Origin of the sequence: Pseudomonas sp. Yb2C2, assembly GCF_052112325.1 — a bacterium.
In the GTDB taxonomy this organism is placed as follows: Bacteria; Pseudomonadota; Gammaproteobacteria; order Pseudomonadales; family Pseudomonadaceae; genus Aquipseudomonas; species Aquipseudomonas marginalis.
In genome coordinates this window covers 1-56,247 of the sequence record NZ_JAVAJK010000004.1, presented here as the reverse complement: position 1 = coordinate 56,247, position 56,247 = coordinate 1, and the positions used below count along the sequence as shown (strand labels likewise).

General features: G+C 61.5%; 53 protein-coding genes and 1 pseudogene (1 of these 54 only partly in view). 17 read left to right on the top strand and 37 right to left on the bottom strand.

Annotated features, from left to right (window positions below; translation table 11 throughout):
• Positions 1-169 carry the 5' portion of a multidrug efflux RND transporter permease subunit gene (locus Q8X51_RS06515; protein WP_407693142.1) on the bottom strand. It extends 2,927 nt beyond the left edge of the window, so 169 of the gene's 3,096 nt are visible here — the first part of the coding sequence; its start codon is at positions 167-169; the stop codon falls past the left edge of the window.
• A complete protein-coding gene (locus Q8X51_RS06510) occupies positions 166-1,332 on the bottom strand; it encodes an efflux RND transporter periplasmic adaptor subunit (RefSeq protein ID WP_407693143.1) in 1,167 nt (388 codons plus the stop codon). The genes Q8X51_RS06515 and Q8X51_RS06510 overlap by 4 nt, the downstream gene beginning before the upstream one ends.
• 213 nt (positions 1,333-1,545) lie before the next feature.
• On the opposite strand from Q8X51_RS06510, the gene Q8X51_RS06505 reads away from it, so the two are divergent.
• Positions 1,546-1,779 (top strand): hypothetical protein, encoded by a 234-nt coding sequence (locus tag Q8X51_RS06505; RefSeq protein WP_027604750.1) that lies wholly within the window; start codon positions 1,546-1,548, stop codon positions 1,777-1,779.
• Positions 1,780-1,945: 166 nt separating this feature from the next.
• Entirely contained in the window at positions 1,946-2,728 is a 783-nt protein-coding gene (locus Q8X51_RS06500; RefSeq protein WP_065924248.1) for a transporter substrate-binding domain-containing protein, read from the top strand.
• Positions 2,729-2,758: 30 nt separating this feature from the next.
• On the opposite strand, the gene Q8X51_RS06495 is transcribed toward Q8X51_RS06500, so the two are convergent.
• From Q8X51_RS06495 to Q8X51_RS06475, 5 genes are all read right to left on the bottom strand, one after another.
• The gene (locus Q8X51_RS06495) at positions 2,759-3,502 is read right to left on the bottom strand and encodes a YkgJ family cysteine cluster protein (protein ID WP_407693144.1); all 744 of its coding nucleotides are present in this window, start codon (positions 3,500-3,502) and stop codon (positions 2,759-2,761) included.
• A gap of 108 nt (positions 3,503-3,610) precedes the next feature.
• Complete coding sequence (locus Q8X51_RS06490; RefSeq protein WP_065924246.1) at positions 3,611-4,093, bottom strand: GNAT family N-acetyltransferase; 483 nt, start codon at positions 4,091-4,093, stop codon at positions 3,611-3,613.
• A 3-nt stretch (positions 4,094-4,096) separates the two neighbouring features.
• Positions 4,097-4,999, bottom strand: a complete 903-nt coding sequence (locus Q8X51_RS06485; protein ID WP_027604746.1) for a chemotaxis protein CheV — start codon at positions 4,997-4,999, stop codon at positions 4,097-4,099.
• Positions 5,000-5,098: 99 nt separating this feature from the next.
• Complete coding sequence (locus tag Q8X51_RS06480) at positions 5,099-6,073, bottom strand: 2-hydroxyacid dehydrogenase (protein ID WP_407693145.1); 975 nt, start codon at positions 6,071-6,073, stop codon at positions 5,099-5,101.
• A gap of 112 nt (positions 6,074-6,185) precedes the next feature.
• Positions 6,186-7,154, bottom strand: coding sequence for a LysR family transcriptional regulator (locus Q8X51_RS06475; protein WP_027604744.1), 969 nt, complete (start codon positions 7,152-7,154; stop codon positions 6,186-6,188).
• Between the two features lie 183 nt (positions 7,155-7,337).
• Here Q8X51_RS06475 and Q8X51_RS06470 point away from each other — a divergent pair, with 183 nt between their 5' ends.
• From Q8X51_RS06470 to Q8X51_RS06455, 4 genes are read left to right on the top strand one after another with little or no spacing between them, the layout of a single operon-like run.
• On the top strand, positions 7,338-8,873 hold the full coding sequence (locus Q8X51_RS06470; RefSeq protein WP_407693146.1) for an efflux transporter outer membrane subunit: 1,536 nt from the start codon (positions 7,338-7,340) through the stop codon (positions 8,871-8,873).
• 26 nt (positions 8,874-8,899) lie between these two features.
• Entirely contained in the window at positions 8,900-11,077 is a 2,178-nt protein-coding gene (locus Q8X51_RS06465; protein ID WP_407693147.1) for an FUSC family protein, read from the top strand.
• Complete coding sequence (locus Q8X51_RS06460) at positions 11,067-11,267, top strand: DUF1656 domain-containing protein (protein ID WP_027604741.1); 201 nt, start codon at positions 11,067-11,069, stop codon at positions 11,265-11,267. The genes Q8X51_RS06465 and Q8X51_RS06460 overlap by 11 nt, the downstream gene beginning before the upstream one ends.
• Positions 11,268-11,277: 10 nt before the next feature.
• A complete protein-coding gene (locus Q8X51_RS06455) occupies positions 11,278-12,138 on the top strand; it encodes an efflux RND transporter periplasmic adaptor subunit (protein WP_065948992.1) in 861 nt (286 codons plus the stop codon).
• Between the two features lie 534 nt (positions 12,139-12,672).
• Here the strand turns inward: Q8X51_RS06455 and Q8X51_RS06450 are convergent.
• The 18 genes and pseudogenes from Q8X51_RS06450 to yaaA all read right to left on the bottom strand — a co-directional run.
• A pseudogene (locus Q8X51_RS06450) lies at positions 12,673-12,759 on the bottom strand (DUF4440 domain-containing protein); the annotation flags it as partial.
• A 64-nt stretch (positions 12,760-12,823) separates the two neighbouring features.
• Entirely contained in the window at positions 12,824-14,128 is a 1,305-nt protein-coding gene (locus Q8X51_RS06445) for a hypothetical protein (RefSeq protein ID WP_407693148.1), read from the bottom strand.
• A gap of 136 nt (positions 14,129-14,264) precedes the next feature.
• Complete coding sequence (locus tag Q8X51_RS06440; protein ID WP_027604738.1) at positions 14,265-14,678, bottom strand: hypothetical protein; 414 nt, start codon at positions 14,676-14,678, stop codon at positions 14,265-14,267.
• Positions 14,679-15,491, bottom strand: a complete 813-nt coding sequence (locus Q8X51_RS06435; RefSeq protein WP_315871375.1) for an SDR family oxidoreductase — start codon at positions 15,489-15,491, stop codon at positions 14,679-14,681.
• Between the two features lie 14 nt (positions 15,492-15,505).
• Positions 15,506-15,970: a hypothetical protein gene (locus Q8X51_RS06430; RefSeq protein WP_027604736.1), complete on the bottom strand. Its 465-nt coding sequence runs from the start codon at positions 15,968-15,970 to the stop codon at positions 15,506-15,508.
• Positions 15,971-16,351: 381 nt separating this feature from the next.
• On the bottom strand, positions 16,352-17,803 hold the full coding sequence (locus tag Q8X51_RS06425) for a mannose-1-phosphate guanylyltransferase/mannose-6-phosphate isomerase (protein ID WP_407693149.1): 1,452 nt from the start codon (positions 17,801-17,803) through the stop codon (positions 16,352-16,354).
• 105 nt (positions 17,804-17,908) lie between these two features.
• The gene (locus Q8X51_RS06420; RefSeq protein ID WP_027604734.1) at positions 17,909-18,562 is read right to left on the bottom strand and encodes an alginate O-acetyltransferase AlgF; all 654 of its coding nucleotides are present in this window, start codon (positions 18,560-18,562) and stop codon (positions 17,909-17,911) included.
• Positions 18,563-18,578: 16 nt separating this feature from the next.
• The gene (locus Q8X51_RS06415; RefSeq protein ID WP_065948988.1) at positions 18,579-19,763 is read right to left on the bottom strand and encodes an alginate O-acetyltransferase; all 1,185 of its coding nucleotides are present in this window, start codon (positions 19,761-19,763) and stop codon (positions 18,579-18,581) included.
• An 11-nt stretch (positions 19,764-19,774) separates the two neighbouring features.
• Positions 19,775-21,307: an MBOAT family O-acyltransferase gene (locus Q8X51_RS06410; protein ID WP_065924234.1), complete on the bottom strand. Its 1,533-nt coding sequence runs from the start codon at positions 21,305-21,307 to the stop codon at positions 19,775-19,777.
• A gap of 234 nt (positions 21,308-21,541) precedes the next feature.
• Positions 21,542-22,651, bottom strand: a complete 1,110-nt coding sequence (locus tag Q8X51_RS06405; RefSeq protein ID WP_407693150.1) for a mannuronate-specific alginate lyase — start codon at positions 22,649-22,651, stop codon at positions 21,542-21,544.
• Between the two features lie 24 nt (positions 22,652-22,675).
• Positions 22,676-24,121: an alginate O-acetyltransferase gene (locus Q8X51_RS06400; RefSeq protein ID WP_074845124.1), complete on the bottom strand. Its 1,446-nt coding sequence runs from the start codon at positions 24,119-24,121 to the stop codon at positions 22,676-22,678.
• 11 nt (positions 24,122-24,132) lie between these two features.
• Positions 24,133-25,701: a mannuronan 5-epimerase AlgG gene (gene algG / locus Q8X51_RS06395; RefSeq protein ID WP_253493351.1), complete on the bottom strand. Its 1,569-nt coding sequence runs from the start codon at positions 25,699-25,701 to the stop codon at positions 24,133-24,135.
• Positions 25,701-27,188, bottom strand: coding sequence for an alginate export family protein (locus tag Q8X51_RS06390; RefSeq protein WP_407693151.1), 1,488 nt, complete (start codon positions 27,186-27,188; stop codon positions 25,701-25,703). Before Q8X51_RS06390 ends, algG begins: the two co-directional genes overlap by 1 nt.
• Complete coding sequence (gene algK, locus Q8X51_RS06385; RefSeq protein WP_407693152.1) at positions 27,185-28,576, bottom strand: alginate biosynthesis TPR repeat lipoprotein AlgK; 1,392 nt, start codon at positions 28,574-28,576, stop codon at positions 27,185-27,187. Before algK ends, Q8X51_RS06390 begins: the two co-directional genes overlap by 4 nt.
• Positions 28,577-28,578: 2 nt before the next feature.
• A complete protein-coding gene (locus tag Q8X51_RS06380; RefSeq protein WP_407693153.1) occupies positions 28,579-29,745 on the bottom strand; it encodes a PilZ domain-containing protein in 1,167 nt (388 codons plus the stop codon).
• 38 nt (positions 29,746-29,783) lie between these two features.
• Positions 29,784-31,265, bottom strand: a complete 1,482-nt coding sequence (gene alg8, locus Q8X51_RS06375) for a mannuronan synthase (RefSeq protein ID WP_161985711.1) — start codon at positions 31,263-31,265, stop codon at positions 29,784-29,786.
• Positions 31,266-31,348: 83 nt separating this feature from the next.
• Positions 31,349-32,665 carry a nucleotide sugar dehydrogenase gene (locus Q8X51_RS06370; protein WP_065924229.1) on the bottom strand — a complete coding sequence of 439 codons (1,317 nt, stop codon included), beginning with the start codon at positions 32,663-32,665 and terminating at the stop codon, positions 31,349-31,351.
• Between the two features lie 888 nt (positions 32,666-33,553).
• Positions 33,554-34,333: a peroxide stress protein YaaA gene (yaaA, locus tag Q8X51_RS06365; RefSeq protein ID WP_407693154.1), complete on the bottom strand. Its 780-nt coding sequence runs from the start codon at positions 34,331-34,333 to the stop codon at positions 33,554-33,556.
• 120 nt (positions 34,334-34,453) lie between these two features.
• On the opposite strand from yaaA, the gene Q8X51_RS06360 reads away from it, so the two are divergent.
• From Q8X51_RS06360 to moaE, 5 genes are all read left to right on the top strand, one after another.
• Positions 34,454-35,578, top strand: coding sequence for a polysaccharide deacetylase family protein (locus tag Q8X51_RS06360; protein WP_137211538.1), 1,125 nt, complete (start codon positions 34,454-34,456; stop codon positions 35,576-35,578).
• Between the two features lie 347 nt (positions 35,579-35,925).
• Positions 35,926-37,320 (top strand): PhoH family protein, encoded by a 1,395-nt coding sequence (locus tag Q8X51_RS06355; RefSeq protein WP_005785025.1) that lies wholly within the window; start codon positions 35,926-35,928, stop codon positions 37,318-37,320.
• An 88-nt stretch (positions 37,321-37,408) separates the two neighbouring features.
• Positions 37,409-37,882: a cyclic pyranopterin monophosphate synthase MoaC gene (gene moaC / locus Q8X51_RS06350; protein WP_027604721.1), complete on the top strand. Its 474-nt coding sequence runs from the start codon at positions 37,409-37,411 to the stop codon at positions 37,880-37,882.
• Positions 37,879-38,121, top strand: coding sequence for a molybdopterin converting factor subunit 1 (moaD, locus tag Q8X51_RS06345; RefSeq protein WP_065938595.1), 243 nt, complete (start codon positions 37,879-37,881; stop codon positions 38,119-38,121). Before moaC ends, moaD begins: the two co-directional genes overlap by 4 nt.
• Positions 38,122-38,123: 2 nt before the next feature.
• Positions 38,124-38,573 (top strand): molybdopterin synthase catalytic subunit MoaE, encoded by a 450-nt coding sequence (gene moaE / locus Q8X51_RS06340; RefSeq protein ID WP_407693155.1) that lies wholly within the window; start codon positions 38,124-38,126, stop codon positions 38,571-38,573.
• A gap of 130 nt (positions 38,574-38,703) precedes the next feature.
• On the opposite strand, the gene rhlB is transcribed toward moaE, so the two are convergent.
• Entirely contained in the window at positions 38,704-40,167 is a 1,464-nt protein-coding gene (rhlB, locus tag Q8X51_RS06335; protein ID WP_074843967.1) for an ATP-dependent RNA helicase RhlB, read from the bottom strand.
• Positions 40,168-40,262: 95 nt separating this feature from the next.
• Positions 40,263-40,919, bottom strand: a complete 657-nt coding sequence (locus tag Q8X51_RS06330; protein WP_027604717.1) for an alpha/beta hydrolase — start codon at positions 40,917-40,919, stop codon at positions 40,263-40,265.
• A gap of 345 nt (positions 40,920-41,264) precedes the next feature.
• Between Q8X51_RS06330 and Q8X51_RS06325 the strand changes: the two genes are divergently transcribed.
• The 4 genes from Q8X51_RS06325 to Q8X51_RS06310 all read left to right on the top strand — a co-directional run bounded on the left by Q8X51_RS06325 (position 41,265) and on the right by Q8X51_RS06310 (position 45,434).
• Positions 41,265-42,296, top strand: a complete 1,032-nt coding sequence (locus Q8X51_RS06325) for an amino acid ABC transporter substrate-binding protein (RefSeq protein ID WP_065875000.1) — start codon at positions 41,265-41,267, stop codon at positions 42,294-42,296.
• Between the two features lie 72 nt (positions 42,297-42,368).
• Positions 42,369-43,550: an amino acid ABC transporter permease gene (locus Q8X51_RS06320; protein WP_407693156.1), complete on the top strand. Its 1,182-nt coding sequence runs from the start codon at positions 42,369-42,371 to the stop codon at positions 43,548-43,550.
• Between the two features lie 10 nt (positions 43,551-43,560).
• On the top strand, positions 43,561-44,658 hold the full coding sequence (locus Q8X51_RS06315; protein ID WP_027604714.1) for an amino acid ABC transporter permease: 1,098 nt from the start codon (positions 43,561-43,563) through the stop codon (positions 44,656-44,658).
• An 11-nt stretch (positions 44,659-44,669) separates the two neighbouring features.
• Positions 44,670-45,434 (top strand): amino acid ABC transporter ATP-binding protein, encoded by a 765-nt coding sequence (locus tag Q8X51_RS06310; RefSeq protein ID WP_003171943.1) that lies wholly within the window; start codon positions 44,670-44,672, stop codon positions 45,432-45,434.
• A gap of 49 nt (positions 45,435-45,483) precedes the next feature.
• Here the strand turns inward: Q8X51_RS06310 and Q8X51_RS06305 are convergent, their stop codons facing one another.
• Positions 45,484-45,978, bottom strand: a complete 495-nt coding sequence (locus tag Q8X51_RS06305) for a type II toxin-antitoxin system MqsA family antitoxin (RefSeq protein ID WP_407693157.1) — start codon at positions 45,976-45,978, stop codon at positions 45,484-45,486.
• Positions 45,975-46,286 (bottom strand): type II toxin-antitoxin system MqsR family toxin, encoded by a 312-nt coding sequence (locus tag Q8X51_RS06300; protein WP_137211534.1) that lies wholly within the window; start codon positions 46,284-46,286, stop codon positions 45,975-45,977. The genes Q8X51_RS06305 and Q8X51_RS06300 overlap by 4 nt, the downstream gene beginning before the upstream one ends.
• 159 nt (positions 46,287-46,445) lie before the next feature.
• Between Q8X51_RS06300 and Q8X51_RS06295 the strand changes: the two genes are divergently transcribed.
• Positions 46,446-47,105 carry a FadR/GntR family transcriptional regulator gene (locus Q8X51_RS06295; protein WP_407693158.1) on the top strand — a complete coding sequence of 220 codons (660 nt, stop codon included), beginning with the start codon at positions 46,446-46,448 and terminating at the stop codon, positions 47,103-47,105.
• A complete protein-coding gene (locus Q8X51_RS06290; RefSeq protein ID WP_065948980.1) occupies positions 47,095-48,360 on the top strand; it encodes a CynX/NimT family MFS transporter in 1,266 nt (421 codons plus the stop codon). Before Q8X51_RS06295 ends, Q8X51_RS06290 begins: the two co-directional genes overlap by 11 nt.
• Here Q8X51_RS06290 and Q8X51_RS06285 read toward each other — a convergent pair.
• From Q8X51_RS06285 to Q8X51_RS06250, 8 genes are all read right to left on the bottom strand, one after another.
• Complete coding sequence (locus tag Q8X51_RS06285; RefSeq protein WP_065924220.1) at positions 48,357-49,007, bottom strand: DUF1120 domain-containing protein; 651 nt, start codon at positions 49,005-49,007, stop codon at positions 48,357-48,359. The genes Q8X51_RS06290 and Q8X51_RS06285 overlap by 4 nt on opposite strands.
• A 17-nt stretch (positions 49,008-49,024) precedes the next feature.
• A complete protein-coding gene (locus Q8X51_RS06280; protein ID WP_407693159.1) occupies positions 49,025-50,161 on the bottom strand; it encodes a DUF1120 domain-containing protein in 1,137 nt (378 codons plus the stop codon).
• Between the two features lie 11 nt (positions 50,162-50,172).
• The gene (locus Q8X51_RS06275) at positions 50,173-52,605 is read right to left on the bottom strand and encodes a fimbria/pilus outer membrane usher protein (protein ID WP_407693160.1); all 2,433 of its coding nucleotides are present in this window, start codon (positions 52,603-52,605) and stop codon (positions 50,173-50,175) included.
• A 94-nt stretch (positions 52,606-52,699) separates the two neighbouring features.
• On the bottom strand, positions 52,700-53,401 hold the full coding sequence (locus Q8X51_RS06270; RefSeq protein ID WP_065924218.1) for a fimbria/pilus chaperone family protein: 702 nt from the start codon (positions 53,399-53,401) through the stop codon (positions 52,700-52,702).
• A gap of 33 nt (positions 53,402-53,434) precedes the next feature.
• Entirely contained in the window at positions 53,435-54,058 is a 624-nt protein-coding gene (locus Q8X51_RS06265; RefSeq protein ID WP_065924217.1) for a DUF1120 domain-containing protein, read from the bottom strand.
• A gap of 89 nt (positions 54,059-54,147) precedes the next feature.
• Positions 54,148-54,768: a DUF1120 domain-containing protein gene (locus Q8X51_RS06260; protein ID WP_323147135.1), complete on the bottom strand. Its 621-nt coding sequence runs from the start codon at positions 54,766-54,768 to the stop codon at positions 54,148-54,150.
• A gap of 38 nt (positions 54,769-54,806) precedes the next feature.
• The gene (locus tag Q8X51_RS06255) at positions 54,807-55,430 is read right to left on the bottom strand and encodes a DUF1120 domain-containing protein (protein ID WP_323147134.1); all 624 of its coding nucleotides are present in this window, start codon (positions 55,428-55,430) and stop codon (positions 54,807-54,809) included.
• 29 nt (positions 55,431-55,459) lie between these two features.
• Complete coding sequence (locus Q8X51_RS06250; protein WP_407693161.1) at positions 55,460-56,080, bottom strand: DUF1120 domain-containing protein; 621 nt, start codon at positions 56,078-56,080, stop codon at positions 55,460-55,462.
• Positions 56,081-56,247 lie beyond the last annotated feature (167 nt).

Genomic DNA, 56,247 nt, shown 5'->3' with positions numbered 1-56,247 from the left:
CAGGCAGTTGTGCCGTGACCTGGATCGTCGGAAATTCCGCCTCCGGCAGTGGCGCGATGGCCAGGCGCGGGAAGGCAATGATCCCGAGCAGCACCAGGGCAAACGTCAGCAGCAGGGTGGCGACCGGGTGGTCGACGCACCAGGCCGAGGGCGACCGGCTGCCGTTCATGGCTGCACCTTGGCGTCGACGGTCTGGATCACCTGCGGTGGCTCCTTGAGCACCTCCACCTGGGCACCGGCCTTGAGCCGCGACTGGCCATCACTGACCAGTACATCACCGGCCTGCACGCCCTTGATAATGTTGACGTCGCTGTTCTGATAGGTGACTTGCACCGGCACCACATCGACCTTGTCACCGTTGACCCGGTACACGAAGTGCGAATCCAGGCCGCGTTGCACCACGGTCGGCGGCACCACCAAGGCATTTTTGTCGAGGGCGGTCTGGATCTTGATGGTCACCAGTTGTCCCGGCCACAGGCGTTGCGAGGCGTTGTTGAACTCGGCCTTGGCGCGCAGGGTACCGGTGGTGGAGCTGATCTGGTTATCGATCAGGCTCAAGTGGCCTTCGCCGAGCAGGTCTCCGGTCTGGCCGTCGGTGTCGGCACCCAGGTAGGCGTCGACGCTGGCCTTGGCAGGCGCTGCGATCAGGCCTTGCAGGGTCGGCAGCATCTGTTGCGGCAAAGAGAACTCAACGGCAATCGGGTCGATCTGGGTCACGGAGAACAGGCCCTGGGTATCGCTGGTGCGCAGGAAGTTGCCTTCATCCACATTGCGAATACCGACGCGGCCACTGACCGGTGAGCGAATCTGGGTGTAGGACAGCTGGACCTGGGCTGCATCGATGTTGGCCTGGTTACCTTGGACGGTGGCCTTGAGTTGGTTGACCAGGGCTTGTTGCTGGTCGTAGGTCTGCTTGGACACGCCGTCGTCGACGCTCAATTCCTTGTAGCGCTTGAGGTTGACCAGCGCCACCTGCAACTGCGCCTGGCTCTCGCCCAGTTGCGCCCTGGCCTGGTCGAGGCTGGCGCGGATCGAGCGATCATCGATTCTGGCCAGCAAGTCGCCGGCCTTGACCCACTGGCCTTCCTTGACCGGCAATTGGGTGAGAATGCCGTCGACCTGCGGGCGAATGACCACACTGTGCAGGGATAACACCGTGCCGATGCCGCTGACAAAGCGTGGAATGTCCTGCTGCGCTACGCTCACCACCCGCACCGGGATCGCGGTGGGTGCCGCCAGTCTGGCCTTGGCTGGCCGGGTCAGCGCCCAGGCTGCAACCGCCACGACCACGAGGACACCCACGATCAGGGCGGTTTTTCGTTGAATGTGCATGGGTGAGGCGCCGGGGCAAAGGATGGGGAGAGTGAGCGGTCGTTATAGCCCTTCAACCCGGTCAGCACGGTGACGGCTAACTGACAGCGCTGTCAGCAAACTCCGACCATTCGTACCGGTGGTGGTTAAAGATCCGAAGCTCGCAGGTATACTGCGCGCCAGTGTGGCCCGCAAGCCGGCCCCGCATCATTTTTTGCACGCCCCGGAGCTTTCATGACTTCCCCGACACAACCCCCTGTTGAAGCGACCGACATCGTCGATCCGGCCAGCGCCGAAGGCGTTGAAAAAGCCGAGATCCCGGCGTTCAAGTTTCCGTTCAAGCCGGGTGAGTTGGCTGGGGCCAGGAATGCGGCCCAACCGTGGTACAAAAACGGCGCCAAGAACGGCCATACCAAGTCGCCAGGCATGGCACCGCCGGGTACTCGTCGTTCGATGGGTAAACGCTGAGATTAACAAGTCGCACATCGTGTCGATTATTGCCTACAGCCTCTGCTGAAATTTCTGATTGTAGGCCTACGACCGTTTCTTGAAAGCTTGCACAGCCTTTGCTCTGCCCCTGTGATTTCAGGGGGAAGCAGGGCGATGCTGGTCTTTCCGGAAAAGGACGTCTCCCTTGGCTCTGATACACATCTGTGTAGTGTTTGCCCTGTTGCTTGCGGCGGATGTCTCTGCGGCCGATGATCCACCGCTGCGTGAAATCCGTTTCGCCGTTGCTGCACAGTTCCCCCCGTTCCAGAGCCGCGACCCGCAAGGGCAGTTGGTCGGCTTGAATATCGAGTTGGGCAACGCCCTGTGCGTGCAGTTGAATGCACGCTGCATCTGGGTCGACCAGGTGCTTGCCGAAGATTTCATCTCCCTTGAAGCCAGGAAATTCGACGCGATCATGGGGATGGCGCCGACGTCGCAACGGCAACGCTGGGTGGGCTTCACCGATAACCTCTACCCCTTCACCACGCGCCTGGTGGCCCGTCGCATGTCCAACTTGCAGCCGCGGGTAAAGTCGCTCAAGGGCAAGCGTGTCGGCGTGTTGCTGGGAAGTAACCGTGAGGCTTTTGCCCGCTCGATGTGGGCGCCAAATGGCGTCATCGTCAAGAGCTTCTGGCTCAACAATGAATTAGTCAGCAGCCTTAAAGCCGGCGAGATTGATGCGACCCTGCAAGGCACGGTAGAAATTCGTGAAGCCTTGCTCGACACCGAAGACGGCCACGATTTCGACTTCGTCGGCCCTGCCATTTCGTCCGAGCTTTTGGGCGATGGTGTGGCCATCGCAGTGCGCAAACCTGACACCGCATTGCGCAACGAACTCAACTGCGCCCTTGAACAACTGAAGCAGAGCGGCGAGTACCAGCGGATCATCCAGCCCTACCGCCTTGACGCCGTTCCTGCCGAGCACTGATCGACCGCCGCACGAGGCGGCCTTTAAGGTCTACGCCGCCCGCAGCGAGATAAACGCATAGTTGGCCGGCACCTCGGTGGCAATCTGCGCCCCGGCATCCAGCAACTGTTCGGCGATGTCCATCCCCGATACATGAAACACCCACTCACTGGTCACGGACGGCTGGTCCACCGCCAGCTCAATCGCCTGGGCAAACGCGCTCATGTCCGGCAGGTACGCGGTAAATCCATCCCCCTTGAGCGCCGTGGTGCGAATGCCGAGCAAGGCGCACACCGCCTCCTTGGTCTGCACGTCGTCTCGGTCGGCCTGGCGCGAGCGTTGGATCAGCTCCACCAGTTCCTGGTCCACCAATTCACCCCCGACGATCAACGCCGGGCCCTGTTCCCAGGATTCCGGCGGGCAATCCTTGGCGGCGGGGTTGAGCGGGATATGGGGGTTGATCTCCATCGGGTAGATGCGGCACACCAACGGGCGGCGCTCGTAGATGCGGCATAGGTTGTCTGCGTCAAGATTCCGGCAGCGCCCGGCGTTGTAGGCGGCAAAGGTGATTGCCACAAACGCCGCGGTGTTGCCGCTGGGCACCACCACCGAACGGCGCTCGGCATGTTCGCGCTGCTGCTGAGGCAGGCCCAGGCCATTGCTCAGGAAACCCTCCACCAGAACGATGACGTTACCGCCGTCAGCCGCCCATTGGCGGGCTTCCTGGAGGGTCAGGGGGACGTGGTGATCGCTGCAGCATTTGCCGCAACCGACGCAGGAAAAATGGGTGTTCATGGCGGATCTGTCACCAGGCTAGGTCAGAGGGCACACAGGAACAGTGACGGGTTTTTACCTCTATCCACCGTTGTGCTGCTCTGGAAGCAAGTTATGCGCCAGCGCCTGTCAGTCCTCGGCGACCACATCCCGCAACACAAAGACCATGCCCGCGCTTTCGTACAGTTGTCGGGCGCGCCGGTTGCTCTCCAGCACCTTGAGGTCGACATAGGGTTCGCCACGCTGCTTGAACACCTGGAAGCAGTGCAGCAGCAACGCGCGGCCCAAGCCTTGGCCTTGAGCGCAAGGATGCACGGACAGGTTCTTGATAAACGCGCTGGTCCAGCACTGCGCCACGCCGAGAATGCCATCGCCATTGCTGGCCACCAGGCACAGCGTGGGATCGAATTCGGCGTCGCTGACAAACAGATGCTGCCAGGCGTGCAGATGAGGAACGCGGCCTCCCCCTTGCTCCTGGGTCATGCGCAGCACCGCATGGATCGCCGGGGCCAGCTCGTCGCGGTAGTGATCCAACTGCGTATGGGCCGGCCATTGAGGTGCAGGCAGGCTGCCGGTGAGGTCGCGGCGCAGCAGTTGGAAATGCTCCGCCACCGGTTACAGCCCCTGTTGCGCCACGGTCTGGGCGGCGACCACCAGGCATTTGGTCAGTTCGGGCGAGGAGAACTTGGTCAGCACCGCGTTGGCACCGGCCAGGCGCGCCTTTTCGCTGTTCATCGCGCTGTCCAGGGAGGTATGCAGCAGCACGTAGAGATCCTGGAAGTCCGGGGTTTCACGCAGGGTGCGGGTCAGGGCATAACCGTCCATTTCGGACATCTCGATGTCCGACACCACCACATTGATCTGCGCGGCGGTGCCTTGCAGCTCCAGCAGCACATCGATGGCTTCCTTGGCGCTGCGTGCGGTGTGGCAGGTCAGGCCAAGGTTGCGCAGGGTGTGTACCGACTGCTGCAGGGCGACCTGGCTGTCATCCACCACCAGGATCCGCGCATTGCCGAGCACTTCCGCCTCTTCCATGGTCAGGTCGGTAGGCGCCGCTTCAATCGGCGCCGGGGCGATGCCGTGGATGACTTTTTCGATGTCCAGCACCTGCACCAGGCCGCCTTCCACTTGGGTTACCCCGGTGATAAACGCGCGGTTGCCGCCGGAGCCGTAGGGCGGTGGACGAATATCGGTGGTCAGGCAGTGCACGATCTTGCTGACGGCCTGCACATGCAGGCCCTGCTTGGAACGGCTCACGTCGGTGACGATCAGGCAGCCTCCGTTCGGGTCTTCCAGGGGCATTTCCCCCAGGGCGCGACTCAGGTCGATCACCGCCAACGAATTGCCACGCAGGGTGGCGATGCCTTTGACGTGGGGATGAGACTCCGGCAGCTTGGTCAGCGGCGGGCAAGGGATGATCTCGCTGACTTTCAGCAGGTTGATGGCCATCAGCTTGCCGCTGCGCAAGGTAAAGAGCAGAAGCGAGAGTGAGTCTGCGCGGGCTTTGGTGGTGGACATAAAAACCTTCTGTGGATCAGGGATGACGAACTTCTATTGAAGGTTATCGACTCGGGAGAGCCAGGCTTTAACCCGATTTTGTGTCGGGCCGGGCCCGTGTCAGCCCTTCCACACCTGCGGGTTCACCAGGTCCTGCGGGCGCTGGCCCAGCAGGGCGCTGCGCAGGTTGTCCAGCGCGCGGTTGGCCATGGCTTCGCGGGTTTCATGGGTCGCCGAACCGATATGCGGCAGGGTCACCGCGTTGCTCAGTTGGAACAGCGGCGACTCGGCCAACGGCTCCTGCTCATACACATCCAGCCCGGCACCGCGAATGGTCTGGTTTTGCAGGGCCTGGATCAGCGCCGGTTCGTCGACCACCGGACCACGGGAGATATTGATCAGAATCGCGCTGGACTTCATCAGACCCAACTCGCGGGTGCTGATCAGGTGGCGGGTCTTGTCGCTCAACGGCACCACCAGGCAGACGAAATCCGCCTCGACCAGCAACTGGTCCAGGCTGCGCAATTGCGCGCCCAGTTCCTGTTCCAGCTTGGTCTTGCGGCTGTTGCCGCTGTACAGGATCGGCATATTGAAGCCCAGGCGCCCACGCCGGGCCACGGCCGCGCCGATATTGCCCATGCCAACGATACCGAGGGTCTTGCCATGCACGTCACAGCCAAACAGCGGCGCGCCGACGCTGGCTTTCCATTGGCCGGCCTTGGTCCAGGCGTCCAGCTCGGCCACCCGGCGCGCGCTGCTCATCAGCAGGGCGAAGGCCAGGTCGGCAGTGCTTTCGGTCAGTACGTCGGGGGTGTTGGTGAGCATGATCCCGCGCTCGTTGAAGTACGGCACATCGTAGTTGTCGTAGCCCACCGACACGCTGGACACCACCTCCAGCTTGCCCGCGCCTTCGAGCTGCGCGCGGCCCAGCTTGCGACCCACGCCGATCAAACCGTGGGCGTGAGGCAGGGCTTCATTGAATTGAGCGTTGATGTCGCCCAGCTTGGGGTTGGGCGCGATCACGTCGAAATCCTGTTGCAGGCGTTCGATCATTTGCGGGGTGACACGGCTGAAGGCGAGGACGGTCTTTTTCATTGCAGGCGGGCTCATCGACTACGGAAGAATGCCAAGCACGCTAACATTCCTGCCGGCAATTGTCAGGACACCGCCCCTCCCACATTTAAAGACGTGTATCGCCTGGTAGAAATCAGTTCGCCAGCCGTGCACCGCTGAGGCTGCCGCTCAACTCATACGCCACCAGCTCCGCCTGGTGCGCCGCCAGGATCTCCGGCAACGAACCGCGCAGGTATTCCACCCAGGTCTTGATCTTCGCATCCAGGTACTGGCGAGACGGGTAGATTGCGTACAGGTTCAGCTCCTGGGAGCGATAGGTGGGCATGACTCGCACCAATGTGCCGTTGCGCAGGCCTTCGATGGCCGCATACACCGGCAGCAGGCCGACGCCCATGCCGCTGGTGATCGCGGTTTTCATCGCGTCGGCGGAGTTGACCAGGAACGGCGACGTATTGATTGCCACGCTTTCCTGGCCTTCAGGGCCGTTGAAGGTCCACTTGTCCAACTGGATCACCGGGCTGACCAGGCGCAGGCAGGCGTGGTTTAGCAAATCCTGGGGCCGTTGCGCGCAGCCCTTGGCCTTGACGTAGTCCGGCGAGGCGCAGGCGATGCTGTAGGTGATGCCCAGGCGCTGGGAGACGAAGCCCGAGTCCGGCAGCTCGCTGGCCAGCACGATGGACACGTCGTAGCCCTCGTCCAACAGGTCCGGCACGCGGTTGGCCAGGGTCAGGTCGAAGGTCACGTCTGGGTGGGTGCGGCGGTAGCGGGCGATCGCGTCGATGACGAAGTGCTGGCCGATACCGGTCATGGTGTGCACTTTCAGCTGCCCGGCGGGGCGGGCGTGGGCGTCGCTGGCCTCGGCTTCGGCTTCTTCGACGTAGGCCAGGATCTGCTCGCAGCGCAGCAGGTAGCGTTTACCTGCCTCGGTGAGGGCAATGCGGCGGGTGGTGCGGTTGAGCAAGCGGGTTTGCAGGTGGGCCTCAAGATTGGAGACCGCGCGCGAGACGTTGGCGGTGGTGGTGTCCAGTTGCGCGGCGGCGGCGGTGAAGCTGCCCGCTTCGGCCACGCAACTGAAGGCGCGCATGTTTTGCAAAGTGTCCATGGAGAGTTCTCAGGGGAGATGCCAAATTGTGACAGAAAGTTACGCCGTCCAGTGATCCCTACCAACGGATTATCGCTTGAACGGTAACAAAGATTCACAGGAATGCCAGCTTATCGTCCTCCATGCCGCCGCCTAGAATTGCGCCACCTCCCCCCGCAACACCACCTCAGGAATTCGTTCGCCGTGCCGCGTCGCATCAGCAGAGAGCTGAAGACTCTCATTAACCGAGCGCTGAAGGCTCTCAGTGTTTGCGCTTTATCGTTAGCAATCAGCGGCTGCATCGGAACCGGAGGAATCGCCCCCCAAGGCCGGGCCCTCAATGCCACTACCCTGGCCACCGACGAAGCGATCCGCAGCGCCGCCCAGGATGCCCATTGGCCCACCGCACAATGGTGGCAGGCCTACGGCGACCCCCAGCTCAACCGCTGGGTCGAACTCGCCACCCAAAACAGCCCGAGCATGGCGATGGCTGCCGCGCGGGTGCGGGAAGCGCGGGCCATGGCCGGGGTTGCCGAGTCGGCCGAGTCGCTGCAGATCAACGCTGATACCACCCTCAAACGCCACAATTGGCCGAAGGATCAGTTCTACGGCCCAGGGGAATTGAGCGGCGCCAACACCTGGGACAACAATGCGTCCCTGGGGTTGAGCTACGCCCTCGACCTGTGGGGCCGCGAAAGCAACGCCACCGAGCGTGCCGTCGACCTGGCCCACATGAGCGCGGCCGAAGCCCGCCAGGCCCAGCTTGAACTGCAGAACAACGTGGTGCGCGCCTATATCCAGCTGTCGTTGCATTACGCCAACCGCGATATCGTCGCGGCGACCCTGGCCCAGCAACAGCAGATCCTCGACCTGGCCAACAAACGCCTGGACGCCGGGATCGGCACCCATTTCGACGTGAGCCAGGCCGAAACGTCGCTGCCGGAAACCCATCGCCAATTGGATGCCCTGGACGAGGAAATCGCCCTGAGCCGTAACCAGCTGGCGGCGCTTGCCGGTAAAGGCCCGGGGGAGGGGGCCACGTTGCAGCGTCCGACGCTGTCCCTTGCCGCACCACTGAAACTGCCCTCGAGCCTGCCCGCGCAATTGCTCGGCCAGCGCCCGGATGTGGTTGCCAGCCGTTGGCAGGTCGCGGCGCAAGCCCGTGGCATCGATGTGGCCCACGCCGGTTTCTACCCCAACGTCGACCTGGTCGGCAGCCTCGGCTACATGGCCACCGGCGGCGGCATGCTGGCGTTTCTCGCCGGCAAGAAATTCAACTACAGCGTCGGCCCGGCGATCAGTTTGCCGATCTTCGACGGCGGCCGCCTGCGTGCCGAGCTGGGGGAAGCCAGCGCCGGCTATGACATCGCCGTGGCGCGCTACAACCAGACCCTGGTCAATGCGCTCAAGGGCATCAGCGACCAGTTGATTCGCCGTGAGTCCATGGACAAACAAGCAGCATTTGCGGCGCAGTCGGTGGCCTCGGCGCAGAAGACCTACGACATCGCGATGATCGCCTACCAGCGCGGCCTGACCGATTACCTCAATGTACTCAATGCCCAGACCCTGCTGTTTCGCCAACAACAGGTCGAGCAGCAGGTCCAGGCCGCGCGGCTTGGCGCCCATGCCGAACTGGTGACCGCACTGGGTGGCGGTCTCGACGCCGGCAAAGACCTACCGCAGGACGCCAAGACCCTCCCGAGCAAGACCCCGGCGGCGCTTGCCATGTTTGATCACTGAATAGTTTGGTCACTGAGTAGGATTTAATGACTCCGATGCCTGCACCGCTGCGCTGGCTGCATTCCCTTGAGTGGCGCCGTGGTTTTTTCGACTGGGCACGCAGCGACGGCGTGACCTGGGTGTACATCTTCAAGGTGCTGATCGCCGCGTTCCTCACGCTGTGGCTGGCCATGCGCCTGGAGCTGCCGCAACCACGCACCGCGATGATCACCGTGTTTATCGTGATGCAACCGCAGAGCGGCCAGGTGTTCGCCAAGAGCTTCTATCGCTTCCTCGGCACCCTGGCGGGGTCGGCGGTGATGGTGGTGTTGATCGCGTTGTTTGCGCAGAACACCGAGTTGTTCCTGGGGGCGCTGGCGATCTGGGTCGGCATTTGCACCGCTGGCGCGACACGCAACCGTAACTTTCGCGCCTACGGCTTCGTGCTGGCCGGTTACACGGCAGCGATGGTCGGCCTGCCGGCCCTGGCCCATCCGGACGGCGCCTTTATGGCGGCGGTGTGGCGGGTGTTGGAAATCTCCCTGGGGATCCTGTGTTCCACCCTGGTCAGCGCGGCGATCCTGCCGCAGACCTCCAGTGCAGCGATGCGCAACGCGCTCTATCAGCGCTTTGGCGTGTTCGCGCTGTTCGTCACCGACGGCCTGCGCGGGCGCAGCCAACGTGAAGGGTTCGAGGCCAGCAACGTGCGCTTTATCGCCGAGGCCGTGGGCCTGGAAGGGCTGCGCAGCCTCACGGTGTTCGAAGACCCGCATATGCGCCGGCGCAACGGTCGGCTCAGTCGCCTCAACAGCGAGTTCATGAGCATCACCACGCGCTTCAATGCCTTGCACCAGTTGCTCGAACGCCTGCGCACGGATTCCGCGGATCATGTGGTGGCGGCGATCAAACCGGGCCTGCAGGACCTCGCCGAAGTCCTCGACGGCTTCTCCGGCCGTGCCCTCACCAGCCCCGATGCCGCGCGCCTGGTCAACCAGCTCAGTGCCTACAAGGACAGCCTGCCTGCCAAAGTCCGCAGCCTGCGTGCGACCTTCCAGGAGGGCAACCCGAGTGAGGCCGAACAGCTGGACTTTCACACCGCTTATGAACTGCTCTACCGCTTCGTCGATGACCTGCACAACTACGCGCAAACCCATGCCTCCCTGGCCGATCACAGCCATGCACGGGAGCAATGGGACGAAACCTTCAGCCCGAAAACCAACTGGCTGGCCTGCGCCGCCTCGGGGATTCGCGCGTCGTTCATCCTGATTGTGCTGGGCAGTTACTGGGTGGCCACGGCCTGGCCCAGCGGTGCCACCATGACCTTGATCGCCGCTGCCACCGTCGGCCTGTCCGCCGCCACGCCCAACCCCAAGCGCATGGCGTTCCAGATGGCCTGCGGCACCTTGATCGGCGCGTTGGTGGGCTTTGTGGAAATGTTCTTCGTGTTCCCGTGGATCGACGGCTTCCCGCTGCTGTGCGTGATGCTCGCCCCGGTGATCATCCTCGGCGCGTTCCTCGCCTCACGCCCGCAATATGCCGGTGTGGGCGTAGGCCTGCTGATTTTCTTCAGCACCGGTTCGGTGCCGGACAACCTCACGGTCTACAACCCCTACATCTTTATCAACGACTACATCGCCATGATCATTGGCATGCTGGTATGCGCGGCGGCGGGGGCGATCATCCTGCCGCCCAACAGCCGCTGGCTGTGGCGGCGCCTGGAGCAGGACCTGCGCGAACAGGTGGTGTATGCCATCAGCGGCAAGCTCAAGGGGTTGGCGTCGAGTTTCGAAAGCCGCACCCGAGACCTCCTGCACCAGGCCTACGGCCTCGCTGTCGGCCAGCCGCAAGTGCAACGTGACCTGCTGCGCTGGATGTTCGTGGTGCTGGAAGTCGGCCACGCGATCATCGAGTTGCGCAAGGAACAGGCGATCCTGCCGGTGCACCCGGCCTATGCCGAATCCCAGCCGTGGCGCCAGGCGATCCGGGTCATGGGGCGTTCGTTGGTGCGCCTGTTCCTGCAACCCAGCGCCAGCAACCTGGCGCGTGGCCTGATCGCCGTCGACCACGCGATCAGCCGCGTGCAGGCCACCGACGAACCCTTCGCCCCGCACTTCGATACCTCGGCCCTGCGCCGGGTGAAAAGCTACCTGCACTTTATCCGCACCTCGTTGCTGGACCCGCAATCACCGCTGGCGGCCCTCAAAGGAACCCCGAATGCCTCGTGAAATCGCATTCCACGGCATCTATATGCCGACCATGACCCTGATGTTCCTGATCGCGGCCGCGTTGGCCTGGGCCCTGGACCGCTTCCTGGCCGGCTTCGACCTGTACCGGTTTTTCTGGCACCCGGCGCTGCTGCGCCTGAGCCTGTTCGTTTGCCTGTTCGGCGCCCTGGCGCTGACCGTCTACCGTTGAGAATGCCCCGATGAAAAAGTTTTTCAGCCTGCTCGCGACCTTGCTGGTACTGGCTTTGGCGATCTGGATTGGCCGCACGTTGTGGGTGCACTACATGGAAACGCCGTGGACCCGCGACGGCCGCGTGCGTGCCGACATCATCAACGTCGCCGCCGACGTCACCGGCGAAGTGGTCGACGTGCCGGTGCGCGATAACCAGTTGGTGAAAAAGGGCGACCTGTTGATGCAGATCGACCCCGAGCACTACCGCATCGCGGTCAAGCAGGCGCAGTCCCTGGTCGCCTCGCGCAAGGCCACCTGGGAAATGCGCAAGGTCAACGCCCACCGCCGCGCCGACCTCGACGCCCTGGTGATCTCCAGGGAAAACCGCGACGACGCCAGCAACATCGCTGACTCGGCCCTGGCGGATTACCAGCACGCACTGGCACAACTCGAAGCGGCCGAACTCAACTTGAAACGCACCCAGGTCGTGGCGGCAGTGGACGGCTACGTCACCAACCTCAACGTGCATCGCGGCGACTACGCGCGCATCGGCGAAGCCAAGATGGCCGTGGTGGATATGAACTCGTTCTGGGTCTATGGCTTCTTCGAAGAAACCAAGCTACCCCATGTGAACGTCGGCGACAAAGCTGACATGCAGTTGATGAGCGGCGAGACGTTGAAGGGGCACGTAGAAAGCATCTCCCGCGGCATCTACGACCGCGACAACCCCGAGAGCCGCGAATTGATCGCCGATGTGAACCCGACCTTCAACTGGGTGCGCCTGGCCCAGCGGGTGCCGGTGCGGATTCATATTGATGAAGTGCCGCAGGGGGTGTTGTTGGCGGCGGGGATTACGTGCACGGTGATCGTCAACCAAACGCCGAACTGAAATGTGGGAGGGGGCTTGCTCCCGATTGCGGTGACTCAGTCAACGTATCAAGTGACTGATACTCCGCAATCGGGAGCAAGCCCCCTCCCACATTCGATTTTTGTTGACAGGCAGATTGGGCGCCGCTTCAGGTTTGTGTGTTGGCTCTGATTTTTTGTCGACATTTGACCCGCAGCATGCTGACGAAGCGGCACATTGCAAAGCACTGGCGGCGGCAGCGGTATAAGCAATATAAGTAGCTGCAAGGCTGGAACCTGCACTGAGAGGCGCTGACGCGATGCCTGCCTTGGCAACGATAATCCCAATCACAGCTCCACCACACGCCAGGCCCATCCCCGCTGCCTCACGCCATAGCTGCGACTTGCGCGGCGAGTTTGCCATCCACTGCGCGTACTCATCGGCAGTCATCCCCAGGAAGTCGCTTGGAATCCTTTCACCTGTGAGTGGACAGAGGTGAAAGAGCCAGGGGATAGTTTCCTTGTAATGATGTCAGGCCGTTCGCTGTTTTTTGTAGGACCCGGCCGTGCAGTTATTTCATTGCGCTACATAAGTTTCATGCAGATGACGCCACAACGGCGCGCCACTGGCCTGTTTCTCAAACACTGCGGTGGCACGGCGATTGTCGATAGCGTTCGTTGAACCTGGGACAGGGCCGCGAGCACAGCATGAGATTGGCCCGGCCTAGTTAGCCAAAGAAACTAAATAGAGCGCCAATGCCCCCATCTGGATCTGTACCCGCGACGTTCGCACCCACGATAACGCGGTGGTCGCCCCGCTTGGCTAACACCAAAGGGGTGGACATGACGGGGGCGTCCAGATCGATGTAGCCCTTGTTGTTGAAGTCCATATTCAGTGTGCCATCAGCTTTGAATTGAGCGATATATACCCAAGTACCTCCGGATGCCGTCGTAAGGTCCCCTGCGCTTGTGTTCATGATGCACTGCCAGCCAATGTCACGGTTGTCATCAAATTCGCTGACCAACGGTTTGCCATTATTGAACAGTTGATGCGCGGCGCCATTGGGGGTGATGGCCTGGATCAGGCCTTTCGTCGTTCCATTGCCATTCAGACCGACTTGACCAGCGCCAATAAGACTTTTGTCATCCGTTCGTTCGACAAGATCGTAAAGCGTGGTGTCACCCGCAATGCTGTCAACGCGGTGAAAACCAGGGGTCTGCGGGCTGCCAAAAGCACTATCTGTGGTTCCATCAGGGTTGAGGCGGGCGCAGAAGGCTGTTTGGCGCCCAGGGGAGAATTGGGCATGCCCAGCGATGACTATTTTGTAATCGTTGCCCTGGCTGATGCATGCGTTGATGGCAGTGGCGGCACTGGGGCCGAGAAGGTTGAAGTCGAGCCTGCCATTGCCGTTCAGTCCAGGATCCAGAACCCCATTGGGTAACAGGCGAAACAGCACACCTACGGTCAGGGCTGGATTGCGGCGTTTGGAGTAATTGGCGCTTACCAGAATGCATCCGTCCTTTTGCACATGCACTTTCACCGAGTCCTCCGTCAGCCCCTCATCCGGCATGGTTTGAAGAATGCATCGGCCTTTTTCGGCAAAACTTGTGTCGGGTCTGCCCTTGTCGTCGAAGCGAGCAACCACCAAGTCGGCCCAATCATCGAATGAGCTGCGTGATGTCCAGCCCGCCATGAGGATTTTCCCATCGGGCTGTACAGTCAGTCTTGAAGCTCCGGCTGGTAACGACTGCCCAAAATCACCGGTGGCCAGGCCGTTTGGCGTAAACGCCCCATCCAGGCTCCCGTCGGGCTTCAGGCGCCCCAAGCCGTAGACGAAATGTTCTTTTTTAAACAGGTTGGCACTGAACAGAAGCTGGCCGTTGTTATTCGTAGTAAGCCCCTTGAGTCGAAAACGAAGGGTCAGGCCGGGAATATGGTTGAGTATCGAATACAGGGTGGTTTGCCCATTGATGCCAAAGTCCGGGTCCGGAGTACCGGGTTGATTCAATGACTGACTGTTGGAAGAACTCATCGCAGCATTCCTTCACGCACTCGAGGGGATGGTGGCCAAGTCAATAAAACAGCAGGCTTTGGCTGGACTACGCTGCAAGTCTGTTCCTGGGGCACCCCCTCGTCTACTGTCAGATCTGACAGGTGCTAACTGGCCATTAGTTGTTGCGCGCCTGAGGCACAAAAGTCTCATGCAGATGACGCCACAGCAACGCACCGCTGGCCTGTTTCTCAAACACCACGGTCGCACGGCGATCCGTCTGTGTGCCGCTGGCATCGATCTGATGTTCGCGATAAGTCACCGTTGCGCCGCGCGCATGCCGGTCAATCCCAGCCATTTCACTCAAGGTGATCTTCAAGCCCGGGCGCATGCCGCCCAGGCGAGTGAACAGCGCGTTGACCCCGGCTGCATTGACGCGTGTGCCGGTGGCGGGGGCGATCATGCTGAACTCGGGCGAGAAGCGCGCAAGTAGGCTTTGCAGGGTGCCTTCTGGCGCAACCCCGGCAAACCATTGCTCGATCTCGACGTGGGTCTGGATCACTTCTTCAAAAAAATCGCTGTAGTCGATCATTTACAAACTCCCATTCAAACCAAAGCGTTTTTTCAACACGGCTTCCAATAATCCCTTGGGCAACAACGCGGCCATCAACGGCAACGCCCGGCTGCCATTGCCCGAGCGCAACAGGCGCGGCGGCTGTGGTTGTTGCACGGCCTTGAGCACATCCGCTGCAAACACGCCGGCCGGGGTGGGCTTGTCCTGAGAGGCCTGGCTGCGTGCGCGAATGCCCTCGCGCAACGGCCACCACGGCGATTTTTCGTTGATTAACAGCTCGGCCTGGGCGCCGGCGTTTTTGGCAAAACTCGTATTGATGGCGCCGGGCTGGACCTCCATCACCCGCACCCCAAACGGTGCCAGCTCCATGCGCAGTGCATCACTCAGCGCATGCACCGCCGCCTTGGACGCGCAGTAGGCGCCGGCAAACGGCGTGACCAGCACGCCGGAAACGCTGCCGATATTCACCACCAGCCCTTTGCGCTTGCGCAGGGCCGGGAACAGTGCCTGGGTCACGCCGACGATGGAAAATACATTGGTCTCGAACTGGCGCTGCATCGCTTCGGTGCCGCCATCGAGCAGCGGGCCCATGGCGCCGTAGCCGGCGTTGTTGATCAGTACATCCAGCTCTCCCAGTTGTTCGGCCAGGCGCTGTAAAGCGGCACTGTCATTGACGTCGAGTTCGACGGCATTGAAACCCGCGGCGGCGAGGGCGGTGACGTCTTCCGGGCGGCGGGCGCTGGCCCACACGTTGAAACCGGCGGATTTGAAGGCCTCGGCCAGGGCGCGGCCAATACCGCTGGAGCAACCGGTGATGAGTACGTTGGGCATGGATCAGTCCTTTGTCAGTCCGAGAAGCTGCCTTGCAGGTGCTCGGCGCGAAATTCCAGGGTTTGCGCGCGGTAGCCGGGGCGCAGGGGCGGGGTCGGCAGGCAGTCGTCCCAAGTGGCGCCGGCCTGCAACTCGCCGGGGCCGCGATAGCGCGGGGCAGCATAGACGTTGTCGGCCAGGTTGACCGTATCGCCCGGCGCATAGGCGGCGACGCGCCAGCGCAGTTCGGTGAGGGGGACGTCGTTGCCGTTGTTCAGGGTCAGCTTGAGTGGTCGGTCGGCCGGGCATTCCTGCGGGGCGTAGGTGATGCGCAGTTCCAGGCGCGCCAGTTGCGAGGCTTCGCGGTTGTCCAGCCACACCACCCACACCGCGACAAGACCCAGGCCGACGGCAGCGGCCAACGATACCGGCAATGCCTTGGCCGGGTAGCGCAGCAGGAGGATCAGCCAGGTGATGATCAGTAGAACGCCGAAGAACATGGAGACCACCTCGAATAGGGAACGAGCATCCTAACTTAAGCGTAGGTGGGATTGGCTACCTTGAGTGCTGTGGTGGGCGTGCCGACCTCATCGTGGGCTTGCCCCCGATAAGCATAAGTATCTACACAACTTCAGTAGGATAACGCGTAGCAGCTGTCGAGCCTTGGCGAGGCTGCGTTTGCGGCGCGTCTGACACACCGCCGACGCAGCCTCGCCAAGGCTCGACAGCTGCTACGCAGGGGGCTCGGCTCAAGATCTGTAGATACTTATGCCCCGATAAGGCCCTCACCGCCAGCGCAAATCCCAAACAAAAAGCCCCCACCCAACCCACTGCGGATAGGGGACGCAATGGGCTGGGTGAGGGCTTCTTGTACGACTGTTTTACTGCGCGATAGTTTTCACCGAAACGCCGCGTTCAACCGGCGTCGAGCGCCCGTAGATATCTTCAAACCGCTCGATATCGTCTTCGCCCAGGTAGCTGCCCGATTGCACTTCGATGATCTCCAACGGGATCTTGCCCGGGTTGCGCAGGCGGTGCACCGAGGCGATCGGGATGTAGGTGGACTGGTTCTCGCAGAGCAGGAACACGTTCTCGTCACAGGTGACTTCGGCGGTGCCGCTGACCACGATCCAGTGTTCGGCGCGGTGGTGGTGCATCTGCAGCGACAGGCACGCGCCCGGCTTGACCGAGATGTGCTTGACCTGGAAGCGGCCGCCCATGTCCACCGAGTCGTAGGAGCCCCACGGACGATAGACTTCGCAGTGGTTCTGGGTTTCGCTGCGGCCCCGTTCGTTGAGGGTGTTGACCATCTGCTTGACACCCTGGACCTTGTCCTTGTGGGCAATCATCATCGCGTCCTTGGTTTCCACCACGACGATGTTTTCCAGGCCGATCACCGATACCAGCTTGCCGTTGCCGTGGATCATGCAGTTCTTGCTGTCCTGAATCACCACGTCGCCCTTGGTGACGTTGCCGTTGGCGTCTTTATCGTTGACCGCCCACAGCGAAGCCCAGCAACCCACGTCGCTCCAGCCGGCGCTCAACGGCACCACGCAGGCGCGCTGGGTTTTTTCCATCACGGCGTAGTCGATGGAGTTGTCCGGGCAGCAGGCGAAGGTGGCTTCGTCGAAGGTCACGGTGTCGGCGTCTTGCTGGCTGCGCTCCAGGGTCAGCACGCAGGTGTCGTAGATGTCCGGATCGTGCTTTTTCAGCTCTTCCAGGAAGCGGCTGGCGCGGAACAGGAACATGCCGCTGTTCCAGAAGTAACCACCGCTTTTGACGAACTCGACGGCGCGTTTTTCATCGGGTTTTTCCACGAATTGCTGTACGCGGCTCACGCCTTCGGGCAGCAGCGAATCGTTGGTGGACTTGATGTAGCCGTAGCCGGTTTCCGGACGAGTCGCCGGCACGCCGAACAGCACCATCTCGCCACGCTCGGCGGCCACGGTGGCCAGGGCCAGGGCGCGTTGCAGGGCTTTTTGGTCGTCGATCACGTGGTCGGCCGGCAGGACCAGCATCAGTTCATCACGGCCTTCGTTGACCAGCATCATCGCGGTGAGGGCCACGGCCGGCGCGGTGTTGCGGCCGAAGGGTTCCATCAGGATGCGTTGGCACTCCAGTTTACGGTTGGCCAGTTGCTCGTTGACGATGAAGCGATGGTCCTTGTTGCAGACCACGATCGGGGAGTCCATGCCTTCGAACACCAGGCGTTCCAGGGTTTGCTGGAACAGCGTGTGCTCGCCGGTCAGGGCCAGGAATTGTTTTGGGAACTGTTTACGGGAAAGCGGCCAAAGACGTGAGCCGCTACCACCGGAAAGGATTACTGGGATCATGTGTTTCTCCTTGAATCAATTTGGGTCAGAGCTACGAAGGTTTGTCGTTTCACTCTTGTTTTTGTCTCGTGTCCGGGCCGGCCGAAGCCGACCCGGAAAATTCATTCAGCGGGTCGACACCGGGCGTTTTACCCAGACTGGCGAAATGCTCGAACCCGAACCGGTCACGTACAGCACCGCTGCTTCACCGCGCTCCAGGGCCACTGGCTTGACGTCGCCGACTTTCTTGTCGCCGTCATACAACGCCAGGCTCACCTTCACCGGGTTGATTTCACGTTCGCCACGGCCTTTGGCAGCCACCGACTTGACCACGTCGGTCTTGCCGTCGGCGGTCTTCAGGGTCAGGGCCTTGTCGCTGAGGTTCTGCACGCGCACCAGGGATTTCTGCTTGTTCTTGAACGGCGGTTCTTCGATCAGCTGTGGCTGGCCGCTGTTGTTGTTGACCAGGGTGTAGTAGTGGTCCGGGGCGAGCTTGACCGGCACGGTCTGGCTGCCGACCTTGGCGCTGTAGTCGCCGCCGGGCATGAAGCTGAAGTCGCTGCTGGCCAGCGGGGCCACGTCGCTGAGGTTGGTGCTGCCGACAGTGGCGCTGACTTCCTGGTTGGAGGCGTTGTAGATCCGCACGAAGCTTGAGCCTTTCGGTGCGACTGGGCCGTACAAGGCAGCGTCACCGGCGAAGGCGGACAGGGATACCAAGCTCATACCGGCAGCCAGGGCCAGAGTCTTAGCGAGACGACGCGGAGTAGTAGTGAAAGTCATGTGAGTTACCTCTCTTTCAGTTTTGCGCCCGGTCGGGCGTCTCGGATTTTGGGTTTTTAGCTGGGGTGTTCAGTGCCATGTTTTGTTGGCGCGAACCGGCTTGTTTAAGTTGCGCAACCCACGATGGGTCGGCATCACCGATTTCGTTGTTCACGGGCAGATAACGTTCAGGAAACTCCCAGATCAGCACCTGTGGCGGGCTGTTCTTGAAGTCGTCACTTTTCAGGTAGCTGAGCATCGGCAGGATCGGGCCGTGGCCGTCTTCGGCGTAGCTGACCACGTCGCTGCCCAGGGCTTGCTTGAGGGCGCCGACGAAGTTCCAGTTGGGGTTGGCGCTGTAGCTGGTGCCCACCAGCGCCACCGGGGTTTCGCTGTCGCTGAACAGCGCGTCGTCGCCTTTGGTTTCGGCCAGGTGCGTGACGCGTTTTTCCAGCGGCTCTTTCGGTGGCATCAGGTTTTCGAACAGCGGGTCCAGGGGCAGGAACAGACGCAGGTCGCCTTTATGCGGCTCGGTCTTCTCGGCCTCGGTGACAAAACGCTGCGGCTCGCCGTGGAGCGGGGTCTTGTCGGCGATGGTTTTAGCCAATTGCTTGGCAGCGATTTCGGCGCCGTCCGGGGTCCAGTGGGTGTCGGTGCGCAGGAACACCTGCTTGCCGCCCAGCTTGGCCTGTTGCAGCGGGCCGAGCAGGTCCGGGGCGATGATCTTGTCGGCGGCCACACGGGCGTGGAAGTCCTGGTACAGGTTGGCGTGGATGCTCGCCGGTTTCACTTCACCCAGGTGTTCCGGGTACAGGCGCACCTTGGCCGGCACGATCGCCATCACCAGTTGGATGCCCTGGGCCTTGAGCTTCTGGCGCACGCCTTCGACCAGCGCGTAGTTGTCTTGAAGGTTCTGGTCTTCGTTGACGGCGGGGTTGAACTCCTCGTCGCTGTACAACCAGTGATCGCGGCCCAGCACCACCCCAGGGCGGCCTTCATTGAACAGCTTGTAGTCCAGCGCGGCCCAGAGGTTGGTGCCCAATCGCTTGATCGGGAACTCCTCGTCGTAATGGGTCTCGACGGCCTTGGTCCAGCGACCGTTGAGCACGGTCGCGTCGGCGTTGGTGCGAAAGTCCAGGAAGCTGCGCAGCGACCAGGCGCCCAGGGCCAGCAGCAGCACCAGGAACAGGCCGATATAGAGGACGCGTAATGAACGGGTCATGGTCGGCTCCCTCAGAATTGGAAGTAAAGGAACGGCGAGAAACTCTGCGCCGACAGTTTGAGAATCGACGCCACGAACAGCAGCAGCACTGCAGCGCGCATGGCGTAGCGTGGCCAGTCAGCAGTCCAGTAGGCCGGTTGCACGGCAGCGTCACGGCCAACGGTGAAACCTGGCTCGTGGATGCTGCCCGGGTTGTCGCCCGGCACGGCCTTGATCAGGCTCGGGTCGGCCGGCTTGGTTTTCTCGGCAGGGCGGTTGGTGTAGAAGTCGCGCAGGCCGAAGAACGCCAATGTTGCGTACGCCACCACCAGGGTCGCGACTTGCAGGCCGGTGAGGTTGGCGCGGTTGAGTTCCGACAGCGACCACTCGCCGAAGCTGAACATCGCACCGTACATACGGCCGGCGACGTGGAGGTTCTCGGCGCGGAAGATCACCCAGCCCATCACCACCAGCAGGAAGGTGAAGGCCCAGCGCAGGACATTGAAACTGCGCGGTGCGGTGTTGAGGCCGATGGCTTTTTCAATCGCCAGCCACATGCCGTGCCAGGCACCCCACACGATGTAGGTGATGTTCGCACCGTGCCACAGGCCACCGAGCAGCATGGTCAGGAACAGGTTGCGGTAGGTGGTCAGCGTGCCTTTACGGTTGCCGCCCAAGGTGATGTACAGGTAGTCACGCAGCCAGGTGGACAGGCTGATGTGCCAGCGCCGCCAGAACTCGGTGATCGACTGGCTGATGTACGGCTGCTTGAAGTTTTCCATGAAGCGGAAACCCATCATCAAGCCCAGGCCGATGGCCATGTCGCTGTAGCCGGAGAAGTCGAAGTACAACTGCGCGGTGTAGGCCAGCGCCCCTAGCCAGGCATCGCCGGTGGTGGGGTTTTGCAGGGCGAAGCAGTGGTCGGCCACCACCGCCAGGGTGTCGGCGATGAAGACCTTCTTGATGAAGCCCTGCATGAACCGCGTGCAGCCCTCGGAGAATTTGTCGAGGGTGTGGGTGCGATTGTTGAACTGGTCGGCCAGGTCGCGGAAACGCAGGACCGGGCCGGCGATCAGGTGCGGGAAGATCGCCACGAACGCCGCGAAGTCGATGAGATTGCGGGTCGCCGGGGTATCGCCACGGTACACGTCGATGATGTAGCTGATGGACTCGAAGATGTAGAACGAGATCCCGATCGGCAGCAGCACGTGGGTGAGGATAAACGGCTCCAGGCCGGCCGACTTCATCATCACGTTGATGCTGTCGACGCCGAAGTTGGCGTACTTGAAGTAGCCGAGGATGCACAGGTCGACCGCCACGCCCAGCAGCAGCCAGCGTTGGGCCGGCTTGGTGCGCACGCCGGCGGCACCGACCTTGAGGCCGATCCAGTAGTTCCACAGCGTGACGGCGGCGAACAGCGCCAGGAAGTCCACTCGCCACCAGGCGTAGAACACGTAGCTGGCCAACAGCAGCAGCAGGTTGCGATAGCGTTGCCCGCTCAAGTAGTACAAGCCGAGAAAGATCGGCAAGAACAGAAACAGGAACACATTGGACGAGAAAACCATCCCGATCTCTCCATGTTTAACCAACAGTCAAGGGCCAGAGCCCCCCCAAACCCCCCACAACTTCATGGGCGGCGATGCAGCTTTTGTAGTGAGCGGGCTTGCCCCGCGCTGGGTGGCGAAGCCGCCCCAAAACCCTACACCGCGGTATGCCTGGCACACGGCGGCGGATCGATTAGGACTGCTTCGCAGCCCAGCGCGGGGCAAGCCCGCTCACTACAGGTAATCCATTCAGCCTTAGCTACCTTTGTTGCCTTTTTCATGCGCGGGGTCGTACACCTTGGTCAGGTCACCCCCCAGGCGGAACGTCTTGAACGGCTGCATCCCGTGCTTGCGCTCCACCACATCCGGTGCGCAGGTGTAGAGGGTGCAGAAGGGTTCGAGCCAGGCGAATTTCATGTCCTGCTTCAGGTCCTTCATGTCCTGCTCCTTGCCGTTCTTCTGTTCGAAGATCTCCGGGTCCTTGACCCCGGCCAGCACTTTGTCGCCCAGGCGCTTGAGTGCGCTGTTGTTTTCCTGGCGCAGGTCAACACCGTTGACCAGGGCAAAACTGGCGATCATCGCCAGCGGCGGCAGGGCGTAGTTGTGGTACGACAAGGCGCGTTGCTGACGCTTCAATTCGTTGGGCAAGAAGCCTTGGTCGTCGACCTGGTTCACGCCGACCTTGTATTCCTTCACGGCCCAGTCAAACAGGTCGCGACGGTTAGTGGCGATGGAGGTTGCCATCACCGACCAGGCGGCCCAGTAGGAGTGGTTGTTGGTTTTTTCCAGCGGCAGGTTGTCCCAGTCGCTCACCACCTGATCGGCCAGTTTGTTGAACCAGGCTTCGATCAGTTGCGATTCCTGCGGGTGGTTGGCCAACGGGTGCGAGTCGGAGAACTTCAGGCGTACATAGGCCGACGCCATGCTGCCCAAGGCCCATTTGCGCATGGACTTGCCGGTGTGGTTGAAGTCCTTGGACATCAACGCATCGGCCTTGGCCCACGACACCAGCCAGTTCAGGGTGCATTCGAGCTGCTCCGGGCGACCGTCGCGCATGAATTGCATCACGCGCTTGCTGGTGTCTTTTTCCAGCTTGGTGATGTCGGCGGTGCTGTCGCGAAAGGCTTTTTCCGACTGAACATTCAGCGTGGAACGGGCCTTGTCGGAGCCTTCGTACTTGCTGCGAAATTGCAGAGGCCCGGTGTAGGGCGTCGGCATGGTGTCGCAGTTTTCCTTGAAGTCGCCGGTCTTGAACGCTTCAATCGGTGCGAAGTAGCCCTGGGGCGGACGCAGCGGGGCGGCGGCGTTGGCTGCACCGGCGAAGATCGCCAGGCCCAGCAACGATGGAATCCATAACTTCTGCATAAGTAACCTCATTGCACGCTTATTTCACGGCGTCGAGGCGGTCTGTTGACCACCCGCTGGGAATACGTTGCGTGTGCAAATTTTCGCTTCGACCTTCTGCGCAGCAGCGCCCGCTTCGGGACCCTGCACTTCCACGGCCAGCAAGTTCTGCGAGGCCCAGTCTTCATCGGTGCGCAGTTCAAAGGCGAAACGCCCGTCTGTATCGGATGTTTCGGGTTTCTCGATCTTGATGTCCTCGTGGCGCCCGTTCATGTACCAGAGGGTGGCTTGCAAGGTTTTCACCGACGGGTCGGCGAAGCGGATATCAACCTGATGGTTGGCGTTGCGCAGGTCTTTATTCGAACTGTTAACCATCAATTCGTTCTTGCCGGGTTTCAATGTTGTGCTCGCACTCATCTGCGCGGTCTTGCCTTCGCAGCCGTTGTCGAGCAGCGCCATCATCTGGCGGTAGATGGTCTCCTGGTCCAGGCGATAGAGCGGCGAGAATTCCCAGATCAGGATTTTCGGCGGGCTCTTCTGGAATTCGTCGCTGCCCAGGTACTGGATCATCGAGCCTTCCAGGCCACCGCCGGGGAAGGCGACGTTGAGGATGTCGGCGCCGATTTCTTCTTCCAGGAACCCGGCAAAGTTGTAGTTCTTGCCACTGTGGCTGGTGCCCACCAGGGTGATCTGCGGGTTGCCCGAATCGCCGAACAGGTCGCCGTCGCCGGCTTCGCCTTTCGGCTCGGTGGTGAACTGGTCCATGTACTGGATCGCGTAGCTGGTGCCGCACAATTGCCCGGCCATGTTGTGCAGGGTGCCGGTCTTGCCCATGCGCCCGGAGCGCTTGGTCTCGAATTCGCGCTTGGGAATATCGGCAAACTCAGGCATTGCACGCACCTTGGCGCCGACGATTTTCGCCGTGCGCTGGGCGCCGTACGGGGTCCAGTGCTGGTCACCGCGGAAGTAGAAGTCGTGGGCCGGCAGTTCGTCCGGCAGTTGCTCATTGGTCAACGGTGACAGGTCCGGCACCACGTAGCCCATCTTGGCGAAACGGCCGAGCATGGTCTTGTAGTTGCCCAGGGCCTTGTCGAAATCGAACGAGGCTTTTTCCGCGGGGTTGAGCTTGTTGCGGTTCACCAGGCCACGGGTCGGCTGGTAGACCACCACCAGTTCCACGCCCTTGGCCTTGAACGCGTCGTGCAGTTGTTGCATGCGCTTGTAGCCGGCCGGGCTGGTGTCGAATTCGGTGCGCAGGTCTTCCTGGGTACGGAACAGCCAGTCGCCCTGGGCTTGCACCAGGGTGGTGAAGTTCTGCTGGTAGCGCGTGGTGTAGTTTTTCGCGTCATGGGCGGCCGGGCACAGGCTGCAGCAGGGTTCGGCGGTGAAGGTCGGGGCCTTGATTTCGTCGGCGCGCACGCCCTGGCTGGCTGCGAGCAGGCCGAGGGTCAGACCCGAGAGGCTCAGCAGTTTGATCATGTGTGGGTGCATAAGGGTCATCCTCAGTCCTGCATTTCGGTCTGGCGTTCGACAGGGTCGATCAGCACGGCTTTCTGCTGGCGCACCAGCAGGTCGAGAATTTCTTCCTGACGATCGCCCAGCACGCCGGAGAAACTGATGCCGCTGGATTTGGTCGGCGCCAGCATCGATACGCGGTACAGCTCGATACTCAGTGGCGAGTCGATGGACAGCGGCCCGCTGCCGTTACCCGCCAGTTCACCGCCGACCACGATCAGCGAGACCTTGGCGTCGAACGGGTCGAGGGCGATGTCGCGGTCGGTGTCGGTCAAATCCTTGATGTGGCCGTACACGCCGGTCAGGCCGTTGGCCATCGAGGTGTTTTCGTACAGCTTGATGTTCACGCTGTTACGCACGCGGATGCCGTGGCGACGGTTGCTGATCACTTTGTTGCCCCACAGCAGGTTGTCGCCGCTCTCATAGAGGGTGATGCCGTCGGTGTGGTTGCGGTAGATCTCGTTGTCGGCGATCAGGTTGTTCACGCTGTTACGGTCGATCACCAGGCCCGAAAGCTTGTTGTCGTAGCTGCGGTTGTTGAAGATGAAGCTGTCGTTCACCTCACGGGAAATGATGATGCCGTGCTTCTTCTTGGTGCCGTAGACGGTGTTGTCCGCGATGATCAGGCCGTGGGAACGGTCATGGGGGTCAATGCCGTAGACGATGTTGTCTTTGTAGGTATTGCCCTTGATCACGAAGCCCGTGGTCTCGTAGCAGTAGAAGCCGTACCACATGTCCGAGAACTCGGAATCGATGATCCAGCCGGTCGGCTCAGGGCGCTTGAGCACCTTGGCCATGTTCGGCGTGTACTGGGAAATACTCACCCCGTACGACTTACTGTTGGCATAGCCGAAGCTGGCCATCTTGGTCTTGGAGACGTAAGTCTCGGTGCCGCCCCAGGCCAGCAGGAACGGGCGGAACTCCTTGGGCGACTTGAACAGCGCCGGGCCATTGGCTTTTTCGTCCCAACCGGTGATCTTGGTGTCACGCACAAACAGCTGGCCGTCGTTGATCAGGAACGAACCGGCTTGCTGGGACAGGCGCAGTTCCTGGGTGTTTTTATCGATGTCCAGGATGCCCTTGCGCCCGACCACGATCGGCAACTTGGCCAGGAACACGCCCGGCGAGGTTTCGCTGAAGTACTGCTTGGGCACTTTGCCGAGCAGGTCCTTGAGGTTCATGTAACCGTCGTCGACAAAGATCGCCTGGGGAATACCGTGCTGGCGCACCACCCATTCGGCCATCTTGTTGTCGCCGCCGATAAAGTCCTTGAGGGCGTCTTCCTGCATCATGCGACGGATGCTGATCTTGCCGGGCCTGGTGCGTACGATCTTCTTTTCCATCGCTGCGGCGGTATAACCCGACAGGTCAGGCAGGGCCGGCTTGGCCATTTCCAGCGGCGCGGTCGGCGGGCTGGAAATGGTGTAGGTCTTGGCCTGTTGCAGTTCCTTGGCGATGGTCGGCGCCTTGGCCGCCGTATCGGCAAACGCTGTGGCGCTGGCCATCAGCATTGCCGCGACGAGTAGGCTTTGAGCATTCATTGCGCAGGCTCCCATCAGAATTTCCAGATCACGTCGACAAACGCGCGATGCATGTACGAGTCGACCTGGCTGCCATAGGCATCACCTGGCTTGAACACACCGGCACGGAACCGCACCAGGGCTGATGGCTCGTCAACCGACTGGCTGAGCGCGGCCGGCAGCAGGCCCGTCTTGAAGTACTTGGTGACTACAAGGTCCATCTCCTGGCCCAGGTCTTTCTTGCCGTCTTCAAGGGGCAGGGAAGTGCTGGACAGGATCGCGCCGGTCACGTCATCGGTGTTGTTCTGCACGGCGTCGATGCCATTGCTGCCCACCGGCTTGTTGCCGTCGACGCGCCAGAACTTGTGGTACACCAGGCTGGCGTCGTAGTCCTCACGCAGCTGCCAGGAGCCGAACAGGCTCATGGACTGCATGTTGTTCATCTCGCCGCGAAACGCTTCGCCGAAACGGTGCACGCGGGACTGAGTACCGGTCCAGTTCGAACGGTTGCTTTGCAGGCCGTTCTGCTCGTACTCGGCACTGGCGCGGGAGTAGGCCGCGCCCACTTGCCACTGCGGGTCGAGGCGCAGGCGGATACCCAGGTCGGTCGCCCAGCCACTCACGTCATCGCTGCGCTTGGCCTCTGTCGGGCGGGTGCCGTCGGCGTTCAAGGCATTGACCGAGTCGCGGTCGCCTTTCATGCCGGTGATGCTGGCCCAGTAGTTGACGGTGTTGGTGTTGCGCCAGTTGTAGGCGTCGCTGTTGGCTTCGATGCCGAGCCAGGTCAGGTCGCCGTTCTCGCGCTTGTCCAGGGAGTCGGTGGCGACGCCCGGTTCCGGGTAGTCGAGCTTGCCGTTGTCATGGGTGTGGTGGCCACGCAGGCCGATCCACTGGCCCGGCGTCCACTGGTAGGACGCGTCGGCGTAGAGGTGCTGACGGTCCTTATCCTTGGGCGACAGTTCCTTGAGGTCGGTACGGTATTCGCTGAAACGTTCGGCGGCGCCGACGTTGGCCTTGAGCAGGGTGGTGTCGAAGGTCCAGTTCAGCGCTTCGATGTTGGTGTCGCGCCATTGGCCGTCGTCATTGCGCAGGCGTTGGCGACCGAGCTTGAGGATCTCGCCGGGGTAGGGCGTGAAGCCGCTGTAGCCGACCCAGAACTCGCGCATGGCCAGGTAGTTTTTCTTGGTCTTGCGGTCGTTGTTGGTGGTTTGCTGGTTTTCGTCATCCGCCGACTGTTGCAGGGTGTCGGTCTCGATGATGTCGCTCGAAGCCACCGCCTGGCCCATGGCGTAGGCGCTCCAGTTGCCGCTTTCGCCGTAGATCCACGGGCGCAGGTCGAGGCCGATGCCGTTGACGTCGCCGCCTTTCTGGGTGCCGAGGTCGCGGTCATCTTCGGACTGCGCGGTGGCTTTGACTTCCAGGCCGAAGTTCTTGGCTTCGGTCAGCGCGGCCAGGGTCGGGCACGACCACAGCAGGGCGAAGGTCAGGCCGATGCCGGCCTGCACGAATGGATTGAGCTTCATAGGGATTCCTCGCCGTCTTCTTCTTCCAGGGCGTGCAGTTGCAGCGTGCTCTGGGCCAGGGTGCCGCGGGCGGCCAGTTCCTGTTGCACCAGGCGTTGGCCTTGGGCGCGTTGTTCCGGTGTGAGCGGGGCTTCGAGCTGCGTGGCCAGGTCATTGGCCTCTGGCGTGCCCTGGGCTTTGGCCAATTGGCTGAAGACATAGGCATTCAATGGGTCGGGCTTGGTGCCCTTGCCTTGGGAAAACAATTGGGCGATGGCGAAGTCGGCGCTGTTCTGGCCGTTGCGCGCAGCGGTCAGCAGGTGGTCCAGGGCTTTTTGCGAATAGACCTGGCCCAGGTAACCACGGCGGTAGATCTGACCGAGGTAGTAGTCGGCAGCTACTTCGCGGCCCACGGCTTTCTGGAAGTGCGCTTCAGCCGCCTTGGCGTCCGCCGGCACCCACTTGCCTTCGTAGTAGAGCTTGCCCAGCAACAGCTCGGCGCGCGGCTGGTCGGCGGCGCGGCCGTTGTCCAGGTATTTCATCATCTGGTCGACGTCGCCCAGTTCGGGGAAGTCGTAGAGCAGTTGCGCCAGGCTGACCCAGGAAGCCGGGTAGCCGGGGGCGATTTTTTCCAGCAGGGCCTGGGCGGTTTTCTCGTCGGTCTTGCCCAGCGTGGCGTCGCCCAATACGCGGGCGACGCTGTCGACGCGTTGTGCGGTGACGGTGCCGCGGCTGTAGCCGGCTTCCATCTGCTTGAGCAGTTCGGCCTGTTTTTCCGGCTGGGCTTTTTTCTGGTAGACCGTGGCCAACTCGACATAGCAGATGTCGGTGGTGTTCAGCGCGGCCTTGCAGATGCGCTCCACATCATCCAGATGCTGGTCGTAGGTGTCCTGGGTGCGATACAGCAGGACCTGGGCCAGGCCGGCTTCCGGGTAACCGGCGGCCTGCCACTTGCTGATCTGCTGCTGGGCATTCACGTTGGGGAAGCTGTGGGGGTATTGCAGGTACAGCATCGCCAGCGGGATCAGGGTGTTGCCTTCGCCATTGGCAAAGGCTTTTTTCAACAGGCCTTCGGCTTCATGGTGTTCGGCTTCGGTGGAGCCCGGCTTGGCCACCAGCAGGCGACCGAGGCGGGCCTGGGCGCGCGGCGAGATATCCGCCGCGGCACGGTAAGTGGCCTCGGCCTGTTTGATTTGCGCCGGATCGCGGGTGCCTACCTGGATATCGGCCAGGCCCACCTGGGCCTCGCTGTAACCCAGTTCTGCCAGTTGCTGGTAATTCTGCTGCGCGGTGACGGTATCGCCACGCTTGAGCGCTTCATTGGCCAGGCGTTGGTCGGGCAGGCCGGCGCAACCGGCGAGGGCGATGGCCAGCGCCAGGGGCACCGGCAGGGTTCGAAGGGCGCTCATGATTAAAGACCCGCAGCCATGGCTTTATCGATCAGCCAGTTCAGGGATGGGCCACGGTCGCTGGTCACTTCCACCGGGCGGCCGGCGTAGGCGCTGTCCAGCGGGGCGTCAGGTTTGATCTGTACACGGATGTCGGAGGACAGGTCGGCGCTGTTCAGGCTGGTGCTGCTGACGATGGTGCCGGTGCGGGTCTGTTCTTCGTCGGCCACCTGGAAGCTCACCGGGGTGCCTGGGCGCACGTCACCGAACTGACGATAGGTAAAGCGAGCTTCGACGTTAGCCTGGCTGCCGCGTGGCACCAGTTGGAAGATCACATCGCCTTTGCTGGCGTACTGGCCGTCGGCGACCAGTTGCTGCGCCACCACGCAATCGCATGGGGAGGTGAGCGTGCCGGTCATTTGCTTGCCGAACAGTTCTTCGACCTTGGCCGGTTGCAGTTGGTCTTCGTCCAGATGGCCCTTGAGCACATCCAGCATGCTGGTGCTGAAGGTCGCCAGTGGTGCACCTTTGGCCGCCACCGCGTCACCTTTGAGCAGGCTTTGCACGGTGCCGTCGCGGGGCATGGTCACGTTCATGCCGGGCACGCTGACCAGGCCCGCCTGGGCGTGGCTGACGAAGTACATGCCGTACACCGATTTGAACACGAAGCCGAAGGCTGCCAGGCCGACGAGGAAGATCGCCAGGCTGAACGTCACGGCGCGCAGGCGGCCGAAGGCGCTCATGTTGCTGCCACCGTCCTTGACCTTGCGCGCCTTGGTGAAGTTGTCGCGTTGCAGGGTCGCCAGCACATCACCCATGGTCACGATGTCGCCCGACAGGTGCGAGGTGATCAGGTGGCGCAGGGTGGAAATATCCTGGGCGTCGAGGTTCTGGAACTGGCAACCGGTGCGGCCGCTCTGGCGGTCGTAGGAGCGGATCTGCAGCTCCACATCCATAGCCAGGCCGAGGTTATCGATGACGAATTGCAGGCGACCCTTGTGCACTTCACCCACGGTCAACGGCTGGGTGGCGGTGAACGCCAGGCCGCCGGCCGAGAGGTCGATCACCCGTGCTTCGGTCTGGGTGCGGTCGGTGTTGAAGAAGCGCAGCTTGGCCGGGATTTTGACCCGGGCATGTTGGCGCTGGGCTTCGGATTCGTGGACAACGTTGGCGTTTACTTGGCTGTTCATGACGGTGTAATTCCTTGGTTAATTCAGGCTTGGCAGGGTCAGACCATCATCAGCAACACGGCAACGAAGATGCTGCCGGCGGAGAAGGTCATGGTCCGAGACGACCAGGTGTTGAACCAACGTTGAAAGCTGGCCAAATCGCGGGTCAGTTTGGTGTCCTGGCGGGTCCAGGACTGTTGATCAAGGCGGAAGAACACGTAGATCTTCACCAACGCGCCCATGATCTGGTTGTAATAGAGAATCGCCGGGTAAGCCGGGCCGATCTTGTGGCCGGAGCACGACAGCAGCAGGGTCAGGATCAGGCGGGTGATGCCGATCCACAGCAGGTACGCGAGGATGAACGCGCCGCCGTACTTGAAGGTGGCGATGATTGCCACGGTCAGGCCGAGCAGGGAGGTCCACATCGACACGCGCTGGTCGAACAACACGATGCTGGTGAACAGGCCCAGCCGACGCACACCCAGGCCCAGGGCTCGGGAGTTCTGGCGCAGGTTGTTGCCGTACCAGCGGAACATCAGCTTGCGGCTGGCTTTGATAAAGCTCTTTTCCGGCGGGTGTTCCACGGTGTGGATCGCGGCGTCCGGCACGTAGAAGGTGTCGTAGCCCAGGCGCATCAGGCTGAACCAGCTGGACTTGTCGTCACCGGTGAGAAACTTGAAGCGGCCCAGGCGCCAGTGCTGCAGCGAGTCGCTTTCCACGTCGGCGATAAAGCCCGGGTCAGTCACGACGTTGGCGCGGAACACCGACATGCGGCCGGTCATGGTCAGCACGCGCTTGGACAGGGCCATGGAGCACATGTTGATGTGGCGCTGGGCGAAGCGCAGTTTGTGCCACTCGCTCATGATGTAGCCGCCGCGCACTTCGCAGAATTCGTTGGTGGTCAGGCCGCCGACGTTGCCGAACAGCTGGAACCACGGCACGGTCTTGCGCACCACGCCTTCGGCGAGCACGGTGTCGCCATCGATCACGGCAACCACCGCGCGGTCGTCCGGCAGGTGGCGGGAGATGGCGCGGAAACCGAAGGCCAGGCCGTCGCGCTTGCCGGTACCGGCGATCCGCACGAAGTCGAGCTTGACGTGGTCCGGCGGGTTCATGCGTTCCCAGAGGCTCTTGACCAGCAGCTCATCGGACATTTCCACCAGCGAGCAGACCACGGTGGTGGGGAAGCCGCATTCGATGGCCTCACGAATCACCGAGCTGTAGACCTGCGCGGTGGTCAGCGCATCGATACGGAAGCTGGTGACCATCAGGAACACGTGGGACGGGTCGGCAGCCTTGCCCAGCTTGCGCACTTTACGGCGCAGGTGCGGGTAGACCACATACAGGAACAGCATGCCGCGAAAGAAATGCGTAGCACCCATCGAGTAGCGCCAGATACCGACGGCGCCAATCAGGAAAATAAAATTCTTCGACTCGGAGTCGAACGTACTCGCCGGCAACAGCAGGGCGAGACCCATCAGCAGGCTCAGAAAGAACAGCCAGCCGGCGGATTGGAGCAGTACGTGTTTTAACTTGGACATAAGCGTCATCCGAAGGTGAAGAAGGCTTCGAGCTGCAAGCGCTGGGGATTGGTACGCCTGCAGCTCGAAACTTACCGTTGCTGTTACCAGCAAATGCCTTCGGTACGGCCTGTCGTACTGGTGGCCTTGGACATGAAGCCCACCAGGTCGATCACTTGCTTGCCGTGCGGTGCGTTCTGCGCCAGGGCACGGAACTTCTCGTCGCGGTTGCCGAGGATGATCACGTCGGAGTTGTTGATCACATCATCGAAGTCCGAGTTGAGCAGGGACGACACGTGGGGGATCTTGCCTTCGATGTAGTCCTTGTTCGCACCGTGGACACGGGCGTACTCGACGTTGCTGTCGTAGATGCTCAGGTCGTAGCCCTTGCCGATCAGCATTTCCGCCAGCTCGACCAGTGGGCTTTCGCGCAGGTCGTCGGTACCGGCCTTGAAGCTCAGGCCCAGCAGGGCGACTTTGCGTTTGTCGTGGCCGGCGACGATGTCGAAGGCGTTCTGCACCTGGGATTCGTTGCTGCGCATCAGCGAGTTGAGCAGCGGCGCTTCCACGTCCAGGGAGCCGGCGCGGTAGGTCAGGGCGCGCACGTCTTTAGGCAGGCAGGAGCCGCCGAACGCGAAGCCTGGGCGCATGTAGTACTGGGACAGGTTGAGGGTCTTGTCCTGGCAGACCACTTCCATCACTTCGCGACCGTCGACGCCGACCGCCTTGGCGATGTTGCCGATCTCGTTGGCGAAGGTGACCTTGGTGGCGTGCCACACGTTGCAGGTGTACTTGATCATCTCGGCTACGGCGATGTCCTTGCGGATGATCGGTGCGTCGAGTTCTTCGTACAGTGACTGCAGGACATCGCCGGAGGCTTTGTCGAATTCGCCGATGACGGTCATCGGTGGCAGGTCGTAGTCGGCGATGGCGGTGGATTCGCGCAGGAATTCCGGGTTGACCGCAACACCGAAGTCGACGCCGGCTTTCTTGCCGGAGCAGTCTTCGAGGATTGGGATCACCACGTTGGCGACGGTGCCCGGCAACACGGTGCTGCGTACCACGATGGTGTGGCGGGTGGTCTTGTCACGCAGGACAAAACCGATCTCGCGGCATACCGATTCGATGTAGTTGAGTTCCAGGTCGCCGTTCTTCTTGCTCGGCGTACCGACGCAAATCATCGACAGGTCAGTATCACGGATGGCTTCGGCGAAGTTGGTGGTGCCGCGCAGTCGACCGTTTGCGATGCCCTGGCTCAACAGTTCGCCCAGACCCGGCTCGACGATCGGCGATTTGCCGGCGTTGATCAGGTCGATCTTTTCCTTGGAGATGTCTACGCCGACCACTTCGTGGCCACGGGCAGACAGGCAACCGGCACACACTGCGCCAACGTAACCCAAACCAAATATGCTGATGCGCATCGCAATTACCTCTGTATTTAAATCATGCCATTAGATGGCCGGAGTTCATGTTTGCAAACGTCACAAATGCCGCGAAAGTTGGGCGAATAGACGCCGACTTGCCGCGTACAGGCATGTTGAATAACGAGTGACTAACTATTGCACTCAAGTTGTGCGCAACTTGGCCTTGTTATTGGGGCCTGCCCTGAAATGCAGCCAGCCTTCCTGGGAGAAGGGCCTGGCGCCAGTGCCGCAGGGCCTTGATAGAGGCTATAAGCCTTTACATATCAATGCCTTGGGTTGTCTCACTGACCCATTAGGGTAAGCACAGCCTTGGCCTTATAGTTCGTGGCAATGGATCCTTATCGCCGCTCTCAACTAATCGGTTGGTAATGTGACCACTGAGTCAAAGTTGAATATGACAACTTCGCTACTTCCGTTGGTCCGCCTTGTAAGTCATCTCCTACAGAAACAGAGAATTTCGTTACCGGTGGTATGAGCGGCGCTTCAGGACGAAGTTCCTGGCCGCTCATCCTGTTTCCCGAAATTTCTTGAAATATAGGTAAAGATGGCACTGGTACTATATTGATAGCACTTGCTATTTGGGCCAGTAGTTACGGGTAGTTGGCGCGAAGGGATAGTTTTGTGCCACTAGTGTTTTAAAAAAGTGGTGCCACTACGAAAAAAAATCGCAAATGTCGAGTGAAAGAAATGTTAGGGATGTGTCGGGATATTTTTTGACGTCAAATAAATGACGATTCTTGGCGTGAAGCGCGGATAAAAATGTGGGAGGGGGCTACACCCCGATGGCAGTGCATCACTCGATAGATTCGTGACTGAACCACCGCAATCGGGGGCAAGCCCCCTCTCACATTTGGATTTCATTGTCTGAAAGAGGCGGGTACGGCCTTATTCCGGTGCACGATCGCGCAGGAACACCAGATTGTCCGGCTTGGACTGCTCCGCATTGAAGCGGTAACCCTGCACATCGAACTGCTTGAGCCTGGTCGGATCGTTGATGCGCTCTTCGATCACGAAGCGGCTCATCATGCCCCGGGCCTTTTTCGCGTAAAAGCTGATGATCTTGTACTGGCCGTTCTTCAGGTCCTTGAACTCGGTGTTGATGATCCGCGCGTTCAGGGCTGTGCGCTTGACCGCCGAGAAGTACTCGTTGGAGGCCAGGTTGAGCAGTACGTCGTCGCCTTGTTCGGCCAGGGCTTCGTTCAGCCACTCACTGATGCGCGTGCCCCAGAAGGCGTACAGGTCCTTGCCACGGGCGTTGGCGAGTTTGGTACCCATCTCCAGGCGATACGGCATCATCAGGTCCAGGGGGCGCAGCAGGCCGTACAGGCCCGAGAGCATGCGCAGGTGGTCCTGGGCGTAGCTGAAGTCGGCATCGCTGAAGGTGTCGGCGTTGAGGCCGGTGTACACGTCGCCCTTGAACGCCAGCAAGGCCTGCTTGGCATTCTCGGGGGTGAAGGCCGGGTTCCAGCTGCCGAAGCGGGCAGCATTGAGGCCGCCGATCTTGTCGGACACGTGCATCAATTCGCTGATCTGCGCCGGGCTCAGTTCGCGCAGTTGCTCGATCAGCGCCTGGGAATGGTCCAGGTACTGTGGCTGGGTAAAGCGCTGGGTCACCGCTGGGGTCTCGAAATCGAGGGTCTTGGCGGGGGAAATCACCATCAGCATGAAGTCGTCTCCTGTAAATCGTGCGGGGATTCTAGGGGCTGGGGCGATTTGACTCCACCTATGATGGCGATAGACGCGATCCGCTATGATGGCCGGTGACTCTGGAGAGGGAGACCCTGTGTGCGAATAGCGCTTTTGTTGTCGGCGTGCCTGCTGTGCCTGAATGCCCAGGCGGCGCCGGTGGATGTAGCCAGCCTGGACCGTGGCACCTGGCCGGAAAAACTCAGCAGTCCCGCGCTGTTCGATGTGGCCTCGCGTGCGGAAATCCTGATGTTCGCCCACAGCCTGCTGGCCAGTGAATCCCAGGATGAAACCGCACTCAAGCAGCGCCTGGGCTTGAAGATCATCAACCTGGCGGCCATCGACGACCTGCGCCGCGAGCTGTGGCAGCGCCTGCTGGAGAACTACACGTTCGCCCAGCAGAGCTGCGAAGTCGACGCCTCGTTCTGCTACCTGGTGGAGAGCATGGACGACCTGCGGGAGCAGGCCGGCAAGCTGGCGATCAGCGAAGACTCTTTCTATATAGGCTGGGCTGCACCCAGCCATGCCTTCCATGAGCGTTATCTGGACGAACTGCTGCGCAAGGCCGCGCTGTTTCCGCAGATCAGCAGCGAAGTCGCGCGCTTTGGCGACCATGAACGCAACGGCGACGAGTTCAACGACCGCCTGTTCCTGCTGACCTTCGACGGCGGTCCGGCACCGGTCAGCGGCAATACCGACTGGCTCGCCGACTACCTGCGCAAGCAGAAGATGAACGCCACCTTCTTTGTCCTCGGCAGCAGCCTGCAAACCCGTGTGGAGCGCAGTTCCGCCGCTGAGGTGGAGGCGTTGTACCAGGGCCAGTGCGTCGGCACCCAGGGCTGGCAGTACCGTTCCCACAGCCATTGGGTGGACTGGCAGAGTTCCATCACCCGCAGCGCGCAGTTGGTGCAGAACCTGATGCCGGAAAACTACGTGCCGCTGTTCCGCCCGCCTTACGGGCAGCGGCGCGCGGACAGCCAGGGGTTCTTCCAGTCCCAGGGCTTGCAGGTGGCGTTATGGGACATCGATTCCCAGGACGAGCCGGGCAAGCTCAAGGCCGATGAGTCGGCGCAACGGGTGCTGACGTTGATGCTGTTGTGGCGCAAAGGCGTGATTGTGTTTCACGACACCCAGGACAAGGCGCGGGTAGCACTGCCGATGTTGCTGCAGGCAACGGCGCAGAGTGGGCTGGGTTGGCAGGACTGCCGGGAGGCGTTTCGTTAAAAGGATGAAGTGCCCGGCCCTGTTGGGTGCGAGGCATTTTTACGCTGATTTTGTGCGACATTTCGATGCAGGCGGACTTCCGACTTTAACGGTGCATGGGGCACTCGGCTAGTGCTATTCGTCATCCTGAAAAATAAACTTCAAAAAAGCGTCAAAGTGCTTTTTCCTGTCATGGGTTTTGCGGTATTACGAAGTCAGATCGCCGAAACCTGCAACACAGGTGGCGTCTTCCAAGACTCCTCATGTGGGCACTGCGCTTGACGTCACTCAGGTGCAGTCGGTGGTCGAATCGAGGCGCAGCACTGTTGTGGTATTGCGTCGACTGGCTCCCACAAAGGTGACCGAGTATGGATGATCATGGACGTAACCCTTCTTCCGACCAGCCAATCCTTTATGTGCTTGATACCAATGTACTGATCCACGATCCAAACGCACTGCTTAACTTCGAAGAACACCACGTCGCCATCCCGATGATCGTGCTTGAGGAGCTCGACAAACTCAAAAGCGGGCACCACAGCGTGGCTGCCGAATGCCGCCAGGCCATCCGCCTGATCGACAAGACCCTGGGCGAAGCGTCACCCGAGGACGTTGAGGTCGGCGTGCCGATCCAGCGCGGCAAAAGCGGGCCCAAGGGCTTGCTGTCGATCCTGATGAGCAAGCGCAGCGAGCCCAACAGCCTGCTGCCCGAAAACCTGAACGACAACAAAATCATCAACCAATTGATCGACCTGCACGCTCGCGACAAGGACCTGCGCGTGGTGCTGGTGACCAAAGACATCAATATGCGCCTCAAGGCACGAGCGTGTGGGATCGCTGCCGAGGACTACAGTACCGACCAACTGGTCGACGACGTGTCGATGCTGTCCCGTGGTTATCACATGATGACCGGCTCGTTCTGGGACCGTGTCAGCAAGGTCGAAACCCGTCAGGACCATGGCCGTACCTGGCACCAGGTACAACTGATCGACAATCTGCCGGCCGTGCATATCAATGAATTTATCGTCGACGAACAGGGCTTCGTGGGCTGGATCAAAGAGATCCAGGTCGACAAGCTGCTGATCCTCGACCTGCATCAGGAACCCCTGTTGCACCAGGAAGCCTGGGGCCTGAAACCGCGTGACATCTACCAGAGCCTGGCGCTGTATGCGCTGCTCGACCCGGACATCCACCTGGTCAACCTGACGGGCGCTGCCGGTTCCGGTAAAACCATCCTTGCCCTGGCTGCCGCCATCGAGCAGACCATGGTGACCAAGCGCTATCGCCGCATCATCGCCACTCGCTCCGTGCAGGGCCTGGACCAGGAAATCGGCTTTTTGCCCGGTACCGAGGCGGAAAAAATGGAGCCGTGGCTGGGGGCGATCACCGACAACCTCGAAGCCTTGCACATGGATGACGAAAACACCCATGGCAGCGTCGACTACATCCTCAGCAAAGTGCCGTTGCAGTTCAAATCCCTCAACTACATCCGAGGTCGCAGCTTCCAGCAGAGCCTGATTTTGATCGATGAATGCCAGAACCTGACCCCGCACCAGATGAAAACCATCATCACCCGTGCCGGCGCCGGTTCCAAAGTGGTGTGCCTGGGCAACCTGGCACAGATCGACACCCCTTACCTGTCCGCGACCAGCTCCGGGCTGACCTACCTGACGGAACGCTTCAAGGACTTCCCGAACGGCGTGCATATCGCGCTGCAAGGGGTTCCTCGCTCGATTCTGGCTGAATACGCAGAGTCGCACCTGTAACCGTTGGAGCGGCGGTGCGTCGCACCGCTGCTCCCACATTTATTGTGTGTTGGGTTTACAATCGCCGCTCCTGATCAGGAGTATCCCTGTGCTGACTCATCTCGATTCCCAAGGTCGCGCCCATATGGTCGACGTCACCGACAAGTCCGTGACGTTCCGGGAGGCGGTGGCCGAAGCGCGGGTGCGCATGCTGCCCGAGACCCTGCAAATGATTGTCGACGGCGCCCATCCCAAGGGCGACGTGTTTGCCGTGGCCCGCATCGCCGGGATCCAGGCGGCGAAAAAAACCAGTGATTTGATCCCCCTGTGTCACCCGCTGATGTTGACCGGTGTCAAGGTCGAACTGAGTGCCGATGGCGCAGACTCGGTGCACATCGTCGCGCGCTGCAAGCTGTCCGGGCAGACCGGCGTAGAGATGGAAGCGTTGACGGCGGCCAGCGTCGCGGCGCTGACGATCTACGACATGTGCAAGGCCGTGGATCGCGGCATGACCATCGAAAACATTCGCCTGCTGGAAAAGCTTGGCGGTAAGAGCGGGCATTTCAAGGCGGATGGACAATGAGCATCAACGTACTGTTTTTCGCGCGTTACAGCGAAAAAATAGGCCTGGATTCACTTGAGATGGAAGGCGACTTCGCCACGGTCGATGCCGTGCGCCAAGCGCTGGCCGCTGATCCGGGCTTTGAAGTGCTCAACGAAACCAGCTTGATGTGTGCTCGCAACCAGGAGCTGTGCGCTCTCGACGAGCCGTTGCAGGCCGGTGATGAAGTCGCGTTCTTCCCGCCCGTGACCGGAGGCTGAACATGGCCATTCGTGTACAGGTCGAACCGTTTGACGCCGGTGCCGAGGTCAACGCGATGCACGCGGCGAATGTGGGCGTGGGCGCGGTGGTGAGTTTTGTCGGCTATGTGCGTGACTTCAACGATGGCCGCGAGGTGTCTGGCATGTTCCTCGAACACTATCCGGGCATGACTGAAAAAGCCTTGGCCAAGATCGCCGTCGAAGCCGAGCAACGCTGGCCGCTGCTCAAGCTCGAAGTGCTGCATCGTATCGGTGCGCTGGAGCCCGGCGAGCCGATTGTGTTCGTGGCCGCCGCCAGTGCCCATCGCCAGGCCGCGTTCGATGCCTGTGCGTTTGTGATGGATTACCTGAAAACCCGTGCGCCGTTCTGGAAGAAGGAAAATACCAGCGAAGGCGCGCGCTGGGTGGAAGGGCGAGACAGCGACCACGCTGCGGCGGATCGCTGGAAATAGCCAGCCGAACACAGAACCAAATGTGGGAGGGGGCTTGCTCCCGATGGCGGTGGATCAGTCAACAGAGATGTTGAATGTGCCACTGCCATCGGGAGCAAGCCCCCTCCCACATTTTTTATCGCATTTCAGCTTACGGGCGTTTGCGTTCTACAGCCCGCAGCAAGTGCGTCGGCGGTGTCTCGCAACTGATCTTGCGCCCCAGCAACGTCTCGATCGACGGCAACTGATACGAGTCATCCTCCCCGGCAAAGCTGATCGACACGCCCGCAGCCCCCGCCCGGCCGGTACGGCCGATGCGGTGCACGTAGTCGTCCGGCACTTCCGGCAGGGTGAAGTTGATCACGTGGCTGATGCCGTCGATGTGAATCCCGCGCCCGGCCACGTCGGTGGCCACCAGCACGCGGATCTTGCCTTCGCGGAAGCCTTCCAGGGTCTTGATGCGCTTGTGTTGCGGCACATCGCCGGACAGCTGCGCGGCATTCACGCCATCGCGCACCAGGCGTTCTTCGATGCGACGCACTTCGTCCTTGCGGTTGGCGAACACCATCACGCGTTCCCAGCCGTTGTCGTTGACCAGGTTGTAGAGCAGCTTGTACTTGTCGGCACCGGCCACGGCATAGATGTGCTGTTCGACGTTTTCGCTGGCGACGTTCAGCGCTTCGATCTCGACGATCGACGGCTCGGTGGTCCACTGCTTGGCGAGGTTCATCACGTCTTCGGTAAAGGTCGCGGAGAACAGCAGGGTCTGACGCTCGGCCTTTGGCGGGGTCTGGCGAATGATCTGACGCACTTGTGGGATGAAACCCATGTCGAGCATGCGGTCGGCTTCGTCCAGCACCATCACTTCGACCATGTCCAGGTGCACGTCGCCGCGCTGGTTGAAGTCCAGCAGGCGGCCGGGGGTCGCCACCAGGATGTCGCAGTGGCGGGCTTCGAGGTGCTTGAGCTGCTTGTCGAAGTCCATGCCGCCGACGAACGTCATGACGTTGAGACCGGTGTACTTGGTCAGGTCGGCGGCGTCCTTGGCGATCTGCACCACCAGTTCACGGGTAGGCGCGATGATCAGCGCACGCGGTTCACCCATGTAGCGTTCTTTCGGCGGCGGCGTTTGCAGCAGCTGGGTGATGATCGAGATCAGGAACGCGGCGGTCTTGCCGGTACCGGTCTGGGCACGACCGATGGCGTCTTTGCCGGCGAGGGTGAAGCCCAGGACCTGCGCCTGGATCGGCGTGCAGTACGGGAAACCCAGGTCCTGGATGGCGTGCATCAGTTCCGGGGCGAGTTTGAAATCGTGGAAGCGGGTCTTGCCTTCCTGGGGCTCGACGACGAAGTCTTCGAGTTTCCACGGGATCACCGGCGGTTTGGGCGCGCGTTCCCGGCGAGGCTTGGGGGCGGGTGCGGCTTGCGTCTCGAGTTTTGCCTGTTCGGGCGGTGTCACCGTCGGCGTCTTCGGCTGGGCGACAGGTGCAGTCCGGCCTGGCTGTTGACCGTCATTGCGGCTGCCGGAGGTGGGGACAGGAGCACTGGGAACAGGCGCGAGCGGCTCAGCCTCGCTTTTGCCGAACATCTTCTTGAGTGCTTTGAGCACGGTGATCTCATTAATTGGTTAAGGAATGTACGCCGGCCAGTGTAATGCAAGAATCGGGCGCGGCGTAGTGCGTCTGTCATACGGCTACATAAACGTGGGGTTCAGCCCAGGCGAGCGGTCAACCAAGTCCCTATATCGTGTATCTCCTGGGGTAACACTTCGTGGCCCATTGGGTATTCCTGCCATGTCACGGTGACACCACGGGTTTTCAGATGCTCGTAGGCGCTGCGGCCCATGGCGTTCTGTACCACCTCGTCGTACTGGCCGTGCAGGCATAGCGTTGGAATGCGTTGTTGGCTGGCCGACAATTCAAGCTCATCGCTGAAGGTGGGCGCGTAGGTGGAGAGGGCGATGACGCCGCCCAATGGCCCCTCCCAATTCAGGAACGCGGTGTGGAATACCACGGCGCCACCTTGGGAAAAGCCCGCGAGGAAAATCCGCGAAGCGTCTATTCCGGTTCTCTTCTGTGCTTCGATCAGATCGGTCAGCATTTTTGCCGACACTTCCAGCTCTTCCAGGCTGATCGAGCGGGCCGGGCTCATGGCCTTGATGTCGTACCAGCTGGGCATCTCGTAGCCACCATTGATCGTCACCGGACGGGTCGGTGCCTGGGGCAATACAAAGCGGGTGGACAGCAAGCTTTCCTGCAGCGCCTCGGCCACCGGCAGGAAGTCGTAGCGATCGGCACCCAGGCCATGCAACCAGATTACGCAGGCGTCTGCGGGCTTGGCGGGCTGAAGAATCAAGGGTTCGGTCATGTCTGCTCCATATATGTGCGCGCGCTCCGATTGGGTGCGTCGTAACGGTGCGCGACAGGTTGATCTGTTAAGAGAATGTCGCAAGGTTGAATCTTTTTCCATTGACGAGGGGCTGAAACGACTCAGCCGCCACTCTGGTACGCGCCTTGCTATGTGTAGGTCGATGTCAGAACTTTCCTGGGACGGTAACACTATCAGTGACTGCCGCTTTCAGGATAGCCGCTGGAATTACCGCGAAAGCCTCATGCCGCTTGACCCTAAAAAAAGCCAACACGGGTCGATATCGCCTCATAAGGGTGCGCTGAGGTTGGAGCTTCGACACAACAAGAGCAACTGGAGGTTTGAATGAAGGTATTGAAATCCACCCTGGCCATCGTTAGCGCGGCGGCTGTACTGGGTGTCAGTGGTTTCGCCCAGGCTGGCGCCACTCTGGACGCCGTGCAGAAGAAAGGCTTTGTGCAATGTGGCGTGAGTGACGGCTTGCCGGGCTTCTCGGTACCGGATGCCAGCGGCAAGATCCTCGGGATCGATGCTGACGTTTGCCGCGCCGTGGCCGCTGCCGTTTTCGGCGACGCCACCAAGGTCAAATTCAGCCAGTTGAACGCCAAGGAGCGTTTCACCGCGCTTCAATCCGGCGAAGTCGACATCCTGTCGCGCAACACCACCATGACCAGCTCCCGCGATGCGGGCATGGGCCTGAAATTCCCGGGCTTCATCACTTACTACGACGGCATCGGCTTCCTGGTTAACAACAAGCTGGGTGTCAAAAGTGCCAAGGAACTGGACGGTGCAACCATCTGCATCCAGGCCGGTACCACCACTGAGCTGAACGTTTCCGACTACTTCCGTGGCAACAACCTCAAATACACCCCGATCACCTTCGACACCTCCGATGAAAGCGCCAAGTCGCTGGAATCCGGTCGTTGCGACGTACTGACCTCCGACAAGTCCCAACTGTTCGCCCAGCGCAGCAAGCTGGCCGCGCCGAAGGACTACGTGGTTCTGCCGGAAACCATTTCCAAGGAACCGCTGGGCCCGGTCGTGCGTAACGGCGATGACGAGTGGCTGGCCATCGTGCGCTGGGTGGGCTACGCCATGCTCAACGCTGAAGAAGCCGGTATCACTTCGAAAAACGTTGAAGCTGAAGCCAAGTCCACCAAGAACCCGGACGTTGCGCGTCTGCTCGGTGCTGACGGCGAATACGGCAAAGACCTGAAAGTGAAGAAGGATTGGGTCGTACAGATCGTCAAGCAAGTCGGTAACTACGGTGAAGTGTTCGAGCGCAACCTGGGCAAGAGCACCCCGCTGGAAATCGACCGTGGCCTGAACGCGCTGTGGAACGCCGGCGGCATTCAATACGCACCCCCTGTGCGCTGATCGCTGATGGTTCTGTCACCCGGTGGGCCAACCGCCGGGTGATGTTCTGTTCCATTCTTTCCGGGGCACTTCATGCAAAATCAAATCGGCGCACCAAATCGGAAGCTCAGCTTCAGCGATCCCAAAGTGCGTGCGTGGCTCTTCCAGATCATCACGATTGTGGCGGTGGTCTCGCTGGGCTGGTACCTCTTCGACAATACCCAGACCAACCTTCAGCACCGGGGCATTACCTCGGGTTTCGACTTTCTTGAGCGCAGTGCCGGCTTCGGCATCGCGCAGCATCTGATCGACTACACCGAATCGGACAGTTATGCCCGCGTCTTTGTGATCGGGCTGCTCAACACTTTGCTGGTGACCTTTATCGGGGTGATCCTGGCGACCCTGCTGGGCTTCATCATCGGTGTGGCGCGCCTGTCACCGAACTGGATGATCAACAAGCTGGCGACCGTGTATGTGGAAGTGTTCCGCAACATTCCGCCGCTGCTGCAGATCCTGTTCTGGTACTTCGCGGTGTTCCTGACCATGCCGGGACCGCGCAACAGCCATAACTTCGGTGACACCTTCTTTGTCAGCAGCCGTGGCCTGAACATGCCGGCAGCGCTGGCCGCTGACGGGTTCTGGCCGTTTGTGGCCAGTATCGTGGTTGCCATCGTGGCCATCGTGCTGATGGCGCGTTGGGCCAACAAGCGTTTTGAAGCGACCGGCGTACCCTTCCATAAGTTCTGGGCGGGCCTGGCGCTGTTTATCGTGATCCCGGCGCTGTGTGCCTTGATCTTCGGCGCGCCGCTGCACTGGGAAATGCCCAAGCTTTCAGGTTTCAACTTTGTCGGCGGTTGGGTACTGATCCCTGAACTGCTGGCGCTGACCCTGGCGCTTACCGTGTACACGGCAGCGTTTATCGCCGAGATCGTGCGTTCGGGCATCAAGTCCGTCAGCCACGGCCAGACCGAAGCTGCGCGCTCCCTGGGCCTGCGCCCTGGGCCGACGCTGCGCAAGGTCATCATCCCGCAAGCCCTGCGGGTGATCATTCCGCCGCTGACCAGCCAGTACCTGAACCTGGCGAAGAACTCGTCGCTGGCCGCCGGTATCGGTTACCCGGAAATGGTTTCGCTGTTTGCCGGCACGGTGCTCAACCAGACCGGCCAGGCCATCGAGGTTATTGCCATCACCATGAGCGTGTACCTGGCGATCAGCATCAGCATTTCCCTGCTGATGAACTGGTACAACAAGCGCATTGCGCTGATCGAGCGGTGAGGAAACGCACATGAGTTCGCATACTTTCAAACCTGATATGCCGCCGCCGAGCAAAGTCTTCGGACCGATGGCCTGGATGCGCGCCAACCTGTTCTCCAGTTGGCTCAATACCCTGCTGACGCTGTTGGCGTTCTACCTGATCTACCTGGTGGTGCCGCCGATCCTGCAGTGGGCCATTCTCGATGCCAACTGGGTCGGCACCACCCGCGCTGACTGCACTAAGGAAGGCGCGTGCTGGGTGTTTATCCAGCAGCGCTTCGGGCAGTTCATGTACGGCTATTACCCCGGCGACCTGCGCTGGCGTGTGGACCTGACCGTGTGGCTGGCCATCGTCGGCGTGGCGCCGTTGTTCATCTCGCGTTTCCCACGCAAGGCGGTCTATGGCCTGAGCTTCCTGGTGCTGTACCCGATCATCGCCTACTTCCTGCTCCACGGCGGGATCTTCGGGCTCACCAACGTGGCCACCAGCCAATGGGGCGGCCTGATGCTGACCCTGGTCATCGCCACTGTCGGCATCGCCGGTGCCTTGCCGCTGGGGATTGTGCTGGCCTTGGGGCGGCGCTCGAACATGCCGGCGATTCGTGTGGTCTGCGTGACCTTCATCGAGTTCTGGCGCGGCGTGCCGTTGATCACCGTGCTGTTCATGTCCTCGGTGATGCTGCCCTTGTTCCTGCCCGAAGGCATGGGCATCGACAAGCTGCTGCGGGCGTTGATCGGCGTGATCCTGTTCCAGTCGGCCTACGTGGCCGAAGTGGTGCGCGGTGGCTTGCAGGCGATTCCCAAAGGTCAGTACGAAGCGGCCGCGGCGATGGGCCTGGGTTACTGGCGCAGCATGGGCCTGGTGATCCTGCCGCAAGCCCTGAAGATGGTGATCCCGGGCATCGTCAACACGTTTATCGCGTTGTTCAAGGACACCAGCCTGGTGATCATCATCGGCCTGTTCGACCTGCTCAACAGCGTCAAGCAAGCCGCCGCCGACCCTAAATGGTTGGGTATGGCCACCGAAGGCTATGTGTTTGCCGCCCTGGTGTTCTGGATTTTCTGTTTTGGTATGTCGCGCTATTCCATTCATTTGGAACACAAGCTCGACACAGGCCACAAGCGTTAGGAGTTGATGTTATGAGCGAAGCGATCAAACAGCCTGTGAGCCCTGAAGGCATTATCCAGATGCAGGGCGTCAACAAGTGGTATGGCCAGTTCCATGTGTTGAAAGACATCAATCTCAACGTCAAGCAGGGCGAGCGTATCGTGCTGTGCGGCCCGTCGGGTTCGGGCAAGTCCACCACCATCCGTTGCCTCAACCGCCTGGAAGAGCACCAGCAGGGCCGCATCGTGGTCGATGGCGTGGAGCTGACCAACGACCTCAAGCAGATCGAAGCGATCCGCCGTGAAGTCGGCATGGTGTTCCAGCACTTCAATCTGTTCCCGCACCTGACCATCCTGCAGAACTGCACGCTGGCGCCGATGTGGGTGCGCAAGATGCCCAAGCGCAAGGCCGAGGAAATCGCCATGCACTACCTGGAGCGTGTGCGCATCCCGGAGCAGGCTCACAAGTTTCCGGGGCAACTGTCCGGCGGCCAGCAACAGCGCGTGGCGATTGCCCGTGCCCTGTGCATGAAGCCGAAAATCATGCTGTTCGACGAGCCGACCTCGGCCCTCGACCCGGAAATGGTCAAGGAAGTACTCGACACCATGATCGGCCTGGCCGAAGACGGCATGACCATGTTGTGCGTAACCCACGAAATGGGCTTCGCGCGCACCGTGGCCAACCGCGTGATCTTCATGGACAAGGGCGAGATCGTCGAACAGGCGGCGCCGAATGACTTCTTCGACAACCCGCAGAATGACCGGACCAAGCTGTTCTTGAGCCAGATCCTGCATTGATCGATGCCTGAAAAAATAAACCCGGCCTGGCCGGGTTTATTTTTGAGGGTTAGGACGCTTTGATTGCTTCAATGTCGTTGTTCAGGGTGTAGGTGAAGGCGCCGCGCATATCCGCGCCTTCAGCCAGGACTTTCGCGTCCGCAAGCAGGTGCGGGTGGCGATCCAGTAATCGCATCAGCAGCACCAAGGGCTTGGGGGCAAGAAGTTCGCCGCGTTCGTAGCGAGAGAATGCGTTGTGGCCGCCACCGGACAGCAGATCCACTGCTTCCTTTTGCGTAAGGTGCAGTTTTCGGCGGATGCGCTTCATCTCGGCGCCGATCATTTTTCGGGCGGCGAGGACTAGCTCGTCACCCGCTTGTCCATAGCGATCTGCACTATCGGTATCGGGGTCCCAAAAGCCGTCGCCGCATACGTTGCATTCCCAGCCTGCCAGATTGTCGACTCGACGTTCCATGCCTTTGACGCTGATGGTTTCGCTGCGGCCCTCGAAATAGCTCAACGCATCAGGGGCGCCACAGATGTAGCACAGCTCGGTTTTTTTCATGGTTTTTTCTCCTTGAAGGAGATCACCGGAGGCCTACCGTCTGTGCGGTAAGTGACCTTGATGTAAATCTCCATGCCTTTCGAATGAGTGTGGTACACGTCCTGCCAGACTCGATGGTCTCCATAAGTGGTCATCGACTTGTACAACATCCAGTTTTGCAACTCATAGATGACGTCCTGCATGTCCTCAAGGCTAAAGCGCAGATCCCAGCCGCATCGTTGTGCTGACTGGGTGAACGCTTTCCTCCCAAGCCGCCTGACATCCGCCTTGATCACCGCCAGATCGTAATGAGGTGTGTACTTTTCCATAAGACACCTGAGCCGAATAATTACCCTTTGAGGGTAATTTTACCAATCGAAAATACTGCTCATTTTGCTGCCTAAGAACCGTAGTGCGTTGCCTTTGTAGGCAACTCTGAATAGGCTGTAGGAAAATTCATCCTATGATTGGACGAAAGCCTGCATCCCATGATAGACATCGCCCCCTTGATCAAACGCTCCCTGGTGGACCAGGCCCTTGAGCAATTGCGCTGGCGTATCAGCGAAGGCCGGTGGGCCATCGGCGAACGCCTGCCCACCGAGCCGGAGCTGGCCGCCGAACTGGGCATCAGCCGCAACACCGTGCGCGAGGCCATGCGCGTGCTGGCGTTTTCCGGGTTGATCGAGATCCGCCAGGGCGACGGCAGTTACCTGCGCTCCATGACCGACCCGCTGGGGGCCATGCGCGCGTTATCCCACTGCACCTTGGAGCAGGCGCAGGAGACGCGGCAGATACTGGAAGTGGAGGCCGTCGGGCTCGCGGCGGTGCGCCGTACCGAAGCCGACCTCACCGCTTTGCATGAGGCACTCAAGGCCAGCGCGGTGCTGTACCACGGTGACCTCGAGGCCTATATCAGCGCCGACCTGCTGTTCCACAAACGCCTGGTGGACGCCGCGCACAACCCGGCATTGAGCGAGCTGTACCAGTACTTTTCCGCCATCGTCGGCGCGCAGTTGCGCCAGACCCTGAACATTTCGCCGCGTCGCCAGGCGGTGTTCGACCTGCATATCGCCCTGCTCGAAGCCGTGGAACACCAGGACCCGGAACGCGCCAAATCCCTTTGCCGGCAGTTGATCAATGAACCCTGAAACCAAACGTACGAGCGAGTTGGACGAACTGTTGATCGACGCCGAGGCCGACGACGAAGTGGTGCAAAGCAGCCACCCGGTGGTGAGTCGCCCCTGGTTGTTGCTGCTGGGCCTGATTCTGGTGGCCTTGAACCTGCGTCCGGCGCTGTCGAGCGTGGCGCCATTGCTGGCCGACGTCTCCAGCAGCCTGGGGTTGTCGGCGGCCAAGGCCGGTTTGCTCACCACCCTGCCGGTGTTGTGCCTCGGCCTGTTCGCACCCACGGCGCCGATCCTGGCCCGGCGGTTTGGCGCCGAGCGGGTGGTGTTGGGGATTTTGCTGACCCTGGCCGCCGGCATCATCCTGCGCAGCGCTTTTGGCGAAGTGGGCTTGTTCGCCGGCAGCCTGATCGCCGGTGCGAGCATCGGCATCATCGGCGTCTTGCTGCCGGGCCTGATCAAGCGTGATTTCGCCAGGCAGGCCGGTGCCATGACCGGGGTCTACACCATGGCCCTGTGCCTGGGCGCGGCGTTGGCCGCCGGTGCCACGGTGCCGCTGAGTCATTACTTCGGTGACCGCTGGACCATTGGCCTGGGCTTCTGGATTCTGCCGGCGTTGGCGGCGGCGTTGTTCTGGTTACCGCAGGTCGGCCGCAAACACGCTACCCACCAGGTCGCCTATCGAGTGAAGGGCCTGCTGCGTGATCCGTTGGCCTGGCAGGTCACCTTGTACATGGGCCTGCAATCGTCCCTGTCGTACATCGTGTTTGGCTGGCTGCCATCGATCCTGATCGGCCGTGGCCTGAGCGCCACCGAAGCCGGGTTGGCACTGTCGGGCTCCATCATTGTGCAGCTGTTGAGCTCCCTGGCCGCACCCTGGCTGGCGACACGCGGCAAGGATCAACGCGTGGCCATCGTCGTGGTGATGCTGTTGACCCTGGGCGGCCTGTTCGGTTGCCTGTATGCGCCGCTGGACGGTCTGTGGGGCTGGTCAATTGTGCTGGGCCTGGGGCAAGGCGGCACGTTCAGTCTGGCACTGACCCTGATTGTGCTGCGCTCGCGTGATGCGCATGTGGCGGCCAACCTGTCGAGCATGGCCCAGGGGATTGGTTACACCTTGGCCTCCCTCGGCCCTTTGGCGGTGGGGCTATTGCACGATTGGACCGGCGGCTGGGCCGCCACCGGCTGGATTTTTGCGCTGCTGGGCGTGGGCGCGATCACCGCCGGCCTGGGCGCCGGGCGTGCACGGTATGTGCAGGTCAGCAGTGAGAAGCTTTAGAGATACACCACTTCAAGCGTCGCCGAGCCATCGAGTGGGGTATCGCGGCTCAGGTCAAGGTTCTGCCGGGCATTGATCACGGCTTCGACCTTGACCGTGCTGATCAGCTCCTGGATCGCCGAGGGCCCGGCGGTGCTGCCTTCGGCGGTGGTGAACCCCAGGTAACTGTTGGCCCCGATATCGATAGGGTTGAGGTTGGCGGTGCGCCAGGCCAGGCCACCGGTGGTGGACTCGGTGCCGTACAGGGGGGTGGCGCTGTCTGCCTGGGTGCTACGCGGGTCGAAGCTCATGGAATAGAGGCCGATGCGATTGCCACTGTGGTCCAGCCCCAACCCGTAGTAAATCTCGCTATTGACCGTGGCAGTGCCATCGCGATTGTCACGCATGCGCAAGGCAAAGCGGCTCGGCGCGTTGCAGCCAATGCTGACTTGCAGATGTTTGATCGGCAGTCGTGTGCCTCTGTCGAGGTTCAGGTCCTGCTGGGAAATCTTGCCGTAGTCGATCAAGCCGCCAGCGGACAGCAGCGGCGTGCAGGCGACGGGCGTGATCCTGCCCTTGACGATCAGCTCCACGGTCGACGCCGCCAGTGCCGGCGCGGTCGAGGGCAGCAATAGCAGTGAAGAAAAAACCAGGCAGTACTTGTTCATTCAGCGGATTCCAGTGATTAGAGGTAGATGATTTCAAGGGTGCCGGAACCATTGATGTGCACCACCGTGCGCAGGTCCATGGACTGGGTGGGGGCCAGGTACGCCTTGATACGCACGGTGCCGGCCAGGTTCTGCAGGGCAATGGGGCCGCGGGTGTTGCCGGCGCTGTCGGTAAAACCCATGAGGCTGTGGGCGGCGATGGGAATCTGCCGCGCACTGGAGGTGCTCCAGGCCTGGCCGCTGCTGGTGGAGTCGGTGCGGTAGAGCGTGCGGTAGGCGTCGGCGGTGAAGTCTGCCGGGTCGATGTTCAGGTAGTAGCGGCCGATCTTGTTCCCGCTGTTGTCCAGGTCCAAGCCATAGGCGGTTTCATCGGTGCCGCCGGTGGCCGTGCCGGAGCGGTTGTCGTGCATCAGCAGGGCAAAGGGGGTGGGCGCGTCGCAATTGACAGAGAACTGCAAGGTGCGGGTGGGCAGTGGGTTTTCGTGGGTGGGGCTCAGATCTTTCGCCAGCAACGTGCCGTAATCCACCAGGCCACCGTTGGACAGTTGAGGTTTGCACGCAGCGGGGGCGAAGTGGGCGCGCAGATTCACTTCGCGCGCGCTATGACGGCCATGGAACGTCCCGGAGGCTTCCCAGGTGGTGGCGTCCGTGACCCGTGTGGCGGCGATGTCGGCGAAGGCGCTGAAGGTCAATTGCACGGAAAAATGCTGGCCGTTGAGTAGCGTCTCGCCGTTGACCGGTGCGATGCCGTGGCCTGTGCGCCAGTTCAGCAGCGCGCCACGGGCCACTGGCGGCTGGCCGAGTGCGGGGATCAATCCCAGCTCCACGGCGGTGCCGTCCAGCACCGCGTCGCTGGCCTGGATCGCGTAGCTGCCATGCTCGGTGAACCGCAGCCGCTGCGAAGTGGCCGCCAGCGCCTGATAAAACAGGCTCATGTCGGTCGGCTGCGCGCAGCTCACATTCAGGCTGACGCGGCGCTCACCCAACGGGCGCTCAAGGGTGCTGTCCTGTTGTGCGATACGGCTCATCAGGCCGAAATCCAGCAGCGATTCATTGAGGTTCAGTTGGCACTCGTCCTCGGCAAGGGCGTTGCTGGCGACTATCAGCAGCATCACGCTCATGGCCAGGCGGGACAGGGTAGAAGCGGTATTCATGGTGAGGGTCCTCATGATTTATCGCAGCGTGCGGACGCGGTTTCGAAATACACCTGGGGGTCGCTCTTTTCCGGCAACTCGAAGCGCAGGGCGCAACGCGCCATGCCAGGGGCGCTGACCCACAATTGCGGTTGCTCCAGCACATTGGGCAGGAACACCTGGCCGCCATCCTGGACCAGGGTCACGAACTCCCCGCCAGCGGTACTGACGGACGCCCCGCGCGGCAGGGGGGTGCCCTGTTCGGTGCGCGCGTGCAGCAATACCCGACGTGTGCGGGTCACGCCAAATTCGACCCGATCCACGGCCCCGCGCCCGGCGGCGATCATTGCCAGGCCGTTGTTGATATCCGCATTGCGTGGCAGCGAGCGGGTCTGGACTTCCACCGGGCTGCGGCCGTAAGCGCTGACCTGCGGCACCACGGCCTGGCCTTGCCAGTCGGTCCACACTGGCCCGCTGGGGGTGCTCAGTTTGATGCCGCTGATGTCGCCCACCGATGCCACGGCGAAGGTGTCGCGCACTGGGTAGGGCGATAATGTGACGCCGCCGCCATGCATCACCACACCGCCTCGGGCGCTGCCTTGGTAGCTCGAACGCTCGGCGTCGGAGCGGCTGTAGCTGAAGTCCAGTTGGCTATAGCGCGGCAGGGCGGAGAGGCCCAGCGTGGTTTCCACCTGTCGATCGCGGGTGTCGTGTTCGGCACTGACGCGGTAGCTCAGTTGATCGTCGATCTGCTCACTCAAACCCAGCCCGGTGCGGTGTTCGCCACCGGAGTTGCGCACCCAGCCGCGGGCCCGGCGGCTCTCGCCCAAGGGCACGCTGATGTTCAGGTACACCGCATTGTCTTGTTGCTGGCGGCCGCCCATCTGCCATTCGCCGCTGGCCGACAGCGACACCCCGCGCACGCTGGTGCCCCAGGAGACCAGGCCCCGGCTGCTGCTGTCGCCATCAAAGCTGCTGGAGCGTGAAGCCCCCGCACTGAACGCGCCCAACCACGGGTGGGACCATCCCAACGTCGCGCTTTGTTGATCGCGATAACGCGAGCGCCGTTGCTGAGTGGTCTCGGGTTCGTAGGTGGCTTCTTCCAGCTCCCGATAGCCCGCCGTGCGCCAGGAATTGGCCACGCTGAACGACCACTCATCATTCAGGCGCTGGGCCCATGACAGGTCGGTCTGCAGCCCGCGAACCTTGTCCCGTGCCTGGGTATCGGCGAGTTGGCTGGACAGCTGGATTTGACTGTCCAGCCACGGCAGCCAGCCCAGGCTCAACCCGCCCGCGCGGTATTCGCTGGACGCCAGCACGCCGCTGCCCAGGGACAGTTGCGGGTGCACGGCGCCGGTCCAGCCTGCGCTGACCACCCAAGGGTCATCGCCCTGGGCATTGCCGATGTTGCGCACGCGCCCCGCTGCGACCGAATAGCCCGGTGCTGGCAAACCAAGGCCGAGCATGGCCGCCGGGACGGTGAAACGCCGCTCGCCACCGCTGCTTTCGCGGACGATGACTTCGACGTCGGAGCGCGAGTTCAAACGGCGCACGTCCGTCAGGGAAAACGGCCCGGCGGGGACCACTGTGGAGTGAATCAACGCGCCGTTCTGCCGCACCTCGACCTGCGCCGGGCTGTTGGCGATCCCCTCGATGGTCGCGCCCTGGCCCTGCTCTTGAAGGGCCTGTTCGGTGAGGACCTGCACCCCGGTGATCTGCGCGCCGGACAGCACTGGGTTGTAGAGGTTGATCTGCCCGAGTTGCAGCACGGCCTGGTGGCTGGCGAACGTGCGCTGGGCGTAGGCCTCCAGGTGCGTGCTGCGCGACAGACCGTCCTGCCAGGTCTGTACCTGGCGGCTGCGCACGATCCAGTCGCCGGCGTTGAAGCCGACTTCGGTATTGGCCGAGCCGAAACGGCTGTCACCGTCACCGAAGCGGTTGTAGAACCCGGTGAGGTCGTAATTGAGCAAACCGGCAACCCCACCGGTTTCATAGCCCGAGACGTCTTGTTGCGCAGGCCGCAACGCCTCGGTCGGCACCACCAGCGACACCGTCAGGCTGGCCGGGTCGGGCTCCACCAGGCTTTGTGGGTAGCGTTCCAGAAAGTCATGGCAGGGGCCGTCATCTGCGGGGACGATCAGGTTGGCGGCGTCCAGCAGGGCGCGGTCAAAACACAGTGCCCCCTGCTGATCAAACCCCACCTCCAGCCGCCCCCGGCGCTGGCCGTTGACCCGCAGGCTGACAGCATGTCGGCCTGCGGCAAAGCGCGGTGCGTCGAGCAACAGGCTGGCCAATTGTGGATCAATGCCCCGCTGGTGCAGGGTCGTGGCATCAAACCCCGGTCGTGCTTCGGCCCAGGATGCTGCGGGCCAGAGCACACACGCCAACAGCATGGCCGGGCGAGTGATGCGGGCAGGTGTGTCGGGCACGGCTTCGCCGTCACGGTCGCTAAATACTGTTTTCACGAAAGGCACTCAAGTGATGGGCGTCTGTGCGCCCTGGTGACGGTCTTCGAGCCGTCACTTCGTTATGCAGGCGCCGGGCGCCTGGTGTATGCCGTCAGGTCAGAGGGGCTTCGTAGGCGGCTACCGCAAAGCCATACACCGTGGCCGGTTGCAGCCGTACGGTGCTGGCCGGGCCGCCGGTGGCCGGCATGCTCAGGGTTTCTCCCGGCAACACGTAGGTGCGCGGCAGCATCGCCTTGCCATCACCGGGCAGCAGGCGCAGTTCCTGGGCCAGGCGCACTACATACGGGCTGTCGTTGCGCACCTGCAAGGTGGCGCCGTGCTGCGACCAGCTCAGTAGAGTCCACGGTGTGCGATTGCGCGCCAGGCCTTTGGGATGAATGATCACCGGCAAGTTCTGGCGCACCGTCACGCCTACCCGTGCATGCCCGGCTTCAGTGGCCGGCCGGCCCTGGGGCATGCCTTCAAAGATTGCCCGCTTGAGTCGCTGGGTGAGCAACGGTTGCTGGCTTTGCAGGATGAAACGCACCAGTTGCGATTTGGACGGTTCGACCCGCGACAGTGGCGGCGTGACCACCAGTAACGACTCGGTGTCCTCGGGAACATCTTCCAGGGTGACGTGCAGCAAGGCGAGTTGGCTGTCGGTGTTGGTCACCGATACGGCGGCTTCGCCATCGGTTTCGTAAATGATCACCACGGAGGTGTCTGGGACCATGCCATCGGCCTGTGCATAAGTGGCCGGCAGCAACGTCAGGGCAGCCAGGCAGGCCGCGGTTTTCAACAATGTCGTCGTCATGACGGGGTTTCCCATAGGGGCAGCATAAAGAAGTCAGAGGTAGCGCAAATCCAGCACGATGGAGCCATCGAGCGGCACTTCCTGGTTCAGGGTCAGGTACTGGGCCAGGTTGATGGCGGTGTCGATTTGCAGTTGGGCGCTCAACTGGCCGATGAAGTCGGGCTGGCGATCACCGATGGGGGCAAAACCGACGTAGGTCCTGGGGGAGGCATTGGGGTGCGGTGCCCAGGTTTCGCCGTTGTCGCTGGAAGCCAGCGCTTGCATGGGTTGCGCATCGCCCAACGGGTTGCGATAAGACAGCGCCACCGACCCCAGGCGTTCGGCGGGCGCGTGGATGTTTCTGCCCAGGCTGTAAAGCCCGGGGCCCAAGGCGGACTCGGCTCGGTTGTCGATCCCAACCAGGGCAAATAGCATGGGCCTGGCGCACTGCACATTCAGCGCCAATGCCCGGCTGGGCAGTAGGGTGAACTCGCTGGGACTGAGGGTGTGAGCCGGGATTTTGCCGTGATCGACCGTGCCCTCGTCAGACAGCGTCACGTGGCAAGCGTCCGGCGTCAGCCGACCGGTCACCGTGATGTCGACAAACGACGCGGCAAAGGCCGCCGTGGCGTTCGTCAGTAAAAGGACTGTCGCCAAGAGGCGAGGGTAGGTAGTCATCGGTTTGCGCCACTGGCCGACGTGCAAACGGCCGAAACGGAAGAAATGCCCATGCCTGCCTGTTCCCGCCAGGCATGGGCGCCCAAGGCTTACAGGTACTTCACTTCCAAGGTGGCCGAGCCGTCGAGCGTCACCTCGTTGCTCAGGTCCAGGCCATCGGTGCGGGCGATGGAGGTGTCTACTACCAACTCCGTCACCAGTTCCTTGATGGAGGCCGGTTGGGTGGCGTCGTCCAGGGTGGCCAGCGCCATGTACAAGCCGGCGTCCCAGAACTTTTCGCTGTACCAGGTGTTGCCGCCATCCGAGGACGCAATCGGTTGCATCTGTGCGCCGTCGGCGACGGCGTTACGCAGCATGAGTTGGAACCAACCCAGCTTCTGGGTACCGTTGATCAGGCCCAGGCCGTAATCGGAAGACACGAGGGAGGAGCCTGCGCGGTTATCGATGGAGTGCAGGGCAAACTGAATGGGCGCGTCGCACACCACCACCAGGGTCATGACATGGGTCCCGATGTGTGTAGGGTTGTCCGGACGCAGGTCTTTTGCGGAAATCTTGCCGTGGTCGATGATCCCGCCACTGCTCATGTTTGGCGTGCAGGCGCTAGGCACGATCAGGCCCTTGACGGTCAGGTCGACGGTAGACGCGGCGTAGGTGCTGGCGGAGCCGAGCAGCAGCAGGCTGGTGGTGAGGGTGGTTAACAGGGCTTTCATAGGGGCGAGTTCCTTTCGAACGAGTCTGTGTGTGGCACTTACAAGTAGCTGACCTGGACCGTGGCGTGCCCGTCGACGGGCACTTCATCCGTCAGCGTCAGGCTATCGGCGGGGGCGATGTGGGTGAACAGGCGGATTTCAGCGTCGAAATCCTTCACCGCGATCGGCACCAGTTGGTTGCCCACCGCGACGGCGGTCAGCAGGGTGTGAGTCAGCAGGCTGGTCGGTAGCCACGTCACGCCGCCGTCTTGTGAGGTGATGGTGCGTACCGCGACACCATCAGCCACGGGACCATAGAGATGGAAAACCGTGCCGCCGAGCTTTTCGCCTTCCTGGGTCAGGCCCAGCCCATGCCAGTACTGGTGGTTGGCAGAGGAGCCGGCGCGGTTGTCGACGGTGGTCAGGGTGAAGAACGTCGGTGCTTCACAACGCACGCTCAATTGCATGGATTGGTTGGGCAATGAAGTGTATTGCCCGGCGTTGAGGTCCTTGACTGCCATTTTTCCGAAGTCGATTGTGCCGCCGCCGGAGATCAGTGGCGCACAGGCGCTCGGGGTGATGGTGCCTTTGACCGTGAGGTCGGTGTTGCTGTCGGCCATCGCGATGGATGAAGCGCCGACTAAACAGACAATCAAGGGGATGGCGTTGAGAAAGTGCGGCATGTGTGCCCTCCTGGCGTTCTGGTTGGGTATTACAGGTACATCACCTCAAGCGTTCCGGAGCCGTCGATGGGCTGCTCTTCGCTGAAGTCGAACTGATCCGCACGTGCGATTTGGGTGGTGACTTCGAGGTCCATGACCAGATCCTTGACCGGGAGCAGGGTCGTGGCATCGTCCAAAGCGCCCGCGCCCCACAAGGTTTGCAGTTCCCAAGCCCACTCCGCATACCAGGTGCGGCCGCCATCGCCGGATGCGATGGGTTGAACAGGCACCGCATCAGCGACCATGTTCAGGGGCGTCAGGTAAAACCGGCCGAGTTTCTTGTTTGTGTTGATCAGGCCCAGTCCAAAGTCACTGCTGCCGGTGGCGGTACCGGCGCGGTTATCGACGGGGCGGATGGCGATGGCGGTGGGGCCTTCGCAATTGATCGACAGTTTCAACATGGCCTTGGGCAAGGTGGTTGGGTTGTTTTGTACCAGGTCCTTGGACGCGATCTTTCCATGGTCGACCACACCGCCGCCGGAGAAGGTGGGTGTGCAGGCGTTGGGCGTGATCACACCTTTTACCGTCAGGTCCACGGAGCTGGCGGCAAAGGCAGAGGCAGTGTTGGCGAGTAGCAGGGCGGTACACACCAGGGTGAGGGACGTGTTCATGTTCAGGTTGATCCAGTGCAAGGTCGGCGGTTGATGCGCGCATAGCTCCGTGCCAGTCCCTTTGAGGGGCAGGTTGCAAGGCGGCTTGGCGCGCTGTGTCGAGGCTGCCGCAGTGCGGCGAGCCCGTTCCCTCTGATCGGGGTGGGGCGCAATGTAGCGAGGGGAGG

What these genes read in the sequence shown, in the direction of transcription:
- Q8X51_RS06510 (WP_407693143.1), bottom strand. Translation starts at nt 1,332, where the DNA reads ATGCACATTCAACGAAAAACCGCCCTGATCGTGGGTGTCCTCGTGGTC.
- Q8X51_RS06505 (WP_027604750.1), top strand. Translation starts at nt 1,546, where the DNA reads ATGACTTCCCCGACACAACCCCCTGTTGAAGCGACCGACATCGTCGAT.
- Q8X51_RS06495 (WP_407693144.1), bottom strand. Translation starts at nt 3,502, where the DNA reads ATGAACACCCATTTTTCCTGCGTCGGTTGCGGCAAATGCTGCAGCGAT.
- Q8X51_RS06485 (WP_027604746.1), bottom strand. Translation starts at nt 4,999, where the DNA reads ATGTCCACCACCAAAGCCCGCGCAGACTCACTCTCGCTTCTGCTCTTT.
- Q8X51_RS06480 (WP_407693145.1), bottom strand. Translation starts at nt 6,073, where the DNA reads ATGAAAAAGACCGTCCTCGCCTTCAGCCGTGTCACCCCGCAAATGATC.
- Q8X51_RS06475 (WP_027604744.1), bottom strand. Translation starts at nt 7,154, where the DNA reads ATGGACACTTTGCAAAACATGCGCGCCTTCAGTTGCGTGGCCGAAGCG.
- Q8X51_RS06465 (WP_407693147.1), top strand. Translation starts at nt 8,900, where the DNA reads ATGACTCCGATGCCTGCACCGCTGCGCTGGCTGCATTCCCTTGAGTGG.
- Q8X51_RS06460 (WP_027604741.1), top strand. Translation starts at nt 11,067, where the DNA reads ATGCCTCGTGAAATCGCATTCCACGGCATCTATATGCCGACCATGACC.
- Q8X51_RS06455 (WP_065948992.1), top strand. Translation starts at nt 11,278, where the DNA reads ATGAAAAAGTTTTTCAGCCTGCTCGCGACCTTGCTGGTACTGGCTTTG.
- Q8X51_RS06445 (WP_407693148.1), bottom strand. Translation starts at nt 14,128, where the DNA reads ATGAGTTCTTCCAACAGTCAGTCATTGAATCAACCCGGTACTCCGGAC.
- Q8X51_RS06440 (WP_027604738.1), bottom strand. Translation starts at nt 14,678, where the DNA reads ATGATCGACTACAGCGATTTTTTTGAAGAAGTGATCCAGACCCACGTC.
- Q8X51_RS06435 (WP_315871375.1), bottom strand. Translation starts at nt 15,491, where the DNA reads ATGCCCAACGTACTCATCACCGGTTGCTCCAGCGGTATTGGCCGCGCC.
- Q8X51_RS06430 (WP_027604736.1), bottom strand. Translation starts at nt 15,970, where the DNA reads ATGTTCTTCGGCGTTCTACTGATCATCACCTGGCTGATCCTCCTGCTG.
- Q8X51_RS06425 (WP_407693149.1), bottom strand. Translation starts at nt 17,803, where the DNA reads ATGATCCCAGTAATCCTTTCCGGTGGTAGCGGCTCACGTCTTTGGCCG.
- Q8X51_RS06420 (WP_027604734.1), bottom strand. Translation starts at nt 18,562, where the DNA reads ATGACTTTCACTACTACTCCGCGTCGTCTCGCTAAGACTCTGGCCCTG.
- Q8X51_RS06415 (WP_065948988.1), bottom strand. Translation starts at nt 19,763, where the DNA reads ATGACCCGTTCATTACGCGTCCTCTATATCGGCCTGTTCCTGGTGCTG.
- Q8X51_RS06410 (WP_065924234.1), bottom strand. Translation starts at nt 21,307, where the DNA reads ATGGTTTTCTCGTCCAATGTGTTCCTGTTTCTGTTCTTGCCGATCTTT.
- Q8X51_RS06405 (WP_407693150.1), bottom strand. Translation starts at nt 22,651, where the DNA reads ATGCAGAAGTTATGGATTCCATCGTTGCTGGGCCTGGCGATCTTCGCC.
- Q8X51_RS06400 (WP_074845124.1), bottom strand. Translation starts at nt 24,121, where the DNA reads ATGCACCCACACATGATCAAACTGCTGAGCCTCTCGGGTCTGACCCTC.
- algG (WP_253493351.1), bottom strand. Translation starts at nt 25,701, where the DNA reads ATGGGAGCCTGCGCAATGAATGCTCAAAGCCTACTCGTCGCGGCAATG.
- Q8X51_RS06390 (WP_407693151.1), bottom strand. Translation starts at nt 27,188, where the DNA reads ATGAAGCTCAATCCATTCGTGCAGGCCGGCATCGGCCTGACCTTCGCC.
- algK (WP_407693152.1), bottom strand. Translation starts at nt 28,576, where the DNA reads ATGAGCGCCCTTCGAACCCTGCCGGTGCCCCTGGCGCTGGCCATCGCC.
- Q8X51_RS06380 (WP_407693153.1), bottom strand. Translation starts at nt 29,745, where the DNA reads ATGAACAGCCAAGTAAACGCCAACGTTGTCCACGAATCCGAAGCCCAG.
- alg8 (WP_161985711.1), bottom strand. Translation starts at nt 31,265, where the DNA reads ATGTCCAAGTTAAAACACGTACTGCTCCAATCCGCCGGCTGGCTGTTC.
- Q8X51_RS06370 (WP_065924229.1), bottom strand. Translation starts at nt 32,665, where the DNA reads ATGCGCATCAGCATATTTGGTTTGGGTTACGTTGGCGCAGTGTGTGCC.
- yaaA (WP_407693154.1), bottom strand. Translation starts at nt 34,333, where the DNA reads ATGCTGATGGTGATTTCCCCCGCCAAGACCCTCGATTTCGAGACCCCA.
- Q8X51_RS06355 (WP_005785025.1), top strand. Translation starts at nt 35,926, where the DNA reads ATGGATGATCATGGACGTAACCCTTCTTCCGACCAGCCAATCCTTTAT.
- moaD (WP_065938595.1), top strand. Translation starts at nt 37,879, where the DNA reads ATGAGCATCAACGTACTGTTTTTCGCGCGTTACAGCGAAAAAATAGGC.
- moaE (WP_407693155.1), top strand. Translation starts at nt 38,124, where the DNA reads ATGGCCATTCGTGTACAGGTCGAACCGTTTGACGCCGGTGCCGAGGTC.
- Q8X51_RS06330 (WP_027604717.1), bottom strand. Translation starts at nt 40,919, where the DNA reads ATGACCGAACCCTTGATTCTTCAGCCCGCCAAGCCCGCAGACGCCTGC.
- Q8X51_RS06325 (WP_065875000.1), top strand. Translation starts at nt 41,265, where the DNA reads ATGAAGGTATTGAAATCCACCCTGGCCATCGTTAGCGCGGCGGCTGTA.
- Q8X51_RS06320 (WP_407693156.1), top strand. Translation starts at nt 42,369, where the DNA reads ATGCAAAATCAAATCGGCGCACCAAATCGGAAGCTCAGCTTCAGCGAT.
- Q8X51_RS06315 (WP_027604714.1), top strand. Translation starts at nt 43,561, where the DNA reads ATGAGTTCGCATACTTTCAAACCTGATATGCCGCCGCCGAGCAAAGTC.
- Q8X51_RS06310 (WP_003171943.1), top strand. Translation starts at nt 44,670, where the DNA reads ATGAGCGAAGCGATCAAACAGCCTGTGAGCCCTGAAGGCATTATCCAG.
- Q8X51_RS06305 (WP_407693157.1), bottom strand. Translation starts at nt 45,978, where the DNA reads ATGAAAAAAACCGAGCTGTGCTACATCTGTGGCGCCCCTGATGCGTTG.
- Q8X51_RS06300 (WP_137211534.1), bottom strand. Translation starts at nt 46,286, where the DNA reads ATGGAAAAGTACACACCTCATTACGATCTGGCGGTGATCAAGGCGGAT.
- Q8X51_RS06295 (WP_407693158.1), top strand. Translation starts at nt 46,446, where the DNA reads ATGATAGACATCGCCCCCTTGATCAAACGCTCCCTGGTGGACCAGGCC.
- Q8X51_RS06290 (WP_065948980.1), top strand. Translation starts at nt 47,095, where the DNA reads ATGAACCCTGAAACCAAACGTACGAGCGAGTTGGACGAACTGTTGATC.
- Q8X51_RS06285 (WP_065924220.1), bottom strand. Translation starts at nt 49,007, where the DNA reads ATGAACAAGTACTGCCTGGTTTTTTCTTCACTGCTATTGCTGCCCTCG.
- Q8X51_RS06280 (WP_407693159.1), bottom strand. Translation starts at nt 50,161, where the DNA reads ATGAATACCGCTTCTACCCTGTCCCGCCTGGCCATGAGCGTGATGCTG.
- Q8X51_RS06270 (WP_065924218.1), bottom strand. Translation starts at nt 53,401, where the DNA reads ATGACGACGACATTGTTGAAAACCGCGGCCTGCCTGGCTGCCCTGACG.
- Q8X51_RS06265 (WP_065924217.1), bottom strand. Translation starts at nt 54,058, where the DNA reads ATGACTACCTACCCTCGCCTCTTGGCGACAGTCCTTTTACTGACGAAC.
- Q8X51_RS06260 (WP_323147135.1), bottom strand. Translation starts at nt 54,768, where the DNA reads ATGAAAGCCCTGTTAACCACCCTCACCACCAGCCTGCTGCTGCTCGGC.
- Q8X51_RS06255 (WP_323147134.1), bottom strand. Translation starts at nt 55,430, where the DNA reads ATGCCGCACTTTCTCAACGCCATCCCCTTGATTGTCTGTTTAGTCGGC.
- Q8X51_RS06250 (WP_407693161.1), bottom strand. Translation starts at nt 56,080, where the DNA reads ATGAACACGTCCCTCACCCTGGTGTGTACCGCCCTGCTACTCGCCAAC.